This is a genomic window from Pseudomonas sp. P5_B3 (genome assembly GCF_056400405.1).
Window position 1 is genome coordinate 20,815 of sequence record NZ_JBFULI010000024.1, and the last position, 56,849, is coordinate 77,663.

The 56,849-nt window shown below is 60.5% G+C and carries 54 protein-coding genes, 4 tRNA genes and 1 riboswitch (1 of these 59 running past the window's edge); of the genes, 24 read left to right on the forward strand and 34 right to left on the reverse strand.

Annotation, left to right across the window (positions count from 1 at the left end; all coding sequences use genetic code 11):
• Positions 1–64: 64 nt before the first annotated feature.
• The 4 genes from AC1DRN_RS15485 (at position 65) to AC1DRN_RS15500 (ending at position 4,824) form a co-directional block, all read left to right on the forward strand.
• Positions 65–700, forward strand: coding sequence for an RluA family pseudouridine synthase (locus AC1DRN_RS15485; RefSeq protein WP_223462174.1), 636 nt, complete (start codon positions 65–67; stop codon positions 698–700).
• A 212-nt stretch (positions 701–912) separates the two neighbouring features.
• Positions 913–2,202, forward strand: coding sequence for a M18 family aminopeptidase (locus tag AC1DRN_RS15490; protein ID WP_223462173.1), 1,290 nt, complete (start codon positions 913–915; stop codon positions 2,200–2,202).
• Positions 2,203–2,412: 210 nt separating this feature from the next.
• Positions 2,413–2,589 carry a hypothetical protein gene (locus AC1DRN_RS15495; protein WP_223462172.1) on the forward strand — a complete coding sequence of 59 codons (177 nt, stop codon included), beginning with the start codon at positions 2,413–2,415 and terminating at the stop codon, positions 2,587–2,589.
• Positions 2,590–2,715: 126 nt separating this feature from the next.
• The gene (locus tag AC1DRN_RS15500) at positions 2,716–4,824 is read left to right on the forward strand and encodes a mechanosensitive ion channel family protein (protein ID WP_223462171.1); all 2,109 of its coding nucleotides are present in this window, start codon (positions 2,716–2,718) and stop codon (positions 4,822–4,824) included.
• A 21-nt stretch (positions 4,825–4,845) separates the two neighbouring features.
• Here the strand turns inward: AC1DRN_RS15500 and AC1DRN_RS15505 are convergent, their stop codons facing one another.
• Positions 4,846–5,559 carry a UTRA domain-containing protein gene (locus AC1DRN_RS15505; protein ID WP_108218996.1) on the reverse strand — a complete coding sequence of 238 codons (714 nt, stop codon included), beginning with the start codon at positions 5,557–5,559 and terminating at the stop codon, positions 4,846–4,848.
• A gap of 363 nt (positions 5,560–5,922) precedes the next feature.
• On the opposite strand from AC1DRN_RS15505, the gene AC1DRN_RS15510 reads away from it, so the two are divergent.
• The 6 genes from AC1DRN_RS15510 to AC1DRN_RS15535 all read left to right on the forward strand — a co-directional run bounded on the left by AC1DRN_RS15510 (position 5,923) and on the right by AC1DRN_RS15535 (position 11,290).
• Positions 5,923–6,990, forward strand: coding sequence for an ABC transporter substrate-binding protein (locus AC1DRN_RS15510; RefSeq protein WP_223462170.1), 1,068 nt, complete (start codon positions 5,923–5,925; stop codon positions 6,988–6,990).
• A 175-nt stretch (positions 6,991–7,165) separates the two neighbouring features.
• Positions 7,166–7,972 (forward strand): alkaline phosphatase family protein, encoded by an 807-nt coding sequence (locus AC1DRN_RS15515; protein WP_477786745.1) that lies wholly within the window; start codon positions 7,166–7,168, stop codon positions 7,970–7,972.
• A gap of 5 nt (positions 7,973–7,977) precedes the next feature.
• Positions 7,978–8,814 (forward strand): ABC transporter permease, encoded by an 837-nt coding sequence (locus AC1DRN_RS15520; RefSeq protein WP_223462168.1) that lies wholly within the window; start codon positions 7,978–7,980, stop codon positions 8,812–8,814.
• Positions 8,801–9,601 carry an ABC transporter permease gene (locus AC1DRN_RS15525; RefSeq protein ID WP_223462167.1) on the forward strand — a complete coding sequence of 267 codons (801 nt, stop codon included), beginning with the start codon at positions 8,801–8,803 and terminating at the stop codon, positions 9,599–9,601. The genes AC1DRN_RS15520 and AC1DRN_RS15525 overlap by 14 nt, the downstream gene beginning before the upstream one ends.
• Complete coding sequence (locus AC1DRN_RS15530; RefSeq protein ID WP_223462166.1) at positions 9,598–10,602, forward strand: ABC transporter ATP-binding protein; 1,005 nt, start codon at positions 9,598–9,600, stop codon at positions 10,600–10,602. The genes AC1DRN_RS15525 and AC1DRN_RS15530 overlap by 4 nt, the downstream gene beginning before the upstream one ends.
• A 34-nt stretch (positions 10,603–10,636) precedes the next feature.
• The gene (locus tag AC1DRN_RS15535; protein ID WP_223462165.1) at positions 10,637–11,290 is read left to right on the forward strand and encodes an HAD family hydrolase; all 654 of its coding nucleotides are present in this window, start codon (positions 10,637–10,639) and stop codon (positions 11,288–11,290) included.
• Between the two features lie 113 nt (positions 11,291–11,403).
• Here AC1DRN_RS15535 and AC1DRN_RS15540 read toward each other — a convergent pair whose 3' ends face one another.
• A complete protein-coding gene (locus AC1DRN_RS15540; protein WP_223462164.1) occupies positions 11,404–12,366 on the reverse strand; it encodes a zinc-binding dehydrogenase in 963 nt (320 codons plus the stop codon).
• A 138-nt stretch (positions 12,367–12,504) separates the two neighbouring features.
• On the opposite strand from AC1DRN_RS15540, the gene AC1DRN_RS15545 reads away from it, so the two are divergent.
• Entirely contained in the window at positions 12,505–14,586 is a 2,082-nt protein-coding gene (locus AC1DRN_RS15545) for a carboxy terminal-processing peptidase (protein WP_223462224.1), read from the forward strand.
• A gap of 143 nt (positions 14,587–14,729) precedes the next feature.
• Positions 14,730–16,520: a bifunctional diguanylate cyclase/phosphodiesterase gene (locus AC1DRN_RS15550; protein ID WP_223462163.1), complete on the forward strand. Its 1,791-nt coding sequence runs from the start codon at positions 14,730–14,732 to the stop codon at positions 16,518–16,520.
• Between the two features lie 165 nt (positions 16,521–16,685).
• Here the strand turns inward: AC1DRN_RS15550 and AC1DRN_RS15555 are convergent, their stop codons facing one another.
• From AC1DRN_RS15555 to AC1DRN_RS15575, 5 genes are all read right to left on the reverse strand, one after another.
• Positions 16,686–17,093, reverse strand: a complete 408-nt coding sequence (locus AC1DRN_RS15555; protein WP_223462162.1) for an SEL1-like repeat protein — start codon at positions 17,091–17,093, stop codon at positions 16,686–16,688.
• Positions 17,094–17,465 carry a hypothetical protein gene (locus tag AC1DRN_RS15560; RefSeq protein ID WP_007898892.1) on the reverse strand — a complete coding sequence of 124 codons (372 nt, stop codon included), beginning with the start codon at positions 17,463–17,465 and terminating at the stop codon, positions 17,094–17,096.
• Positions 17,462–17,803, reverse strand: coding sequence for a helix-turn-helix domain-containing protein (locus AC1DRN_RS15565; protein WP_223462161.1), 342 nt, complete (start codon positions 17,801–17,803; stop codon positions 17,462–17,464). The genes AC1DRN_RS15560 and AC1DRN_RS15565 overlap by 4 nt, the downstream gene beginning before the upstream one ends.
• Positions 17,804–17,917: 114 nt before the next feature.
• Entirely contained in the window at positions 17,918–18,373 is a 456-nt protein-coding gene (locus tag AC1DRN_RS15570; RefSeq protein WP_223462160.1) for a YkvA family protein, read from the reverse strand.
• 293 nt (positions 18,374–18,666) lie between these two features.
• Positions 18,667–19,383: an FKBP-type peptidyl-prolyl cis-trans isomerase gene (locus AC1DRN_RS15575; RefSeq protein WP_218431282.1), complete on the reverse strand. Its 717-nt coding sequence runs from the start codon at positions 19,381–19,383 to the stop codon at positions 18,667–18,669.
• A 269-nt stretch (positions 19,384–19,652) separates the two neighbouring features.
• Between AC1DRN_RS15575 and AC1DRN_RS15580 the strand changes: the two genes are divergently transcribed.
• Positions 19,653–21,455 (forward strand): di-heme-cytochrome C peroxidase, encoded by a 1,803-nt coding sequence (locus AC1DRN_RS15580; RefSeq protein WP_223462159.1) that lies wholly within the window; start codon positions 19,653–19,655, stop codon positions 21,453–21,455.
• A gap of 28 nt (positions 21,456–21,483) precedes the next feature.
• Positions 21,484–22,620: a catalase family protein gene (locus tag AC1DRN_RS15585; RefSeq protein ID WP_223462158.1), complete on the forward strand. Its 1,137-nt coding sequence runs from the start codon at positions 21,484–21,486 to the stop codon at positions 22,618–22,620.
• 190 nt (positions 22,621–22,810) lie between these two features.
• On the opposite strand, the gene AC1DRN_RS15590 is transcribed toward AC1DRN_RS15585, so the two are convergent.
• The 4 genes from AC1DRN_RS15590 to AC1DRN_RS15605 form a co-directional block, all read right to left on the reverse strand.
• Positions 22,811–22,887 (reverse strand) — tRNA-Asp (locus AC1DRN_RS15590).
• Between the two features lie 15 nt (positions 22,888–22,902).
• Positions 22,903–22,978, reverse strand: a tRNA-Val gene (locus tag AC1DRN_RS15595).
• Between the two features lie 198 nt (positions 22,979–23,176).
• Positions 23,177–23,253: transfer RNA gene (locus AC1DRN_RS15600), tRNA-Asp, on the reverse strand.
• A 19-nt stretch (positions 23,254–23,272) separates the two neighbouring features.
• Positions 23,273–23,348: transfer RNA gene (locus AC1DRN_RS15605), tRNA-Val, on the reverse strand.
• A 159-nt stretch (positions 23,349–23,507) separates the two neighbouring features.
• Here AC1DRN_RS15605 and rdgC point away from each other — a divergent pair.
• The 3 genes from rdgC to sugE all read left to right on the forward strand — a co-directional run bounded on the left by rdgC (position 23,508) and on the right by sugE (position 25,974).
• Positions 23,508–24,428 carry a recombination-associated protein RdgC gene (rdgC, locus tag AC1DRN_RS15610; RefSeq protein WP_053156939.1) on the forward strand — a complete coding sequence of 307 codons (921 nt, stop codon included), beginning with the start codon at positions 23,508–23,510 and terminating at the stop codon, positions 24,426–24,428.
• 147 nt (positions 24,429–24,575) lie between these two features.
• Complete coding sequence (locus AC1DRN_RS15615; protein WP_223462157.1) at positions 24,576–25,541, forward strand: bile acid:sodium symporter family protein; 966 nt, start codon at positions 24,576–24,578, stop codon at positions 25,539–25,541.
• 118 nt (positions 25,542–25,659) lie between these two features.
• Complete coding sequence (sugE, locus tag AC1DRN_RS15620) at positions 25,660–25,974, forward strand: quaternary ammonium compound efflux SMR transporter SugE (RefSeq protein WP_007977599.1); 315 nt, start codon at positions 25,660–25,662, stop codon at positions 25,972–25,974.
• 96 nt (positions 25,975–26,070) lie between these two features.
• Here sugE and AC1DRN_RS15625 read toward each other — a convergent pair whose 3' ends face one another.
• From AC1DRN_RS15625 to AC1DRN_RS15640, 4 genes are all read right to left on the reverse strand, one after another.
• On the reverse strand, positions 26,071–27,945 hold the full coding sequence (locus AC1DRN_RS15625) for an MFS transporter (RefSeq protein ID WP_223462156.1): 1,875 nt from the start codon (positions 27,943–27,945) through the stop codon (positions 26,071–26,073).
• A gap of 96 nt (positions 27,946–28,041) precedes the next feature.
• Positions 28,042–29,193, reverse strand: coding sequence for a TDT family transporter (locus AC1DRN_RS15630; RefSeq protein ID WP_223462155.1), 1,152 nt, complete (start codon positions 29,191–29,193; stop codon positions 28,042–28,044).
• Positions 29,194–29,298: 105 nt separating this feature from the next.
• On the reverse strand, positions 29,299–29,610 hold the full coding sequence (locus tag AC1DRN_RS15635; protein ID WP_223462154.1) for a cupin domain-containing protein: 312 nt from the start codon (positions 29,608–29,610) through the stop codon (positions 29,299–29,301).
• A 48-nt stretch (positions 29,611–29,658) separates the two neighbouring features.
• Entirely contained in the window at positions 29,659–30,849 is a 1,191-nt protein-coding gene (locus AC1DRN_RS15640) for an MFS transporter (protein ID WP_223462153.1), read from the reverse strand.
• A 148-nt stretch (positions 30,850–30,997) separates the two neighbouring features.
• Between AC1DRN_RS15640 and AC1DRN_RS15645 the strand changes: the two genes are divergently transcribed.
• Both AC1DRN_RS15645 and AC1DRN_RS15650 read left to right on the forward strand, forming a co-directional pair.
• A complete protein-coding gene (locus tag AC1DRN_RS15645) occupies positions 30,998–31,534 on the forward strand; it encodes a TetR/AcrR family transcriptional regulator (protein WP_223462152.1) in 537 nt (178 codons plus the stop codon).
• Between the two features lie 230 nt (positions 31,535–31,764).
• Positions 31,765–35,235 (forward strand): hybrid sensor histidine kinase/response regulator, encoded by a 3,471-nt coding sequence (locus AC1DRN_RS15650; RefSeq protein ID WP_223462151.1) that lies wholly within the window; start codon positions 31,765–31,767, stop codon positions 35,233–35,235.
• Positions 35,236–35,289: 54 nt separating this feature from the next.
• On the opposite strand, the gene AC1DRN_RS15655 is transcribed toward AC1DRN_RS15650, so the two are convergent.
• Both AC1DRN_RS15655 and AC1DRN_RS15660 read right to left on the reverse strand, forming a co-directional pair.
• A complete protein-coding gene (locus AC1DRN_RS15655) occupies positions 35,290–36,654 on the reverse strand; it encodes a DNA recombination protein RmuC (RefSeq protein ID WP_223462223.1) in 1,365 nt (454 codons plus the stop codon).
• A gap of 175 nt (positions 36,655–36,829) precedes the next feature.
• Complete coding sequence (locus tag AC1DRN_RS15660) at positions 36,830–37,153, reverse strand: SEL1-like repeat protein (RefSeq protein ID WP_223462150.1); 324 nt, start codon at positions 37,151–37,153, stop codon at positions 36,830–36,832.
• A 1,004-nt stretch (positions 37,154–38,157) separates the two neighbouring features.
• On the opposite strand from AC1DRN_RS15660, the gene AC1DRN_RS15665 reads away from it, so the two are divergent.
• From AC1DRN_RS15665 to AC1DRN_RS15675, 3 genes are all read left to right on the forward strand, one after another.
• On the forward strand, positions 38,158–38,382 hold the full coding sequence (locus AC1DRN_RS15665; protein ID WP_007898912.1) for a hypothetical protein: 225 nt from the start codon (positions 38,158–38,160) through the stop codon (positions 38,380–38,382).
• A gap of 275 nt (positions 38,383–38,657) precedes the next feature.
• Positions 38,658–39,140 carry a hypothetical protein gene (locus AC1DRN_RS15670; RefSeq protein ID WP_457266099.1) on the forward strand — a complete coding sequence of 161 codons (483 nt, stop codon included), beginning with the start codon at positions 38,658–38,660 and terminating at the stop codon, positions 39,138–39,140.
• Between the two features lie 146 nt (positions 39,141–39,286).
• Complete coding sequence (locus AC1DRN_RS15675) at positions 39,287–40,558, forward strand: OmpP1/FadL family transporter (protein ID WP_223463305.1); 1,272 nt, start codon at positions 39,287–39,289, stop codon at positions 40,556–40,558.
• 191 nt (positions 40,559–40,749) lie between these two features.
• On the opposite strand, the gene AC1DRN_RS15680 is transcribed toward AC1DRN_RS15675, so the two are convergent.
• From AC1DRN_RS15680 to cobO, 14 genes are all read right to left on the reverse strand, one after another.
• Complete coding sequence (locus AC1DRN_RS15680; protein ID WP_223463306.1) at positions 40,750–41,316, reverse strand: glutathione peroxidase; 567 nt, start codon at positions 41,314–41,316, stop codon at positions 40,750–40,752.
• Positions 41,317–41,372: 56 nt separating this feature from the next.
• Positions 41,373–41,495: a hypothetical protein gene (locus tag AC1DRN_RS15685; protein ID WP_263289907.1), complete on the reverse strand. Its 123-nt coding sequence runs from the start codon at positions 41,493–41,495 to the stop codon at positions 41,373–41,375.
• Positions 41,492–42,700 (reverse strand): MFS transporter, encoded by a 1,209-nt coding sequence (locus tag AC1DRN_RS15690; protein ID WP_223463307.1) that lies wholly within the window; start codon positions 42,698–42,700, stop codon positions 41,492–41,494. Before AC1DRN_RS15690 ends, AC1DRN_RS15685 begins: the two co-directional genes overlap by 4 nt.
• Before the next feature lie 52 nt (positions 42,701–42,752).
• Complete coding sequence (locus tag AC1DRN_RS15695) at positions 42,753–43,157, reverse strand: MarR family winged helix-turn-helix transcriptional regulator (protein WP_223463341.1); 405 nt, start codon at positions 43,155–43,157, stop codon at positions 42,753–42,755.
• 194 nt (positions 43,158–43,351) lie between these two features.
• Positions 43,352–44,092, reverse strand: coding sequence for an adenosylcobinamide-GDP ribazoletransferase (locus AC1DRN_RS15700; protein ID WP_223463308.1), 741 nt, complete (start codon positions 44,090–44,092; stop codon positions 43,352–43,354).
• Between the two features lie 2 nt (positions 44,093–44,094).
• Entirely contained in the window at positions 44,095–44,670 is a 576-nt protein-coding gene (cobC, locus tag AC1DRN_RS15705; RefSeq protein WP_223463309.1) for an alpha-ribazole phosphatase family protein, read from the reverse strand.
• Entirely contained in the window at positions 44,667–45,722 is a 1,056-nt protein-coding gene (gene cobT, locus AC1DRN_RS15710) for a nicotinate-nucleotide--dimethylbenzimidazole phosphoribosyltransferase (RefSeq protein WP_223463310.1), read from the reverse strand. Before cobT ends, cobC begins: the two co-directional genes overlap by 4 nt.
• Positions 45,719–46,240: a bifunctional adenosylcobinamide kinase/adenosylcobinamide-phosphate guanylyltransferase gene (cobU, locus tag AC1DRN_RS15715; RefSeq protein WP_223463311.1), complete on the reverse strand. Its 522-nt coding sequence runs from the start codon at positions 46,238–46,240 to the stop codon at positions 45,719–45,721. Before cobU ends, cobT begins: the two co-directional genes overlap by 4 nt.
• A gap of 149 nt (positions 46,241–46,389) precedes the next feature.
• Positions 46,390–47,841, reverse strand: coding sequence for a cobyric acid synthase (locus AC1DRN_RS15720; RefSeq protein ID WP_223463312.1), 1,452 nt, complete (start codon positions 47,839–47,841; stop codon positions 46,390–46,392).
• Positions 47,838–48,830 (reverse strand): threonine-phosphate decarboxylase CobD, encoded by a 993-nt coding sequence (gene cobD / locus AC1DRN_RS15725; RefSeq protein ID WP_223463313.1) that lies wholly within the window; start codon positions 48,828–48,830, stop codon positions 47,838–47,840. The genes AC1DRN_RS15720 and cobD overlap by 4 nt, the downstream gene beginning before the upstream one ends.
• Positions 48,823–49,731 (reverse strand): adenosylcobinamide-phosphate synthase CbiB, encoded by a 909-nt coding sequence (gene cbiB, locus AC1DRN_RS15730; protein ID WP_223463314.1) that lies wholly within the window; start codon positions 49,729–49,731, stop codon positions 48,823–48,825. The genes cobD and cbiB overlap by 8 nt, the downstream gene beginning before the upstream one ends.
• A complete protein-coding gene (gene bluB / locus AC1DRN_RS15735) occupies positions 49,728–50,378 on the reverse strand; it encodes a 5,6-dimethylbenzimidazole synthase (protein WP_223463315.1) in 651 nt (216 codons plus the stop codon). The genes cbiB and bluB overlap by 4 nt, the downstream gene beginning before the upstream one ends.
• Positions 50,375–51,712: a cobyrinic acid a,c-diamide synthase CobB gene (locus AC1DRN_RS15740; RefSeq protein ID WP_223463316.1), complete on the reverse strand. Its 1,338-nt coding sequence runs from the start codon at positions 51,710–51,712 to the stop codon at positions 50,375–50,377. Before AC1DRN_RS15740 ends, bluB begins: the two co-directional genes overlap by 4 nt.
• Positions 51,709–52,320, reverse strand: coding sequence for a cob(I)yrinic acid a,c-diamide adenosyltransferase (gene cobO, locus AC1DRN_RS15745; protein WP_457266100.1), 612 nt, complete (start codon positions 52,318–52,320; stop codon positions 51,709–51,711). The genes AC1DRN_RS15740 and cobO overlap by 4 nt, the downstream gene beginning before the upstream one ends.
• 82 nt (positions 52,321–52,402) lie before the next feature.
• A riboswitch (cobalamin riboswitch) is annotated at positions 52,403–52,635 on the reverse strand.
• A gap of 153 nt (positions 52,636–52,788) precedes the next feature.
• Between cobO and AC1DRN_RS15750 the strand changes: the two genes are divergently transcribed.
• Together AC1DRN_RS15750 and AC1DRN_RS15755 are read left to right on the forward strand one after the other, a co-directional pair.
• A complete protein-coding gene (locus tag AC1DRN_RS15750; protein ID WP_223463318.1) occupies positions 52,789–53,373 on the forward strand; it encodes a hypothetical protein in 585 nt (194 codons plus the stop codon).
• A gap of 67 nt (positions 53,374–53,440) precedes the next feature.
• Positions 53,441–54,754 carry a PQQ-dependent sugar dehydrogenase gene (locus tag AC1DRN_RS15755; protein WP_457266101.1) on the forward strand — a complete coding sequence of 438 codons (1,314 nt, stop codon included), beginning with the start codon at positions 53,441–53,443 and terminating at the stop codon, positions 54,752–54,754.
• Positions 54,755–54,896: 142 nt separating this feature from the next.
• On the opposite strand, the gene AC1DRN_RS15760 is transcribed toward AC1DRN_RS15755, so the two are convergent.
• The 3 genes from AC1DRN_RS15760 to AC1DRN_RS15770 form a co-directional block, all read right to left on the reverse strand.
• Positions 54,897–55,559 carry a class I SAM-dependent methyltransferase gene (locus AC1DRN_RS15760; protein ID WP_457266102.1) on the reverse strand — a complete coding sequence of 221 codons (663 nt, stop codon included), beginning with the start codon at positions 55,557–55,559 and terminating at the stop codon, positions 54,897–54,899.
• Positions 55,560–55,577: 18 nt separating this feature from the next.
• Entirely contained in the window at positions 55,578–56,114 is a 537-nt protein-coding gene (locus AC1DRN_RS15765; protein WP_108219036.1) for a C40 family peptidase, read from the reverse strand.
• 166 nt (positions 56,115–56,280) lie between these two features.
• Positions 56,281–56,849, reverse strand: partial view of a C40 family peptidase gene (locus AC1DRN_RS15770; RefSeq protein ID WP_223463321.1) — the 3' portion only. 79 nt of this gene lie beyond the right edge of the window; only the last 569 of its 648 coding nucleotides appear in the window; its start codon lies beyond the right edge, outside the window; it ends in the stop codon at positions 56,281–56,283.

Consider the following 56,849-nt stretch of genomic DNA (forward strand, 5'->3'; position numbering starts at 1 on the left):
CAGGTCCCTTCTGCAACCGGAAGGGACCTGAGCCGCCGTTGGCGTTTGTTACGAGGCTGTTTTAATGCCGTTGTCCAACATCCACATCATCCATCAGGACACCGCCGTACTGGTGGTGAACAAACCGACCCTGTTGCTCTCTGTCCCTGGCCGGGCCGACGACAACAAGGACTGCCTGATTACCCGCCTGCAAGAAAACGGCTACCCGGAAGCGCGCATCGTCCATCGGCTGGACTGGGAGACTTCCGGCATTATCCTGCTGGCCCGTGATCCGGATACCCATCGCGAGCTGTCCCGGCAATTTCACGACCGGGAAACCGAAAAGGCCTACACCGCCCTGTGCTGGGGCCAGCCGGAACTGGACAGCGGCAGCATCGACCTGCCCTTGCGCTACGACCCGCCGACCAAGCCACGGCATGTGGTCGATCACGAATTCGGCAAACATGCGCTGACCTTCTGGCGCGTGCTCGAGCGTTGCGGCGACTGGTGCCGCGTTGAGCTGACACCGATCACCGGCCGCTCCCACCAGTTGCGCGTGCACATGCTCTCGATTGGCCATCCGTTGCTGGGTGACGGGCTCTATGCCCATGAACAGGCCTTGGCGGCCTGGCCACGCCTGTGCCTGCACGCCAGCATGCTCAGCTTCACCCATCCGCAGACCGGTGAGCGCCTGCGCTTCGAGTGTCCGGCACCGTTTTAAGACATACATCAATCCTGTGGGAGCGAGCTTGCTCGCGATCTGGCCGGCACATCCAACATTGATGCTGGCTGACACTCCGCCATCGCGAGCAAGCTCGCTCCCACAGGGATCTCCTCCAGATTCTACTTCGGTGACCAGCCCCAACATTCAGTGCGACGCCATTTACCAAGCCAATACGTTAAACTGGCGCCACTGCTGTCTGGAGCTACTTTATGCGCGAAGAGTTGAACCAAGGCCTGATCGATTTCCTCAAGGCCTCCCCTACCCCGTTCCATGCCACCGCCAGCCTTGTTCAGCGCCTGGAAGCGGCGGGCTATCAACGCCTCGACGAGCGCGAGCCGTGGATTACCGAAGCCAACGGTCGCTACTACGTCACCCGCAACGACTCTTCGATTGTCGCGATCAAAATGGGCCGCCACTCACCGTTGCACGGCGGCATTCGCCTGGTCGGCGCCCACACCGACAGCCCGTGCCTGCGCGTCAAGCCGCAACCGGAACTGCAACGCCAGGGCTTCTGGCAATTGGGCGTCGAAGTGTATGGCGGCGCGCTGCTGGCGCCGTGGTTCGACCGTGACCTGTCACTGGCGGGCCGCGTAACCTTCCGTCGTGATGGCAAGGTCGAGAGCCAGTTGATCGACTTCAAGGCACCCGTCGCGATCATTCCGAACCTGGCGATTCACCTCAACCGTGAAGCCAACATGGGCTGGGCCATCAACGCCCAGACCGAATTGCCGCCGATCCTCGCGCAATTTGCCGGTGACGAGCGCGTGGACTTTCGCGCAGTACTCACCGATCAACTCGCCCGCGAACACGGCCTGAACGCTGATGTGGTGCTCGATTACGAGTTGAGTTTCTACGACACCCAAAGCGCGGCGGTCATTGGTTTGCACGGTGATTTCATCGCCGGCGCGCGCCTGGACAACCTGCTGTCGTGCTACGCCGGCCTGCAAGCGCTGCTGACGGCCGACACCGACGAGACCTGCGTGCTGGTCTGCAACGACCACGAAGAAGTCGGTTCCTGCTCGGCCTGCGGTGCCGACGGCCCGATGCTCGAGCAAACCTTGCGTCGCCTGCTGCCTGAAGGTGATGAGTTGGTACGCACCATTCAGAAATCCCTGCTGGTTTCAGCTGACAACGCCCACGGCGTGCATCCGAACTACGCCGACAAGCACGACGCCAACCACGGTCCGAAACTCAACGCCGGCCCGGTGATCAAGGTCAACAGCAACCAGCGCTACGCCACCAACAGCGAAACCGCCGGGTTCTTCCGTCATCTGTGCATGGCTGAAGAAGTGCCGGTGCAGAGTTTCGTGGTGCGCAGCGACATGGGCTGTGGTTCGACCATCGGCCCGATCACCGCCAGCCACCTGGGCGTGCGCACCGTGGACATCGGCCTGCCGACGTTCGCCATGCACTCGATCCGCGAATTGTGCGGCAGCCATGACCTGGCGCATCTGGTCAAGGTGCTGAGCGCGTTCTACGCCTGCCGCGAGTTGCCGTAAACCTGAAAAAGCATCGCGAGCAAGCTCGCTCCCACATTGGATTGCATTTCAAATGTGGGAGCGACGGTGCGGCGATCCGACTTGCTCGCGATGACGGCAGCTCAAACACTGCAGATTTCATGATCGCGCTGGTTCATTCCTGATACACATCACGCCTGCCACTTTAAAAACCGCCTAGACTTCGAGTATCCCTTCGACAAGGCCGTCTCCATGATCTCGATGTCTACCTTCCACGCCATGCTGGTCCCGATCCTTGCCGGGATGATCATGCTGGCCGTCGGTTTCAACTTTCGCGACAAAAATGCCGGTGTGTTTGTCATGTGGATCGGCATGCTGAGCATCCTCGCAACCGTGGTGATCAAGATCCTCGCCAAACTCAACGAATAATTCATCGCCCTTGGCTCGCATTGATTTTGACGGGCTCGTACACTCGGCCGATCCGCTCCCTGCGAGGTTGACCGCCTAGTGTTCGCTCGTCTTTTTACCCTGCCGTGTATTTTCCTTGTCTGCCTGATGACGCTGCTGTCAGTGGCGCCTGCCCAGGCGGCCGGCCTGCCAGGCCTGCTCGGCAGCCAGGCCAAGACCCAGCCCGAAGCCCGGGAACCGCTGGGGCAATCCCTGGACGAAGTGATCAAGTCACTGGAGAACGACCAGCAACGCACCAAGCTGCTGGCCGATCTCAAAAGGCTCCGTGACACCACCAAAATGGCTCAACCAACGACCGAGGAAGGCGTGCTGGGCCTGATTGGCGGAACCCTGACCAATATCGAGAAGAAATTTTCCGGCGACGACAGTCCGCTCACGCGCTGGTCCAGTGAATTCGATCAGGCCAGGGAAGAACTGATGGCGCTGGCGCTGCCGGCCAATGAATGGCTGCCCATGCTGTTCGCCTTCGCCATGATCCTGATGGTCTGGAGCCTGCTGGCCGCCGCCCTGATCTGGATCAGCCACCGCGTGCGAATGCGTTTCGGCCTGACCGAAGAACTGCCGCAGCACCCCCGGGCCCTCGACATGTTGCGCTTCGCCTTGCGCAAGCTCGGGCCATGGCTGATCGCCCTGGTGATCACGGTCTACATGAGCTACGCCCTGCCCTCGTCCCTGGGCAAAAGCCTGGCCATGGTACTGGCCTATGCACTGGTGGTCGGCACCTGCTTCTCGGCCATCTGCGTGATTGCCTTTTCCCTGCTCGACGGCCCGCACCGCCACCGTGCCCTGTACATCCTGCGGCACCAGGCGTTTCGGCCGCTGTGGCTGATCGGCAGCTTCGCCGCGTTTGGCGAAGCGCTGAGCGACCCGCAACTGGTCGACAGCCTCGGCAGCCATCTGGCCCATACCGCTGCGACTGTCGCCAATGTCCTGGCAGCGCTGTCCACAGGACGGTTCATCCTGCGCTTCCGCCGACCGATCGCTCACTTGATCCGCAACCAGCCACTGTCCCGGCGCCTGACCCGCCGTGCCCTCAACGACACCCTGTCGATCCTCGGCACCTTCTGGTACGTGCCGGCGTTGGTGCTGGTGGCCATCTCCCTGTTCGCCACCTTTATTTCCGCTGGCGACACCAGCACCGCACTGCGCCAGTCGCTGATCTGCACCGTTTTGCTGGTGTTGTGCATGGTCATCAACGGCCTGGTACGCCGCCACGCCCTCAAACCCAAGCATGGCATCCGGCGTTACGCCGTGTATTCGGAACGGCTGAAAAACTTTTTCTACACCATCGTTCATCTGCTGGTGTGGCTGGCCTTCATCGAGCTTGGCCTGCGGGTCTGGGGCATTTCGTTGATCCGCTTCACCGAAGGCGACGGCCACGAAGTCAGCGTCAAACTGTTCAGCCTCGCCGGTACGCTGCTGTTCGCCTGGCTGATCTGGATTCTCAGCGACACCGCCGTGCATCACGCGCTGACCCGCTCGCGCAAAGGCCTGGCCAATGCCCGCGCACAGACGATGATGCCGCTGATCCGCAACGTGTTGTTCGTGGCGATTTTCATCATCGCGCTGATCGTTGCCCTGGCGAACATGGGCATGAACGTCACGCCACTGCTGGCCGGTGCCGGTGTGATCGGTCTGGCCATCGGTTTTGGCGCACAGTCGCTGGTAGCCGACCTGATTACCGGGTTGTTCATCATCATCGAAGACTCCCTGGCTATCGACGACTACGTGGATGTCGGCGGCCACCTCGGCACGGTCGAAGGCCTGACCATCCGCACCGTGCGCCTGCGGGACATCGACGGCATCGTCCACACCATTCCATTCAGCGAAATCAAAAGCATCAAGAACTACTCCCGGGAATTCGGCTACGCGATCTTCCGGGTCGCGGTGCCGGCCAGCATGGACATCGACAACGCAATCAAACTGATGCGCGAAGTTGGTCAGAAAATGCGCACCGATCCGTTGCAGCGGCGCAATATCTGGTCGCCACTGGAGTTTCAGGGGGTGGAAAGTTTCGAGTCGGGCAATGCGATCCTTCGCGCCCGCTTCAAGACCGCGCCAATCAAGCAGTGGGAAGTGTCGCGAGCGTTCAATCTGTCACTCAAGCGGCACATGGATGAAGCCGGACTGGATCTGGCGACACCGCGGATGAGTATTCAGGTGATGACCGCCGGTGGTGACCCGCAGGGCGAATAGCCAGCGCCTGCAATAGCAGCGTCAGACAACATCCACCCCGACATGAATCGCATCATGCCGCCAGAACTCCAGGTCGCAGTCGATCAACCGTTCATGCTGGTCATAGTTGACCCGGGCAATCCGCAGGCCCGGGCTGCCCACTGACACCTTCAATGCCGCCGCCGCATCCACCGACAACGCCGTGGGCACAATCTCGAAGCGCACCCGCCCGTAGTGCAAATCGTAATGCCGCGCATACAACTCGGTGATCGACTGATTCAAATCGAAATCGAGGATCCCGGGAAAGTACTGCGGGTTCAGATAGTGCTCCACATACAGCACCAGTCGCCCGTCGATCCGTCGCGAGCGGCAGATCTGGATCACGCTCGACAGCGCCGGCAATTGCAGCCAGGCACAGACCGCCGCCGATGCCGGTTGCAATCGCGCTGAAATCACCTCGGTGGACGGAATCCGCCCCTGGGCGCTGACCATCGCGTGAAAGTGGCTGCGCTGCATGAGGTTGTACGCCAGGCGCGGCGGCGAGACGAACCAGCCGCGCCGCTCCTCGCGGTAGATCTGCCCTTGTGACTCCAGCTGCAACAACGCCTCACGCAAAGTGATCCGCGTGGTGCCGAACAGTTCACTGAGCTTGCGTTCGGCCGGCAATTTGCTGCCAGGAGCCAACAGACCGTGGTCGATCTGTTCCTGGAGTACCTGGCCAATGGCTGTTACCGCTTTTGTTGCCTCTTCACGCATCAACGTTTCCTTTCTGGACTAGACCAGCACCAATTCAGGGCAGAACAGCAGCGCAAACCGGCTCATTCAATAGTCTGCAAGCGTAGGCAGTGCAGATGACCGAGGTGTGACAAAGGCGCCCAACGGTCGCCACTCCCGGCTTTCAAGAACCTGCAATTCATCGGCCAAGTCCCTTGCCAGCCTGGGCTTTGACCATGGTCTACGCTTAGCAGGCCACCCGCGACACCGCCGAACAAAAAGTCATCCCGGGCGACGAACGACATCAAAGTGTCATCCAGCCCCCTTAAATTGGCTCAGGTATTGCTGACCTAGACCAACACACACCGCAATCGCAGCGTTGAACACGACCCAAGGAGCTTCGGAATGAAACAGTTTTTCCTGGCATCACTGTTAGGCTCGACCATTGCAATGTGCACCGCCGCCATGGCGGCCGACACCGATCTGAAAACCCTGGAAGCCGCTGCGAAAGCGGAAGGCGCCGTCAACAGCGTCGGCATGCCCAATGACTGGGCCAACTGGGCCGGCACCTGGAAAGACCTGAGCGACAAATACGGCCTCAAGCACATCGACACCGACATGAGTTCGGCCCAGGAGATCGCCAAGTTCGCCGCGGAAAAAGACAACGCCAGCGCCGACATCGGCGACGTCGGTGCAGCGTTCGGCCCGATCGCGGTCAAGCAAGGCGTGGTGCAACCGTACAAGCCTTCGACCTGGGATCAGATTCCAGCCTGGGCCAAGGACAAGGACGGCAACTGGGCGCTGGCCTACACCGGCACCATCGCCTTCATCGTCAACAAAAAGCTGCTGCACGGTTCCGAAGTGCCGACCAAGTGGGCTGACCTCAAGACCGGCAAGTACAAGGTTTCCATTGGTGACGTAAGCACTGCTGCCCAGGCTGCGAACGGCGTTCTGGCCGCGGCACTGGCCAATGGTGGCGACGAGAAGAACCTGCAACCTGCGCTGTTGCTGTTCGCCGACATCGCCAAGCAGGGTCGCCTTTCGATGTCCAACCCGGTCATTGGTGCCATGGAAAAAGGCGAAATCGAAGTCGGCGTGGTCTGGGACTTCAACGGCCTGAGCTACAAGGCCAAGATGGCCAATCCGGATGATTACGTGGTGCTGATCCCGTCCGACGGTTCGGTGATTTCCGGTTACACCACCATCATCAACAAATATGCCAAGAACCCCAATGCCGCCAAGCTGACCCGCGAATACATCTTCAGCGACGCCGGCCAGATCAACCTGGCAAAAGGCAACGCCCGACCGATCCGTGCCGAGCACATCACGCTGCCAGAAGAAGTGAAAGCCAAGCTGCTGCCAAACGAGCAGTACAAAAAGGTCACGCCGATCAAGGACGCCGATGCATGGGAGAAGACTTCCAAGGCCCTTCCGCAGAAGTGGAATGAAGAAGTCATCGTCAATATGCAGTAACCCTGTGGCCCACCATTTTTTGATGGACCAATGAGAATCCCTGTGGGAGCGAGCTTGCTCGCGATAGCGATTAGACATTCAACATAGATGTTGACTGGCAGTCCCTCATCGCGAGCGAGCTCCCACAGTGGATCGAGTGAGTTCCGAATATCTGTTTCACGGAGTCATCGCCCCTATGAAGCACAACGTCATCCTTGTCGTGCTCGACGRCCTCAACCATGAGGTCGCCCGCCACGCCATGGGGCACCTGCAGGCTTACGTCGGCGCCGGACGTGCCGCACTCTACAAACTGGAGTGCGAGTTGCCGGCCCTGTCCCGCCCGCTGTACGAATGCATCCTGACCGGCGTTGCGCCCATCGACAGCGGCATCGTCCACAACAATGTCTCGCGCCTGTCCAACCAGCGCAGCATCTATCACTACGCTACCGACGCAGGTCTTGTGACTGCCGCTGCGGCTTATCACTGGGTCAGCGAGCTGTACAACCGTTCGCCCTTCGTGGCGGCCCGGGATCGCCACACCGATGATCCGCAACTGCCGATCCAGCACGGGCATTTCTACTGGAACGATCACTACCCGGATTCGCACCTGTTCGCCGACGCCGAAAACCTGCGCCTGCGCCATGCGCCGAACTTTTTGCTGATCCACCCGATGAATATCGACGACGCCGGGCACAAGCACGGCCTCGACACCCCGCAGTACCGCAACAGCGCCCGCTCGGCCGACATCATCCTGGCCGACTACCTGCAAGGCTGGCTCGATGCCGGTTATCAGGTGCTGGTCACCGCCGACCATGGCATGAACAACGACCGCTCCCACAACGGCCTGCTGCCGGAAGAACGTGAAGTGCCACTGTTCGTTCTCGGTGATGCGTTCAGCTTCGACGCCGACGCCGCGCCGAAACAGACAGAGATCTGCGGCACCGTCTGCCAATTGCTGGGCGTGCCCCACGACAAACCGGTCTGCCGGGAGCTGTTGAAGTGAATTCCATGACCCGCAGTAAATGGCTCGCTGCCCTGTGCCTGGTCCCGTTTGCGTTGTTCTTCATCGTGTTCGAGATCGCACCGCTGACCTGGGTGATGATCAACAGCCTGCAATCTGAAGAATTCGGCTGGGGCCTGGCCAACTTCAGCAAGATCTTCAGCTCGAAGTTTTACCTGCAGGCCATCCAGTACAGTCTTGAGATCAGCTTCTGGTCCAGCGTGTTCGGGATCATCATCGCGATACTGGGCGCCTACTCCCTGCGCCGGGTCGATTCGAAACTGCGCAACTTCGTCAACGCCTTCGCCAACATGACCAGCAACTTCGCCGGTGTGCCGCTGGCGTTCGCGTTCATCATTTTGCTCGGCTTCAACGGCAGCTTCACCATCATGCTCAAGCAGGCCGGCATCATTCAGGATTTCAACCTGTACTCGAAAACCGGGCTGATCATTCTCTACACCTACTTCCAGATTCCCCTCGGCGTACTGTTGCTGTACCCGGCCTTCGATGCCTTGCGCGAAGACTGGCGCGAGTCCGCCTCACTGCTCGGTGCGAGCGGCTGGCAATTCTGGCGACACATCGGATTGCCGGTGTTGACACCTGCGTTGCTCGGCACCTTCGTGATCCTGCTGGCCAACGCCCTCGGCGCCTACGCCACGGTGTACGCACTGACCACCGGCAACTTCAACGTGCTGCCGATCCGCATCGCGGCAATGGTGTCCGGTGACATTTCCCTGGACCCGAACCTGGCCAGCGCCCTGGCCGTGGTGCTGGTGGCCTTGATGACCCTGGTGACCATCGTGCATCAGTTGCTGTTGAAGAGGAGCTACCATGTCTCGCGCTGAACTGGGGTCCGCCGGTGTCTACCACCGCGTCGTGGTGTACTTGCTGTTTGCCATCCTGCTGTTGCCGCTGGCCGGCACGCTGATCTACTCGATCGCCAGCAGTTGGTCGGCGACCATTCTGCCCAGTGGCTTCACCCTCAAATGGTACATCCAGCTATGGAGCGATCCGCGCTTCCTGGATGCGTTCGGGCAATCGTTGCTGGTCTGCGTCGGTTCGTTGATCCTTTCCGTGGTGCTGATTCTGCCGCTGTTGTTCGTGGTGCATTACCACTTCCCGAAACTCGACGCGCTGATGAACATCCTGATCCTGCTGCCCTTCGCTGTGCCACCGGTGGTGTCGTCGGTGGGACTGTTGCAGCTCTATGGCTCCGGCCCCTTCGCCATGGTCGGCACGCCGTGGATCCTGATCGGTTGCTACTTCACCGTGGCGCTGCCGTTCATGTACCGGGCGATCACCAACAACCTGCAAGCGATCAACCTGCGCGACCTGATGGATGCCGCCCAGTTGCTCGGCGCCAGCACCTTTCAAGCCGCATTCCTGGTGGTGCTACCGAACCTGCGCAAGGGCCTGATGGTGGCACTGCTGCTGTCGTTCTCGTTTCTGTTCGGTGAATTCGTGTTCGCCAACATCCTCGTGGGCACCCGCTACGAAACCCTGCAGGTCTACCTCAACAACATGCGCAACAGCAGCGGTCATTTCACCAGTGCGCTGGTGATTTCCTACTTCTTCTTTGTGCTGGTTCTGACTTGGATCGCCAATATCTTGAACAAGGACAAAAGCGAATGAGCTACGTCAGCGTCCAACATCTTCAGAAAAGCTACTCTCAAGTAGGGCAGGCGGGCACTACGGTGTTCAGCGACATCAATTGCGAAATCCGGAAAGGTGAATTCGTCACCCTGCTCGGCCCGTCCGGTTGCGGCAAATCCACCCTGCTGCGCTGCATCGCCGGCCTGACCTCGGTGGATGGCGGCAAGATCCTCCTGGACAATCAGGACATCGTGCCCCTGAGCCCGCAAAAACGCGGGATCGGCATGGTGTTCCAGAGCTATGCCCTGTTCCCCAACATGAGCGTGGAGCAAAACGTCGCCTTCGGCCTGCGCATGCAGAAGGTCAACGCCGACGACAGTCAGAAGCGCGTCGCCGAAGTGTTGAAACTGGTGGAACTGAACGACTTCGCCTCGCGTTATCCGCATCAATTGTCCGGCGGCCAATGCCAGCGCGTGGCCCTCGCCCGCTCGTTGGTGACCCGCCCGCGCCTGTTGCTGCTCGACGAACCGTTGTCGGCCCTGGACGCGCGGATTCGCAAGCTCCTGCGCGAACAGATCCGTCAGATCCAGCGCGAGCTGGGCTTGACCACGATTTTCGTCACACACGATCAGGAAGAAGCCCTGACCATGTCTGACCGGATTTTCCTCATGAATCAGGGAAAAATCGTACAAAGCGGCGACGCCGAAACCCTCTACACCGCCCCGGTGGATGTGTTCGCCGCCGGGTTTATCGGCAACTACAACCTGCTGGATGCCGACAGCGCTTCGAAGCTGTTGCAGCGACCGATCAGCAAGCGCATCGCCATCCGCCCGGAAGCCATCGAACTGAGCCTCAATGGCGAACTGGACGCACAGGTGCGTAGCCACAGCCTGCTGGGCAACGTGATTCGCTACCGGATCGAAGCCCGGGGCGTAGAATTGGTGGTGGACGTTCTGAACCGCTCGGCGGCCGACCTGCATCCCGACGGCCAACGTCTGGCGCTTTCCATCGATCCGACGGCCCTGTGTGAGGTAGCCTGATGACTTTGCTGACGCTGAAGAGAGAACTGCACTGATGGCCCTGGCAATTTTTGATCTGGACGAAACCCTGATCCACGGCGACTGCGCCTCACTGTGGAGCGAGCAAATGGTCCGCCTCGGTTGGGTCGATGGCGAATCGTTCCTGCGTCGCGACAAGGAACTGATGGATGCCTACGGCCGCGGCCACCTGGCGATGGAGGACTACATGGCCTTCAGCCTGGAACCGTTGATCGGTCGCACGCCCGCAGAGGTCGAGCATCTGGTTGGCCCATGGGTGGAAGACTTCATCGAACCGATCATCTTCAGCGACGCCACCAAAACCATCGCGGCGCATCGCAAGGCCGGTGACCGGATTCTGGTGATTTCGGCCTCGGGCACCCATCTGGTCGGCCCCATCGCCGAACGCCTGGGCATCGACGAGATTCTGGGCATCGAACTGGAAGTCACCCACGGCGTTTACAGCGGCCATACCGTCGGCACCCTGACCTACCGCGAAGGCAAGATCACCCGCTTGCTGGAGTGGCTGGATGCAGAGGAGGAAAACCTCGAAGGCGCGAGCTTCTATTCCGACTCACGCAACGATCTGCCGTTGTTGCTGAAAGTGGATTACCCCCACGTGGTCAACCCGGATCCGGTGTTGCGCGAGCAGGCTGAAAAAGCCGGGTGGCCGATTCATCTCTGGAAGTAACCCGGATCCCTTGTAGGAGCGAGCCTGCTCGCGATAGCGGTGGATCAGGCGACGTTAATGTTGACCGACCTTCCGCCATCGCGAGCAGGCTCGCWCCTACAGATTCAGGGTGGTCAGGTCAAGCGCTCGTCAATCACCAACACCACCTTCCCCGCCACGGTATTGCTCGCCAGCTCGGCGAACGCCGCCTCGGCATCCTTGATCGGAAAAGCTTTGGCCAATTGCGGGCTCAAGCGCCCCTCGGCAAACAACGGCCACACATGCAGGCGTAGATCGCTGAACAGATCAGCCTTGAACTGCTCATCACGGCTGCGCAGGGTCGAGCCCAGCAACTGCACACGCTTGGCCAGCACCTGGGCCAGATCCAGCTTGGCCTCGCGCCCGCCCATCAGACCGATCAACACCCAACGGCCATCCTGCGCGAGCAGCTTGAGGTTCAAGTCCGCGTAATTGCCGCCCACCGGGTCGAGAATCACGTCGAACGGCCCCAGATCCCGCAGGCTCTCCAGATCGCCATTGCGCACCACGCCGCCCTGGGCGCCCAGCGCTTCGCAGTACGCCAGTCGCTCGGCGGAGCCGACGCTGACCCAGCACGGGTTACCGAAGGCCTTGCACAGCTGAATAGCCGCTGAACCAATTCCACTTGCTCCGGCGTGCAGCAGAACTTTCTGACCCGGCTTGAGAGCAGCAAGTTGAAACAAATTCAGCCAGACCGTTGCATAGACTTCCGGCAGCGCTGCCGCTTCCGCCAGAGACATTTCGTCGGGAACCGGCAGCACGTGCCGTCCGTCGACAACCACCTCTTCGGCCATGCCGCCCCCGGCCAGCAAGGCGCAAACCCGATCGCCAATCTGCCAGGAGGAACCGGCGCCCACCTCGCTGATCACGCCCGAGCACTCTAGACCAAGCACTTGGCTGGCCCCTGGCGGCGGCGGATAAAGGCCGGCTTTCTGTAATAAATCGGCGCGATTGAGACCTGCTGCCGCCACTCGAATACGAACTTGTCCTACATCGCACGTAGGACTCGGCTCTTCAACCCACACCACTCGACCGTCAACGCCTTGCAATGCTTTCACAGTGCCTCCATAGTGAGTCTGGACTGAGCCCGAAGCTATAGCGTCGGGCTTTTTGCATTATGCGACCGGTTCCCAAAGATCCGGCGACTTCAAAGACGGCCTAATATGCGTTATCAATTGTCCCCGCGTCGAATCAGCATGAAGCATCTGTTCCCCAGCACTGCCCTCGCCTTATTCATCGGTATCGGCTTGCTGCCGATGTCGGGCAATACATTCGCAGCCAATAGCTGGGACAATCTTCAACCCGATCGTGACGAAGTGATCGCCAGTCTGAACGTCGTGGAGTTACTCAAACGCCACCACTACAGCAAGCCGCCACTCGATGACGCGCGCTCGGTGATCATCTACGACAGCTACCTCAAGCTGCTGGATCCGTCGCGTAGCTACTTCATGGCCAGCGACATTGCCGAATTCGACAAGTGGAAGACGCAGTTCGACGACTTCCTCAAGAGTGGCGACCTGAACGCCGGGTTCACCATCTACAAGCGCTACCTGGACCGCGTGAAGGCGCGTCTGGACTTCGCCCTTGCCGAGCTGGGCAAAGGCGTCGACAAGATCGACTTCACCACCAAGGAAACCTTGCTGATCGACCGCAAGGACGCTCCTTGGCTCAAATCCACCGCAGAACTCGATGACCTGTGGCGCAAACGCGTCAAGGATGAAGTGCTGCGGATGAAGATCGCCGGCAAAGAGCCCAAGCAGATCCAGGAAACCCTGACCAAGCGCTACAAGAACCAGTTGGCACGCCTGGACCAGACCCGCGCGGAAGACATCTTCCAGGCGTACATCAATACCTTCGCCATGTCCTACGACCCGCACACCAACTATCTGTCGCCGGATAATGCGGAGAACTTCGACATCAACATGAGCCTGTCCCTCGAGGGCATCGGTGCCGTGTTGCAGAGCGATAACGACCAGGTGAAAGTCGTACGCCTGGTGCCGGCAGGTCCGGCGGACAAGACCAAGCAGGTTGCACCGGCCGACAAGATCATCGGCGTTGCCCAGGGCAACAAGGAAATGGTCGACGTGGTGGGCTGGCGCCTGGACGAAGTGGTCAAGCTGATTCGTGGTCCGAAGGGCACCATTGTGCGCCTGGAAGTCATCCCGGCCAGCAATGCGCCGAACGACCAGACCACCAAGATCGTGCCGATCACCCGTGAAGCGGTGAAGCTCGAAGACCAGGCCGTGAAGAAATCGGTACTGAACCTGAAGCAGGACGGCAAGGACTACAAGCTCGGCATTATCGAAATCCCGGCGTTCTATCTGGACTTCAAGGCCTTCCGTGCCGGCGACCCGGATTACAAGAGCACCACCCGCGACGTCAAGAAACTGCTGACCGAGTTGCAGAAAGAGAAAGTCGACGGCGTGGTCATCGACCTGCGTAACAACGGCGGCGGTTCCTTGCAAGAGGCCACCGAGCTGACCAGCCTGTTCATCGACAAAGGCCCGACCGTGCTCGTGCGTAACGCCGATGGCCGCGTCGATGTCCTGGAAGATGAAAACCCGGGCGCATTCTACAAAGGCCCGATGGCGTTGCTGGTCAACCGCCTGTCCGCCTCGGCATCGGAGATTTTTGCCGGCGCCATGCAGGACTACCACCGCGCACTGATCATCGGCGGCCAGACCTTCGGCAAAGGCACCGTGCAGACCATTCAGCCGCTCAACCATGGCGAACTGAAACTGACCCTGGCCAAGTTCTACCGGGTTTCCGGGCAGAGCACCCAGCATCAGGGCGTCTTGCCGGACATCGATTACCCGTCGATCATCGACACCAAGGAAATCGGTGAAAGCGCCCTGCCGGAAGCCATGCCATGGGACACCATCAAGGCCGCCATCAAGCCTGCGCTGGATCCGTTCAAACCGTACATTTCGCAGCTCAAGTCCGAGCATGACGTGCGGACGGCCAAGGATGCAGAGTTCGTGTTCATCCGGGACAAGCTGGCCCTGGCGCAGAAACTGATGTTGGAAAAAACCGTCAGCCTCAATGAAGCCGAGCGTCGTGCCCAACATGCCGACATTGAAGCCAAACAGCTGGCCATGGAAAACATCCGTCGCAAGGCCAAGGGCGAAGAACCACTCAAAGAGCTGAAGAAAGAAGACGAGGACGTCATTGCGGCCGAAGATGACAAAACCAAACCGGAAGACGACGCCTACCTGAGCGAAACCGGGCGGATTCTGCTGGACTACCTGAAACTCAACACGGCAGTGGCCAAGCACTGAGTTTTTACAAACAGCTGATGGCAATTTAATGCTGACGCCCCCGGAGCGTCATCAAACAGTCATCGTTCTGTCGTGAAATGGAGGACCGGGCGTGCTCTTTACCAAGGGCACGCCCGGTCCTTTTTTTATCGCCAGAGATCGCCATGACCACAACCGAACAGCTGAGTGCATTGAGCTCGATCCTGACTCAAAGCGGTTTGCACAGCCTGTTCCAGCCGATCATCAGCCTCTCTGAACGACGCATTCTCGGCTACGAAGCCCTCAGTCGCGGCCCCTCCAACAGCCCTCTGCACTCCCCGGTCGCCCTGTTCGCCGTCGCCCGCCAGGCCGGACGTCTGAGCGAGCTGGAAATTGCCTGCCGCGAGAGTGCTTGCCGACGCTTCAATGAACAGCAATTGCCTGGCCTGCTGTTCCTTAACGTATCCCCGGAATCCCTGCTTGAAGCGGCCCACCAACCGGGGCGCACCCTGCAACTGCTGCAAGACTTCGGCATCCCTCCGAGCCAGGTGGTCATCGAGTTGACCGAACAAACGCCAACGGATGATTTCCAGCTGCTGCAAACCGCCCTGCATCACTATCGGGCGATGGGGTTTTCGATTGCGCTGGATGATCTGGGGGCGGGCTATTCAAGTTTGCGGTTGTGGTCTGAACTGCGGCCGGACTACGTGAAAATTGACCGACACTTCATTGATGGCATTCATCAGGATGCGCTCAAGCGTGAATTCGTCGGTTCGATCCTGCAAATCGCCAAGGCTTCGCGGGCGCAAGTCATCGCCGAAGGTATCGAACTACCGGAAGAGCTCACGGTGCTGACCGAAATGGGCGTGGACCTGGTGCAGGGCTACCTGCTCTGCCGCCCCCAGGAACACCCACCGCGGGATGCCCGGGCAATGATGCCCCGACAGGACAGCATCGCCGTTGTACTGAGCGAAGACGGCAGCGACCTCAGCGCCCTGCTCAACGAGCAACCCGCGGTGAACCGTGACACCCCCACCGCCACGGTGCTCGAAACCTTTCGCCGCCAGGCCAACCTGAACTCGCTGGCGGTCCTGGATGAACAGGGTCAGCCCTGCGGCATTGTTCATCGCCATTCGCTCTCCGACGTCCTGCTCAAGCCCTTTGCCACCGACCTGTTCGCCCGCAAGCCGATCAGCCGCTTGATGAGCGATGACTTCCTCGCCGTCGAACTGAGCCAGTCGCTGCAACAAGTCAGCCGCCTGATCACCAGCCGTGCCCGCCAGCGCATCGAAGAAGATTTCATCATCACGCTCAATGGCGGCTATCTCGGGCTTGGCCGGGTGATTGACGTGCTCAAGTTGATTACGGAACTGAAGATCCAGCAGGCCCGCTACGCCAACCCGCTGACCTTGCTGCCGGGCAACGTGCCGATCCGGCAATGCCTGACACGACTGCTGCAACAGCAACGGGAATCGGTGATCTGCTACGTGGACATCGACAGTTTCAAGCCTTTCAACGACATCTACGGCTACGGCCGCGGCGACGAAGTCCTGCTGTGCCTGGCGCAATGCCTGAACGACCGCGTCGACCCGGCCCGCGACTTTGTCGGCCACATCGGTGGTGATGACTTCCTGCTGGTGCTCGGCCCGGAAGACTGGCGCAAACGTTTGAACCAGCTGCTCGACGACTTCCAGAGCCAGTGCCGGCGTTTCTACCGCAGCGAGCACCTGGAAGCCGGCTGCTTCGTCGCTCCGAATCGCCAGGGCGTGCGTCAGGAGTTTGCGCTGTTGTCACTGTCGATCGGGGTGGTGCATTTGCACCCACAGGCCTGCGGACAACTCGATGCGAGCCAGCTGGCCGAGATGGCATCACAGGCCAAGCACCATGCGAAGAATGTGCAAGGGTATAGCGTGCATGTGATTGATAGCCTGGTGGTGCCGGAGCCCGAAAGGGTTTGGCTGACAGGGCAGCGCTGATTGATCTGACGCCCCCCCTGTAGGAGCTGGCTTGCCAGCGAAGACGCCAGATCAAACAACCTGAATCTCGATTTGATCCCCACCTATATCCTTCAAGAAGACCCCGCCCACAACCACCGCCCGATCACATCGATCACATCACAGCCATCACCGGGCAGCCTGGGGTTATAGGTCCGACTCGCGAGACGCCAGCTCTTGCAACTTGATCTGTGCCAATGGATGCCCGGCCTTGGCGGCGATCCCCCAGAACCGCACTGCTTCAACCGGGTCCGGAGCCTTGCTCGCCGTCCCGGCCAGACTGATCACACCCACTTGATACGCCGCCTTGCCATCGCCCGCCAACGCCGCCAGGCGCAACAAACGCACGCCCTCCTCACGAGCACCGAGGCCGACGCCGCGAAACGTCAGGATGTGCCCATAGAAGCTCTGGGCGCCGACATCGCCCAGGTTGGCCATGCGTGCGAACTGGCCTTCGAGCCAGCGCCAGCCACGTGGCTGACGGACAAACCACGACCAGTGAAACAACTGGCGCGCGAGCCAGTATCCGGCTCGCGCCTTGAGTCGCAAAAACACTCAGGCCTCGGCCGATTCCGGGTATTCGTACTCGAACACCCGCACCACTTCCGAAGCATGCCAGGACGCGGCGGCGACACCGTCCGACGGCCCGGAAAAACGCCCGAGACGCTCGACACATTCAAAGAATCCGGTGCGCGGCAAGCGGCTGGCGCCCTGACTGATCACCAGTGAACTGCGCAATGGCTGCTCCGCCCTGGCGTCCAGGGCCGCCAGATGCTCAAGGGCCGCTGTCAGGGTTTGCATGGCCGGTGTCGGCAACTGCAAACGTTCCAGTAATGCCCGATAAGTCAGGAGATGGCGCTGACGACGCGCCTGATCCAGTTCGCCCAGCAATCCGTCCCAATGTTGACGACTGATGCGTACGCTCACGATTCATCCCTCCACCCCGGCACCGTCAATTCCCAGGCCAGGCTGCGACGAATCGCGGCGTCGGGCAGACGCTCGCCACTTTCGATCATGGCCAGGTAAGACGGGCTGATGCCTACCGTGCGGGCCAACACCTCGATGGCGATGCCCTTTCCTTCGCGCAAACTGCGTAGTTGGTCCAGACCCGGAAGAATCGCGTCTGGTGTTGCCGCCTGAAGCTTCGTGGCTTCAGGCGACGCTTGCTCCTTGATGCCTGCTGCTTTCAGTAACGCCTGATACTGAGCCCATGGCAGAACCGCATATTCGGGCTCGCCTTCGCGTGTAATTATCTGAATATCCATGACTACCCCGTAGGACAACAACACTTAGCGAGTCGGCACTTTTCCCTAGAAGTGTAATCCTAACAGCGGCCAAGGTCGCGGGGGGCATCAATCTGTGAACAGGTCAAAATCGACTCAGTGTTTTTTCGGGCCTTGAAGTTGCAGTTGCTCGGGGGTATCAGGCAGGCGCTCAACCACCGCGAGCTTCTCCGGCACCTGCCGTTTGCGCCAGGCGCGGAAGGCATTGAGTTCGTCGTCGAGCACTTTCATAAGCCACGCCAATACCGCGATGTCATCGAGCATGCCGAACACCGGAATGAAATCCGGGATCGCATCCACCGGGCTGAGGAAGTACATCAGGCCCGCGACGACCGAAACCAGCGCCTTGGGGCTGATGGCGCGATACTCACCACGCCAGTAGGCCAGGCAGAGTGCCTGCAACAGCTTCAAATCATCTTTGAGTTTGCCCAGTCGGTTGCCTTGGCTCGCGCCCTTGCTGGCGACTGCGAACAACAGGGCCGGCAATCGGCCACGTGCCAGCAGGCGTCCGGCCAGCGGCAGGAAACGAGCGAAATTCCAGGGTGCTTTCATGATTCCTCCCGTTGAAATGTTATCCACACAAATTGTGGATAACCTTGTGAACAGAGCTGCTTTTCATCGCTGTAAGCCCCGTTTTACAAGGCCTGCGTTCAGATCGGGCGTTTTTTACCCATCAAAAAAAACCTATAATTTCATTGACTTGGCGGACTTGTGCATCTAACGCCAACGCCTACTATGCCTGAGACTCCGGCCTGGAGCGTCTGTTCGTTTTGTTTACCCGTGCCAAACGCCAGATGCAACAACGCCCCGCATGAGCGAGGCGTTGTTATCGAAGCAGGCGCCGATTACTTGGCTGCGTCGTCTTCTTTTGCCGGATCCTTGATGGCCAGCAGTTCCAGGTCGAATACCAGCACCGAGTTGGCCGGAATCGCCGGGCTCGGGCTTTGAGCGCCGTATGCCAGGTCAGCAGGGATGTACAGTTTGTACTTCTCGCCAACGTGCATCAGTTGCAGGCCTTCGACCCAACCCGGGATCACACCGCTGACCGGCAGATCGATCGGGCTGCCGCGCTCGACGGAACTGTCGAATACGGTGCCGTTGGTCAGCTTGCCGGTGTAGTGAACGGTCACTACGTCAGTCGGCTTTGGCTGAGGGCCATCGGCTTTCTGCACGACTTCGTACTGCAAGCCCGAAGCGGTGGTGGTCACGCCGGCTTTCTTGGCGTTTTCTTCGAGGAATTTCTTGCCGGCAGCGGCCGACTCTTCGCTCATCTTGGCCATGCGTTCTTCGGCACGCTTTTGCAGTGCGGCGAACGCCTCAACCAGTTCTTCGTCCTTGAGCTTCTGCTCTTTCTTGCCGACGGCGTCTTCGATGCCCTGGGCTACAGCTTTGGAATCCAGGTCATCCATGCCTTCCTGAGCCAGGCTCTTGCCCATGTTCAGGCCAATGCCGTAGGAAGCTTTTTGCGCCGGAGTTTTCAGCTCTACGCTGGTCTGCGAATCACAACCCGCGAGTACCAGGCCAACCAGGGCCACCGCCGCCGCCAACCGATGCTGTTTCATGCTATTTCCTTGTTCATGCGCCTAAAGGGCAATCGAGTAAAGCCGCGAGCTTATCAGGCCGCCACGACCAATGGCTACCGGCATGAGAACCGGAAACGCTTGATAAGTTCAGGTGTTTAAACGCATTTCACCATTCGGCCGATGAAGCTTCTTTCATCTTGTTCCGACGCAGACTGATTCCTGAACCTGCAACATATGGCGTAATGGCCTCTTGCCGCACCTTGGGTACTCGGGCATAACGGCATGATCATTCGACAAGGACGTTTATCTTGCACCTCTTCTTTCGCTTACTGGTTCTCATCGCAGTACTTCTCGGGCTGGTCTTGGCCGTGGTTCTTTACTACGTCGCCAACCCGAAATTGCCGGCCTGGTCACCTCCACGACAGGTGCATTACCTGGAGCAATGGAGCGCCGCCGATCGAGAGACTTATTACTTCATACCCCAGGGCACTCAGGTCAAAGGCTTGCGCTATGACTGGTTCACCGCCCTTGAACTGCCCTTCTCGCAGCAACGCTTCGCCGCCCCCGAGTACCTCGCCCGCTTCGGTTTCCTGGTGGACCCCGGCCAGAAACCGACTCCGAATAACCCCGGCAACCTCCCGGCAGGCTTTACCCGGCACCAGAATACGGGGAGCCCGGATGTGTTTCTGGATGTCACCTGCGCGGCCTGCCACACCGGTGAACTGCGCTTCAAGGGTCAAGCCGTGCGTATCGACGGCGGCTCGGCGCAGCACGTCCTGCCGTCCAGTGTTCCTACACTCAAAGGGGGCAGTTTCGGACAAGCACTGGTAGCCAGCCTGGCCTCGACTTACTACAACCCGTGGAAGTTCGAACGTTTCGCACGCAACGTGCTGGGCCAGGACTACGACGCCCGCCACCAACAGTTGCGCAAAGAATTCAAGTCCTCACTCGATACGTTCCTCAAGGTGGCCTGGAACGACACCCATCGCGGGCTCTATCCGACCGAGGAAGGCCCGGGGCGCACAGACGCCTTCGGGCGCATTGCCAACGCCAGCTTCGGTGATGCGATCTCCCCCGACAACTACCGTGTGGCCAATGCCCCGGTCGATTATCCGCAGTTGTGGGATATGTGGACGTTCGAATGGGTGCAGTGGAACGGCTCGGCGAAACAACCGATGGCGCGCAACATCGGCGAAGCGTTGGGTGTCGGCGCCACGCTGAACTTCTTCGACAAGAACGACCAGCCACTGATGGGCGACGCCCGCTATCCCTCAAGTGTCCGTGTGCGCGACCTGCACCTGATCGAACAGACCCTGCAACGACTCAAGCCTCCTGCCTGGCCGGAAGATCTGTTGGGCGCGGTCGACAAACCTCTGGCAGCAAGGGGGCGCGCCTTGTTCGCCGAAAACTGCGCGGGTTGTCATGTACCGCACACCACCCAGGGCGACGGGCGATACGTTCAGCACCTGAAAATGATCCCGGTGGATTACATTGGCACAGACCCCGGCGCAGCCAACAACATCGCCGACCACCGCTTCGACCTGACTGCGCTGCAATGGAATCAGGCGGAGCTGGAAAAACTTGATGTGGAGCCAAAACCCACCGAACCAATGGACCTGAGCAAAATGTCCGTGGCCAAGGGGTTGGCCTATGTCACCGCCTATGTCCAGGACCGAGCGTATCAAGACGCCAATGTCACCCCTGCCGAGCGTGCTGAAATGGACGGTTTCGGCCTGCCGATCGGCGTGCGCGAATTGCGTTCCTACAAGGCCAGGCCATTGGCGGGGGTATGGGCGACAGCACCGTTTCTGCACAACGGTTCGGTACCGAGCATTTATCAATTGCTGTCGCCTCAGGATGAGCGTGTGACCACGTTCTACAAAGGCTCTTTCGAATACGACCCACAGCATCTGGGATATCGCACCGAAGCCTTCAACAACGCTTTTCTGTTCGACACGCAAATCACCGGCAACCACAACAGCGGTCATGAATTCCGTGCCGGCAATCTCGGCAATGGCGTGATCGGCCGCGGGCTGCAGCCGCAGGAACGCCGGGCACTGCTGGAATACCTGAAAGTGTTGGGCGGCCCGCTGGAAGCGCAATTGCCATGACCACAGTCTCAGCCAAAAGGACTTTCTCATGCTGACAACACTCTGGCTGCGCCTAGGCGCCTTCCTCGGCAAGCTGTCGCTGTGGTTGCTGGGTCTCGGCGTGCTTGGCTGGGCCCTGGCCAGCGCCTGGTTTGCCTGGCAGCATCGCGGGCCGGTCTCGGCGCAGGAGTTGATTGCGGACAACGAAGCCGCGATGACCCAGGACATCATCCAGACCGCCGTGCGCATCGTCGATCAGCACCGCGAAAGCACCCGCTACCTGCGGGACGCCCATGCCAAGGCCCACGGCTGTGTGAAGGCCGAAGTCCAGGTGCTGCCGGAACTGCCAAGCGAGCTGCGCCAGGGCGTATTCAGCGAGCCGGGCAAAACCTGGCAAGCGACGATGCGCCTGTCCAACGGCAATGCCTACCCGCAGTTCGACAGCATCCGCGACGCCCGGGGCATGGCGATCAAACTGTTCGATGTTCCAGGCAAACAACTGTTGAGCGAACAGCAGGGGCGAGGCGAACAGGACTTTGTGATGTTCAGCCACCCGAACTTCTTTGTGAGCAATGTCGCCGAATACCGTCAGAACGTCGCCGCTCAAGCCGACGGTGAAAAGATGATGGCTTTCTTCCCCGGCCGGGATCCACGTGCCTGGCAGGTTCGCCATCTGTTCATTGCCCTGGCGACACTGGCCCCTGCCCCGCCAAGCCCAACCCGGACGACATACTTTTCGGTTTCGCCCTACAAATTCGGTGAAGCCAATGCGAAGTTCCGGGTCGCACCCGATCCAGACAGTTGCCCGGCCTACAGCCTGCCGGAACAAAATCGCAAGCTGCCGAACTTTCTGCGCAATGCGCTGAACCAACAGCTGTCGACCGACCGAGTGCCGGCGTGTTTCGCCTTGCAAATCCAGCGACAGGACGCCAACAAGTACATGCCGATCGAAGACACCAGCATTGAGTGGCGCGAAAGCGATGCGCCCTTCGAGACCGTGGCGCGAATCAAGGTTCCGGCGCAGGACTTCGATACACCGGCGCTGAACCTGCAATGCGACAACCAGTCGTTCAATCCCTGGTTTGGCGTCGAGGCGCACCGCCCCATCGGCGGGATCAACCGCCTGCGCAAGGCCGTGTATGAAGCGGTCAGCGACTACCGGCACAGGCGCAATGCCGGACTGTAGGAGCGAGCTTGCTCGCGAAGAAACCATGGGCGCCGCGGGGTATCTGAATTTACGCGTTATCGTTCACGACCTTCGCGAGCCAGCTCGCTCCTACAGAGAGCGAGGAAAGCCAAATCCAGGACAGCAAAAAGCCCGCACAAGGCGGGCTTTCTGTGGCGATCTGGCGTTCAGTGTTCCAGATTACCGAATATGGCGCAGCGGACGGGACTCGAACCCGCGACCCCCGGCGTGACAGGCCGGTATTCTAACCGACTGAACTACCGCTGCGCGTAGCGTTGAAAGTGGTGGGTGATGACGGGATCGAACCGCCGACATTCTGCTTGTAAGGCAGACGCTCTCCCAGCTGAGCTAATCACCCTTTACCTTCGTTGCGGGGCACATTATGCCACAGGTTTTTATAAAATGTTGATTTATTTGAAGTTTTTTTCAAAAAATCTAAAAACCGGTGAAACGACGCAACCCACAGGAACAACAGTCAAACTTGAGGCAGAAAAAAGCCCGCCTAAGCGGGCTTTTCCGTGGTGACCTGGCGTTCAGTGTTCCAGGTTACCGAATATGGCGCAGCGGACGGGACTCGAACCCGCGACCCCCGGCGTGACAGGCCGGTATTCTAACCGACTGAACTACCGCTGCGCGTAACACTGAAAACGAATGGTGGGTGATGACGGGATCGAACCGCCGACATTCTGCTTGTAAGGCAGACGCTCTCCCAGCTGAGCTAATCACCCTTCGCTTCGGTGTGGCGCGCATTCTACGGAGCGACCCAACCTCTGGCAAGCACTTTTTAAAATAATTTTCCGAGGCCTTCCAAAGGCTTAGAGAAAGGTTGGCCTATGGCACGGCGAAGACAATAATGCCCCCCTTTGTATAAAGGAGAGACTCGCCCCATGTGGTTCAAAAACCTGCTTATCTATCGCCTGACCCAAGATCTGCCTGTTGATGCCGAGGCGTTGGAAACTGCACTGGCCACCAAACAGGCGCGCCCATGTGCAAGCCAGGAGTTGACCACCTACGGTTTCGTCGCGCCATTCGGCAAAGGCGAAGATGCGCCGCTGGTGCATGTCAGCGGTGACTTCCTGCTGGTGTCCGCGCGCAAGGAAGAACGTATTTTGCCGGGCAGCGTCGTGCGTGACGCGGTCAAGGAAAAGGTCGAAGAGATCGAAGCCGAGCAAATGCGCAAGGTCTATAAGAAGGAGCGCGATCAGATCAAGGATGAAATCATCCAGGCCTTCCTGCCCCGCGCCTTTATCCGCCGCTCGTCGACCTTCGCCGCCATCGCGCCGAAACAGGGCCTGATCCTGGTCAACTCGGCCAGCCCGAAACGCGCCGAAGACTTGCTGTCGACCTTGCGCGAAGTGATCGGCACCCTGCCGGTGCGTCCACTGACCGTGAAGATGTCCCCGACCGCAACCATGACCGAGTGGGTCACCACGCAGAAAGCCGCGGACGATTTCTTTGTACTGGACGAGTGCGAACTGCGCGACACCCACGAAGACGGCGGCATTGTGCGTTGCAAGCGTCAGGACCTGACCAGCGAAGAAATCCAGTTGCACTTGAGCACCGGCAAAGTGGTCACCCAACTGTCCCTGGCCTGGCAGGACAAACTGTCGTTCGTCCTCGACGACAAAATGGTGGTCAAGCGCCTCAAGTTCGAAGACCTGCTGCAAGACCAGGCGGAACAGGACGGAGGCGACGAAGCCCTGGGCCAACTGGATGCCAGCTTCACCCTGATGATGCTGACCTTCGGCGACTTCCTGCCGGCGCTGGTTGAAGCGCTGGGTGGCGAAGAGACTCCGCAGGGGATCTAAACCCTGGCGATGTCCAAATTGTAGGAGCGAGCCTGCTCGCGATWGCGGGMTGTCAGTCAGCATCATTGTTGAATGTCAGTCCGCWATCGCGAGCAGGCTCGCTCCTACATTGGTTTTGTGGTGCTACTTAATAACAAGGATCAGGCCATGCGCGCACTGGCTGCATTGAGTCGTTTTGTCGGCAACACCTTCGCTTACTGGGTATTGATTTTCGCTGTCATGGCGTTTCTGCAGCCGGCATGGTTCCTCGGCCTCAAGGGCGCCATCGTACCCTTGCTGGGGCTGGTGATGTTCGGCATGGGCCTGACCCTCAAACTCGAAGACTTCGCCGAAGTCGCACGCCATCCATGGCGCGTGGCCCTGGGCGTGGTCGCGCATTTCGTGATCATGCCTGGCGTGGCGTGGTTGCTCTGCCAGGCATTCCACTTGCCACCGGAAATCGCTGTCGGCGTGATTCTGGTCGGCTGCTGCCCAAGCGGCACCTCGTCGAACGTGATGACCTGGCTGGCCCGTGGCGACCTGGCGCTGTCGGTAGCCATCGCCGCCGTCACCACCCTCCTCGCCCCGCTGCTGACCCCAGCCCTGATCTGGCTGCTGGCCTCGGCCTGGTTGCCGGTGTCGTTCATGGAGTTGTTCTGGTCGATCCTGCAAGTGGTGCTGTTGCCGATCGTGCTGGGCGTGGTTGCCCAACGGGTACTCGGCGACAAGGTTCGGCATGCGGTGGACGTGTTGCCGCTGGTGTCGGTGCTCAGCATCGTGCTCATCGTCACGGCAGTGGTGGCCGCCAGCCAGGCGAAGATTGCCGAGTCCGGCTTGCTGATCATGGCCGTGGTCATGCTGCACAACAGCTTTGGTTACCTGCTGGGTTACTTCACCGGGCGCCTGTTCAAGCTGCCTCTGGCCCAGCGCAAGTCCCTGGCCCTGGAAGTCGGCATGCAGAACTCCGGGTTGGGTGCCGCGTTGGCGAGTGCACACTTCTCGCCGCTGGCGGCAGTGCCAAGTGCATTGTTCAGTGTCTGGCACAACATTTCCGGGGCATTGCTTTCCACCTATTTCCGTCGCATGAGCGAGAAACAGGATCGGGAAATGGCTGCACAGCAGGCGACTGACTGATTCAAAAACTTGATCCCCGGGTTAATGCTGGGCACTCTATTGCCCATCGCGAGGACGACCTCGCGGCTCGATCGAGTCATTAATCAGGGGACGACCCCGTCAGACGATGGAGGTCTTCATGTCCTGGATCATTCTGTTTTTCGCCGGCCTGTTCGAAGTGGGCTGGGCCGTCGGCCTCAAGTACACCGACGGTTTCACCCGCCCGCTCCCCACTGTGTTGACCGTCGCTGCCATGGCTATCAGCCTTGGCTTGCTCGGCCTTGCCATGAAGGAATTGCCGCTGGGTACGGCCTATGCGATCTGGACCGGTGTCGGCGCCGTGGGCACGGTGATCGCCGGGATCATCCTGTTTGGCGAGTCCATGGCGCTGGTGCGGTTGGCGAGTGTGGCGTTGATCATTAGCGGATTGGTTGGGCTCAAGGTCAGCGCTTAGGCCTCTGCCGCCATCGCGAGCAAGCTCGCTCCCACAGTTGATTGCATTCCAATGTGGGAGCGAGCTTGCTCGCGATGAGGCCTGTTCAAACAACCATTATCTAACAGCCCCGCGCAACTCCCCCACCATCGCCTGCAACTTCGCCGGCTCCGCCACTTCAACCGCCACCGCCGGCCCTGCCACCAACGTCACCCGCGACCACAGGCGATGAAACAGTCCCTTACCCGGATCGCGGCTGAAGAAACTCCCCCACAACCCCTGCAAGGCCAATGGAATCACCGGCACCGGTGTTTCTTCGAGAATCCGCGTCAAGCCGCCCTTGAACTCATTCATTTCGCCATCGGCGGTCAATTTACCCTCGGGGAAGATGCACACCAGCTCACCGTCCTTCAGATACCGGGCAATGCGCGTGAAGGCCTTTTCGTAGATCTGGATGTCTTCATGACGCCCCGCGATAGGAATCGTCCCTGCGGTACGGAAGATGAAGTTCAGCACCGGCAGGTTGTAGATCTTGTAATACATCACGAAGCGAATCGGCCGACGTACCGCGCCGCCAATCAGCAAGGCGTCGACGAATGACACGTGATTGCACACCAGCAACGCCGCGCCTTCATCGGGGATCAGATCCAGATTGCGATGCTCGACGCGGTACATGGAATGGCTGAGCAGCCAGATCATGAAACGCATGGTGAACTCGGGGACGATCTTGAAGATGTAGGCGTTGACGCCGATGTTCAGCAACGACACAACCAGGAACAGCTGCGGGATCGACAGTTTGGCCACGCTCAGCAAGACGATCGAGACAATCGCCGACACCACCATGAACAACGCATTGAGGATGTTGTTGGCGGCAATCACCCGCGCCCGTTCGTTTTCCGCCGTACGTGACTGGATCAGTGCGTACAGCGGCACGATGTAGAAACCACCGAAAACGCCCAGGCCGAGGATGTCGAGCAGTACCAGCCAGGCGTGACCGAAACCGAGGATTTCGATCCAGCCATGGCCGGCGGCGCTGTCCGGTATTGCGCCGGAATGCCACCACAACAGCAGGCCGAAAACGGTCAGGCCGAACGATCCGAACGGCACCAGCCCAATTTCGACTTTACGCCCGGACAATTTCTCACACAGCATCGACCCCAACGCGATGCCGACCGAGAACACCGTCAGAATCAGCGTCACCACGGTTTCGTCGCCGTGCATCCACTCCTTGGCATAGGCCGGGATCTGCGTCAGATAAATCGCCCCGACAAACCAGAACCACGAGTTGCCGACAATCGAGCGTGATACCGCCGGCGTTTGCCCAAGGCCTAGTTTCAACGTGGCCCAGGACTGGCTGAAAATGTTCCAGTTCAGGCGCATTTGTGGCGTGGCGGCCGCTGCCCGGGGAATGCTGCGACTGGCCAGGTAGCCGAGCACGGCAGTGCCGATGATCGCCATGGACACCACAGGCGCGTAATGCGCCGAAGACATCATGATCCCGGCGCCAATGGTGCCGGCGAGGATCGCCAGGAAGGTGCCCATTTCCACCAGGCCATTGCCGCCTACCAGCTCGTCTTCATGCAGGGCTTGCGGCAGGATCGAATATTTCACCGGCCCGAACAGCGCCGAGTGGGTGCCCATGGCGAACAGCGCCACCAGCATCAACGACAGGTGATCGAACATGAAGCCGACGGCGCCGACCGCCATGATGGCGATTTCCCCAAGCTTGATCAGGCGGATCAACGCGTCCTTGGCGAACTTTTCCCCGAATTGCCCGGCCAGGGCCGAGAACAGGAAAAACGGCAGGATAAATAGCAGCGCACACAGGTTGACCCAGATCGAGCGGTCACCTTCGATGGTCAACTTGTACAAGATTGCGAGGATCAACGACTGCTTGAACACGTTGTCGTTGAACGCCCCGAGGGACTGGGTGATGAAGAACGGCAGGAAGCGCCGGGTGCGCAGCAAGGTGAACTGTGAGGGGTGACTCATCTTCCATGTGTCCCTGATGTTAGGTAGCGAGTGGCCTGGATTCTTATTGGATTATCACAAGTCGATCCAGGCCACACCTTACCTAACTTTTGCCGGTTATTTCTTCAATCCGGCAATACACGGCGAGACAAACAGCTCGCCACGCCAGGCGCCCAGCACCGTGCGCTTGCCGACGATCAGCCACATCACCGCCAGCAACGCCACCAGCACACAGCCGAACACACTGAAGAACGTCAGGTTCAAGGTACTGGCCAGCTTCAACGTCGCCAGAGAATAGACGCCCAACGGGAAGGTGAAGCCCCACCAGCCAAGATTGAATGGAATGCCGGCACGCAGGTAGCGCACAGTGATCAGCAACGCCATCAGCATCCACCACAGGCCGAAGCCCCACAAGGTGATGCCGGCCACCAGACCCAGTCCTGCAGCGATCTCACCGACTCCCGGCATACCGTTGGCGGCGAAAATCAGCGGCGCATCGCCGCCCAGTACCAGCATACCCAGCGCACCAGTGCCGATCGGGCCAAGGGCCAGCCAGCTCGAGGCGGCCATGTTTTCGTGGGGCAGTTTATGCAGGGCCATGCGCAGCAACAGAATGGTCAGGATGCTGAAGGCCACCGGCAGGGAAAAGGCCCAGAGTACATAGCTGGTCACCAGCACCACCAGTTGCGAGTGGGCGTCGGCCAGGTGCGGCGCCAGCAAACCACCGCTGGCGGCGGCGACTTCTGCCGCGACCACCGGCAACAGCCAGACGGCGGTCATCTGGTCGATGCTGTGCTCCTGACGGGTGAACATCATGTAGGGAATCAGCACACCGCAGGCCAGCGACATGGCCACATCCAGCCACCACAGCACCTCGGCGACGTGAATCACACCTTCACCCCAGCGCGGCAGGCCGAACACCAGGAAGCCATTGATGATGGTCGCCAGGCCCATGGGGATGGTGCCGAAAAACATCGAAACCGTTGAGTGGCCGAAAATCCGTCGCGCCTCGTCGAAAAACAGCACCCAACGCGCCGTGTATACCGCCGTAAACAGCAGAAACAGGGCGATGTTGAACAGCCAGAGAGCTTCGGCAAAGTTGTGCAAGGCGGGCATGGCGACCGGCAATTGCGCCAGTGCCAACGCCAGCACGCCGGTGCCCATGGTGGCCGCGAACCAGTTAGGGGTGAACTGGCGGATCACCTCGCGGGGATGCTGCAAGTGACTGAACGGTTTGATTCCGGGCTTGATGCTATTGGCGCATGTCATGGCGAACTCCTGTCCTCTTGTGAGGTAGAGCCCATGTTAGATCCGAATCGAATATCGATATAACGGGTAATATCTCTATATCTTATCGATATCACTTATATAGCGTCAGACACTCCCTTCCGATTCGATCACCAATATCCGGGCAGGTCCTACCGGATGCGCCACATGTTCAGTGCCTACCGAGGCATAAAAAATGTCACCGACCTCCAGCAAAGCTTCCCGCTCTAAACCCTCTTCGCGATAACGCATCCGCACTTGCCCATCGAGCACCACGAACACTTCCTCGCCATCGTTGACATGCCACTTGTAGGGTTGATCGGTCCAGTGCAGCCGCGTGGTGATGCCGTTCATATTGGCGATATCCAGCGCGGCCCAGGCACGCTCGCCGGTAAACGATTTGCTGCGGATGATCTTCATGGTCCGATCCTTCGAGTGAGCTGAGTGGGTGCCAAGGCTAACTCAATTTTACCGGTTGGCCTCGCAAACCCTGGCCGAACGCGACCGCAGTAAACCCGCCATTGCAATGAAGGCCAGCACCATCAGCACCGCACCATAACCATCGGTGGTTGCCACCAGACCAAAGGTCCGCGCCAGGTTCCCGGCCAGCAGCGCCGGCAGGCAGAACGCCAGATAACTCAGCACGTAATACGCCGACATCAACCCGGCGCGCTCATGGGGCAAGGCCAGCGGCACCAGACTGCGCACCGCCCCGAGGAAACCGGCGCCGAAGCCACAACCGGCGACCAGCGTGCCGAGGAAAAACAGCGGCAAACTGGCACTGTGCACGCCCAGTAGAATCAGGGCGACTCCCGCCGGCAACGAACTGGCGCCCAGTTGCAGTGCCTTGGTCGCCGCCTGATTGCGCAAGGTGTAAATCATCAGGGCACCGGTCACCGTCAATGCGGCGACGGTCGCCCCGCCAATCAGGTTCGACGTTGAACCCGTCGCCGTGCGCACCAATGAAGGTGCCAGCGACGCGTAAAAACCGCCGAGCGCCCAAGTCGCCGTGTTGAGCGGCAACACCCGCCATAACGTCGCGCGCGCCTGGACCGGCACATGCAGGGTGGGCCGCAATGATGCCCAAGCCCCGGACTGGCGCGTGACGCTCTCCGGCAAACGCCAGACAAATACGGCCTGCATCGCGAACAGAGCAAGTAGCAGCCAATAGGTCAGGTGCAACGGCGCCGGCGCAAACTCGGCCAGCAAACCGCAGCCCATTCCACCCAGAGCCATGCCGAGCAAGGGTGCGACGCTATTGACCAGCGGGCCTTGTTGGCGATCGGTGTCCAGCAAGGTTGCACTCAACACGGCAGTCGCCATGCCGGTGGCAAACCCTTGCAGCACACGGGCACTGATCAGCCACGCAACGCTGTCGGCGTAGATAAACAGCAACATCGCCAGGATGTTCAGCAGCACCGCCGTAAAAATCACCGGTTTGCGCCCCAGGTAATCCGACAGCGAGCCGACCGTCAGCAACGCTGCCAACAGGCTGAGGGCGTAGACGCCGAAAATCAGGGTCAAGGTCGCTGCCGAAAACTGCATCTGCTCCTGATACAGGTGATACAGCGGCGTCGGCGCGGTGGAAGCCGCCAGAAAACTGAGTAAGGTTATTGCCAGAAACCACAGGCTGGCACGATTTGAAGGAGAATCGGGCATGGACACACTCCGCAAAAGCTAATTTTTTGCTTTTGCGGAGTGTGCTACTGGATCCCTCTTAAAGCAAATTCTTTGTGTTAAGGTCCGATACATGGCTTTCAGGACCGGATGCCAGCCGCAAGACCCGGTGCAATACAGGAAACACAAGATGACAGCTCCCACTTTACGCCCCGGCGGCCGTAGCGCCCGGGTACAAGAGTCGATTCATTCGGCCGTGCGCCAACTCCTTGAGGAGCAGGACCGCGCCAGCGTGACGGTGCCACAAATTGCGGCGCGCGCGGGTGTCACCCCGTCCACCATCTATCGACGCTGGGGCGATGTGTCGGCGCTGCTGGCCGACGTCGCCCTCGCCCGCATGCAGCCCGACAACGAGCCGGCCAATACCGGCAGCCTTCACGGCGACGTGCGCGCCTGGGCCGAGCAGTACCTGGACGAGATGAGCTCCGAACCCGGCCGCAACATGCTGTGCGACGTGCAGGCAGCGTTGAAGCCGAGTTATTGCGCGACAATCATTGGCGGGCAACTGCAGACGATTCTGGATCGCTATCCGGATCAGCCCAAGCCCAGTGTCGATCGGCTGATCAATCTGATCGCCGCGCCGACGGTGTTTCGCATTCTGTTTTCCGAGGCGCCGCTTGAGGTTGAAGAGTTGCATCGGTTGATCGAGATCGCATTCAGTCAGTGAGGCCCCCATCGCGAGCAAGCTCGCTCCCACAAGGGTCGGCGAACACAGGGCAAATGTGGGAGCGAGCTTGGTCCGGGCGGCGTTCCGACGATGGGGCCAGTCCAGACACTGAAAAGTCACCTGCGACACCCCGCCACGCCACGACCTTGGTCGACACTGACTAACGCTGGCGGTCGTGCGAGACTGTCTGTCCGGGCGCAAGTCCCGGATGTCTTTTGTCTGGAGCCCCCATGTCGCTGTCCACCGGGCTGATCGCCGCCGTCGCCCTGGCCTATATGGCCATCATGTTCGCCATCGCCTTCTATGGCGACCGTCGCAGCGCGCCCTTGCCGCCGCGAGTGCGTGCCTGGGTGTACAGTCTGTCGCTGGCGGTCTATTGCACCAGCTGGACTTTCTTTGGCTCCGTGGGCCAGGCCGCCGAACAACTCTGGTCGTTCCTGCCGATCTACCTGGGGCCGATCCTGTTGCTGGTCGGGGCGCCGTGGGTCCTGCAAAAAATGGTGATGATCAGCAAGCAGGAGAACATCACCTCGATCGCCGACTTCATCGCCGCGCGCTATGGCAAATCCCAGTCGCTGGCGGTGGTAGTGGCGCTGATTTGCATGGTCGGTGTGCTGCCCTACATCGCGCTGCAGCTCAAAGGCATCGTGCTCGGCGTGAACCTGCTGATCGGTGCCGGCGCCGACGCCATGGGCACCCGTGCCCAGGACACCGCGCTGATCGTGTCGCTCGTGCTGGCGCTGTTCACCATCGTCTTCGGTACCCGCAACCTCGACGCCACGGAGCACCACCGCGGCATGGTGCTGGCCATTGCCTTCGAGTCATTGGTGAAATTATTCGCGTTTCTCGCCGTCGGCGCCTTCGTGACCTACGGCCTGTACGACGGTTTCGACGACCTGTTCGACCAGGCCATGCTTGCGCCGCGGCTGGAACAGTACTGGAAGGAAACCATCAACTGGCCGTCGATGGTGGTGCAGACCGGTGTGGCGATGATGGCGATCATTTGCCTGCCGCGGCAGTTTCACGTGACCGTTGTCGAGAACATCGAGCCCCAGGATCTGCGCCTGGCCAAGTGGGTATTCCCGGCCTACCTCGCCCTCGCGGCATTGTTTGTCGTGCCGATCGCACTGGCCGGCCAGATGCTGCTGCCCAGCTCGGTGTTGCCAGACTCGTTCGTCATCAGCCTGCCCCTGGCCCAGGCGCACCCGGCGCTGGCCCTGTTGGCATTTATCGGTGGCGCATCGGCGGCCACCGGCATGGTGATCGTGGCCAGCGTGGCGCTGTCGACCATGGTGTCCAACGACATGCTGTTGCCGTGGCTGCTGCGGCGCAACAACGCCGAGCGCCCGTTCGAAGTGTTCCGCCAGTGGATGCTGTCGGTGCGACGTGTCAGCATCGTGGTCATTCTGCTGCTGGCCTACGTCAGTTATCGCCTGCTGGGCTCGACCGCCAGCCTGGCGACCATCGGCCAGATCGCCTTCGCCGCCGTGACCCAACTGGCCCCCGCCATGCTCGGTGCGCTGTACTGGAAACAGGCCAACCGCCGCGGCGTTTTCGCCGGCCTCGCCGCAGGCACCTTCCTTTGGTTCTACACCTTGATCCTGCCGATTGCCGCCCTCAGCCTCGGCCTGTCCTTGAGCACCTTCCCGGGCCTGGCCTGGTTGCACAGCAATCCACTGAACCTGCCGATCACTCCGTTGACCCAAGGCGTGGTGCTGTCGCTGGCAGGCAACTTCACACTGTTCGCCTGGGTCTCGGTGTTGTCCCGTACCCGGGTTTCCGAGCATTGGCAGGCGGGCCGCTTCATCGGCCAGGAAATCAGTACCCGCCCCAGCGCACGCTCGATGCTGGCGGTGCAGATCGACGACTTGCTGCAATTGGCGGCGCGCTTCGTCGGCGAAGAACGCGCCCGGCAAAGCTTCATCCGTTTTGCCTATCGCCAGGGCAAAGGTTTCAACCCGAACCAGAACGCCGACAGTGAATGGATCGCCCACACCGAACGCTTGCTGGCCGGTGTGCTCGGAGCCTCCTCGACCCGCGCGGTGGTAAAGGCGGCCATTGAAGGCCGGGAGATGCAACTGGAGGACGTCGTGCGCATCGCCGACGAAGCCTCGGAGGTGCTGCAATTCAACCGTGCCTTGCTGCAAGGCGCCATCGAAAACATCACCCAGGGCATCAGCGTGGTCGACCAGTCGCTGAAACTGGTGGCCTGGAACCGTCGCTATCTGGATTTGTTCAACTACCCGGATGGCCTGATCAGAGTCGGCCGGCCGATTGCCGACATCATCCGTCACAATGCCGAGCGTGGATTGTGCGGACCCGGCGAGGCCGAAGTGCATGTCGCCCGTCGCCTGCACTGGATGCGTCAGGGCCGCGCACATACTTCCGAACGACTGTTCCCCAACGGCCGGGTGATCGAGCTGATCGGCAACCCGATGCCGGGCGGCGGCTTCGTCATGAGCTTCACCGACATCACCGCGTTCCGCGAAGCCGAGCAGGCGCTGACCGAAGCCAACGAAGGCCTGGAGCAACGGGTCACCGAACGCACCCACGAATTGTCGCAGCTCAACGTTGCCCTGACCGAAGCCAAAGGCACCGCCGAGGCGGCCAACCAGTCGAAGACCCGTTTCCTCGCGGCTGTCAGCCATGACCTGATGCAGCCGCTGAATGCGGCGCGGCTGTTCTCCGCCGCCCTCTCCCATCAGGAAGATGGTTTGTCGGGCGAGGCGCAGAAACTGGTCGAGCACCTGGACAGCTCACTGCGCTCGGCCGAGGACTTGATCAGCGACCTGCTGGACATTTCCCGCCTGGAGAACGGCAAGATCAATCCGAATCGCCAGCCATTCGCACTCAACGAACTGTTCGATACCCTTGGTACCGAGTTCAAGGCGCTGGCGCGCGAACAAAAACTGGAGTTCCGCGTTCGCGGCAGTGCGCTGCGGGTCGACAGCGACATCAAATTGCTGCGACGGATTTTGCAGAACTTCCTGACCAACGCTTTCCGCTACGGCAAAGGGCCGGTGTTGTTGGGGGTTCGTCGGCACAAGGAAGGATTGAGCCTGGAAGTCTGGGACCGTGGACCGGGCATTCCGGAAGACAAACAGCAGGTGATTTTCGAAGAGTTCAAGCGCCTCGACAGCCACCAGACACGGGCCGAAAAAGGTCTCGGCCTGGGGCTGGCGATTGCCGACGGGCTATGTCGCGTGCTCGGTCATACCTTGCGCGTACGCTCCTGGCCGGGACGCGGTAGCGTGTTCAGCGTCAGCGTGCCGCTGGCCCGGGCGCAAACCGCAGCGCCGGTCAAAGTCGCCGAGCTCAATGGCAAATTGCTCAATGGGGCGCAGGTGCTGTGCATCGACAACGAGGACAGCATCCTGATCGGCATGAACAGTCTGCTCAGCCGCTGGGGTTGCCAGGTCTGGACCGCACGCAATCGCGAGGAATGTGCCGCATTGCTTGGCGAAGGCATGCGCCCGCAATTGGCGTTGGTGGATTACCACCTCGATCATGGCGAGACCGGAACCGATTTGATGGCCTGGTTGCGCACGCAAATGGGCGAGCCGGTTCCCGGGGTGGTGATCAGCGCCGATGGCCGGCCGGAGACGGTCGACCAGGTGCATGCCGCGGGGCTGGATTACCTGGCAAAACCGGTGAAACCGGCGGCGTTGCGGGCGTTGTTGAGTCGGTATTTGCCGCTGTAACGAGGCAAGCTAACACTTTGCCCCCTCGCCACAATAATCAGCAGTCGCCCGGGGCTACTCCGGCAACTCGACCAACCCATCGACATCCGTCATCGCCCGCTCCAGCAAGTCCGCCGGCAGGCTCTTGCTGGCCCGTGCGCCCAGCAGCTTGAGTTGTTCACTGCGACTGACCAGGTTGCCACGCCCTTCTGTCAGCTTGTTGCGCGCCGAACTGTAGGCCTTGTCCAGTTGCTGCAGGCGATTGCCGACCTCGTCCAGATCCTGAATGAACAGTACGAACTTGTCATACAGCCACCCGGCCCGCTCGGCGATCTCCCGGGCATTCTGGCTCTGGCGCTCCTGTTTCCACAGGCTGTCGATGACACGCAGGGTCGCCAGCAACGTGGTGGGGCTGACGATCACGATGTTGCGGTCGAATGCCTCCTGAAACAGCGTCGGCTCAGCCTGCAACGCGGCAGAAAACGCCGCCTCGATCGGTACGAAGAGCAATACGAAATCCAGGCTGTGCAAGCCATCGAGACGCTTGTAATCCTTGCCGGCCAAGCCTTTGACGTGATTGCGCAACGACAGCACGTGCTGCTTGATGGCGATCTGGCCGATGGCCTCGTCCTCAGCCGCCACGTATTGCTGATAGGCCGTCAGGCTGACCTTGGAGTCGACCACCACCTGCTTGTCGCCCGGCAGATAAATGATCACGTCCGGCTGAAAGCGCTCGCCGTCCGGTCCCTTGAGATTGACCTGCGTCTGGTACTCGCGGCCCTTCTCCAGTCCCGCATGCTCGAGCACGCGCTCAAGAATCAGTTCACCCCAATTGCCCTGGGTCTTTTGCCCTTTCAAGGCGCGGGTCAGGTTGGTGGCTTCATCGCTCAGGCGCAAATTCAGCTGTTGCAGTCGCTCCAGCTCCTTGGCCAGGGAGAACCGCTCACGAGCCTCATTCTGATAGCTTTCCTCGACACGTTTTTCGAAGGACTGGATGCGCTCTTTCAACGGATCAAGCAACTGCCCCAGGCGCTGCTGACTGGTTTCGGCAAAACGCTGCTCGCGCTCATCGAAAATTTTCCCCGCCAGCTCGGCAAACTGCGCGCGCAACTCGTCCCGCGAACCTTGCAGGTCGTTGAGGCGTTGCTGATGACTGTCCTGTTGCTCGCGCAATTCGGCGTTGAGCGAAGCGGCCTGGGCATCCAGACGGCGCAATTCGGCTTCCTTGCCGGCACGCTCGATATTCCACGCATGGGCGGCGTCCCGGGCGTCGTCGCGCTCGATCTGCAGCAGTTCGACTTCACGACGCAGCGCCGCCAGATCCGCCTGTTTGGCGGCGTTGGCCTGGGTCAGGTCAGCGATTTCGTCGCGGCTGGATTCGAGCTGTGCGTTCAATCCGTCCTGCGCCAGTTGCGCCATGGCCAGGCGCTCTTGCAGCAGTGCAACGTCTGCCTGCGTGGTGCTGGCCCGACGCTGAAGTTGCCAGGCCAATACCAGCAACGGTAACGCAGCCGCTGCCAGACCCAGCAATACGCTGGTCAAATCCATTGCCATAGCCACTCCTGCCAATCGGATAAAACCTGAAGGTTAACCAAGGCGTCTGGTCTTGGACAGCTCAGTCTTCGATCAGCCCCAGTTCCTGTTGAGCGCGGCGATCGCCTGCCCGGGCGGCCTGACGCAGCAGGTCCTGACCGATCCGGCGGTCCCGGGCATTCCCGCATTCCCGGCACATCAATTGGCCAAGACGGCTTTGTGCAGCCACCACGCCTTCACGGGCCGGCTGCTTGAGCAGCCGTCCGGCGATGTGTTTGACGTTACGGTTTTCGCCCAGATGCGGACTGTCCAACAGCCACTCCGCCACGCGCATGGAAAAGCGCTTGGTAGGGGCAATAGTGGGTTGTGTGGAGGAAGAGGAAACAGACGCTGAGCGAAACTTCATAAAGCACTGTGGGGCAGATCGGAAGGCGCGCAACTTTACTCTCTTTTTCTTACAGGTAAAGCTGAAAATATCCCGGCACACCCGTCCTAGAGCAAGCGCTCGGGACAATCCACAGAAGCTGTGGATAACTCAGTGGACAACCGCGCCTGAACCCGCTCAAAGCCCTGTGGAATGGGGCTCGCAGTCAAACTGACGATTTTTTCACCAGTTAAAAAAAGCGATGTTTTTCATTGACTTAAATTTTGGTTACAGGCAGCCATTGCGCTTGAACATGGGATGACAGCGGGGTGACAGACCGCGCAACTAATGTGCACAAGTCCCTTTGCGACGGTTATATCCATGCACTTTTTCGGAGCGTTTTTTGGTCATGCCTGGGGATAAGCCTTGGCAAACCCGGCGTTTAGACAGCTGCGTTGCTACTAACCTCGACAACCGATGGTCGGATATTGTTCTGCTACGGGGCATATCAATCGCAGGCAGCGCAGCTTCATACGCTTGGCTACAGGGCAAAACAGCCCGATCGGGCACCTGCCGGGAAATTTTTTTGCTAACACACTTCCCTTGGCCAGTTCAATCCGTTAGTATCCGCGGCGTTAGTACCAAGCTGAAAGTCAATTCTGGTCGAACAAATCCCCCGGTCAGCCTTCCCAAAGGAAGCCTCCACCGAGCAAGCGGGATCGACCACCTCGATGGTTTCCAGGTAAATCTTGCGCCGACACAACCTTTGAATCGAAAGCAAAGGGTGTTGCTCCGCCTGCTTACTCTGCTCGAACCAACCTGCAAATTGATCAGGATCTTCACCCCGGGCCCAGAACCTTTGCCCTTGATGTGTTGCCTGCCCTCCTAAGTACCTACCTGCCAGCCCAAGCGCGCCAATTTGTCAGCGCTTCAAACTGGCTGCTTTGTTCCAGTCGGGTTCTTCGTTCGACCAATGGTGGTCGTCGTCACTGGAACGTTTTAACTTTGCACGGCTCTTATCCGTGTCGCTTGTAGGAACACCAATTATGTCCACTCAAATCCACACTCAGGATGCCATTCGCACCCTAACCAACGCTTTTGCACCAATGAACTGCCTGATCATGGCCGCTCGCAAAGGCTGCTTCAGCTTCACCCTGGTCAACGAACACGGCATCGCCCGTCACAGCGAACGCCTGTACCCCGATCAATACTCMAGCGCCGAGCCGCTGCAGGCCGTGATCGAGCGTACCCGTCAGGCACTGGTTGCCTGAAACGCCAGAAAGGCTGAAAACCCGAAAGCCCTGCCMGAAAAGCAGGGCTTTTTATTGCCCAATGTTTCCCTTTCCTCGCACCATGACTAAGCACGATCCGATATAACGGTTATAACTGCTCGCTGGAAATATTTTAAAAACAGGCCTTTACAGCGCGAATATGACACTACACTTCAACTCAAGCGGCTTGACCCGCTTGCGGCGAGCCTGAGTCGATTCACAGCTGCCAAGGCCCCTTTCAGGTATCGCCGTCCAATTCAGGTTTCGAGGGTTTTATGGGTATCGCCGCCAGCGAACTGTGCCGTTATGTGATTCGTCCGACATTGATCTACCTCGGACGCCATAGCGCTACTGCCGAATCCTTGCTGCTGGGCATTGCCGCCAGCCAGTCCGCCCTTGGTTCCGCCCTGCATGACCGCCGTGGGCACGGCCTGTACCGCATTGCCGAGCCCCGCCACCAGGCCCTTTGGGACCATTACCTGGCCCTTGATCCGGAGCGTGCAAGCCTGGTCCGTGGCCTGGCCAGCCAGCATGCGTTTCTGAGTGGCCCGCACCTCGAATTGACCGTCAACCTGCGTTACGCCACAGCCATCGCCTGGCTGCTGGTGGAAGAACAGAATCCCCCCCTCCCCGCCCCTGATGATTTGTTGGGTATGGCCAGAATCTGGCGCCAGACCTTTCAGCCCCAGGGACGTCTGCGTGATTTCACCAGCGCCTGGCAAACCTGTGTTTCACCCCTGAATCAGGTCGCCTGCTGACACACTTGGATCCAAAGATCGCGAAACATGCCGCGATTTTGGTCGGATTGTCCTACAAAACCGCTCTAAATCAAGCGATACAGCCTATGGCGCCGGGACGAAAATGTTGGTAGTTTTCGCCCCGGTGATCATCAGGAATTCTAATAATGAAAAAAGTAATGCTCAAAACCACCATTAGCCTCGCCGTTGCCATCGCATCCACCCAGATCTTCGCGAGTGGCTTTGCCCTCAACGAACAGAGCATCAGTGGAATGGGGACTGGTTTTGCGGGACGCTCTTCATCTGCCGATGATGCAAGCACTGTTTTTGGCAACCCTGCCGGCATGTCGCGAATCAAGCGCCAGGAAGTCACTGGCGGGATCGCAGCTATCGATGCCTCGTCTGATATCAAAGACGCCCAAGGCGCCCACCCGGGTACCAACAAAGGCGACATGGTGCCATTCACAGCCGTTCCGATGGGCTATTACGTCAAGCCGATTGATGATCACTGGGCATTCGGCCTCGGTGTCTACGCACCTTTTGGTCTGATTACCGACTATGAAAATGGCTTCCAGGGTGCCGGTTTCGGCAGCAAGAGTGAAGTCAAGGTTGTCACCTTCCAGCCTACCGTCAGCTACGCCTTTAACGACAAAGTATCGATTGGTTTCGGCCCGACCATCAACCGCATTGGCGGCACTCTGGAGTCGGATGTACCTCTTTTTGGCGATACCCACGTCAAAATCAAAGGGGATGATGTCGCTCTTGGCTACAACTTCGGGGTCCTGGTACAAGCAACAGACACCACTCGTGTCGGCCTGACCTATCACTCGAAAGTGAAATACAAGATTGAAGGTCATACCGATATCAGCGCAGGCGCAAATTCACCTTCCGCCTTCCTGAAAAGCAATCGATACGATGCTTCGCTGAAAATCGAAACACCTGAATCTGTCGACTTCTCCGTGACACAACAGCTGACGGATGCGTGGACCCTTTATGCAGGTTCCACCTGGACTCGCTGGAGCCGTTTGAAAGACATCACCGTCAACAACGACGGCGTAACGGCGGCACAAGGCGGTGCATTGTCTCCGGCCCTGTTCGGCACCATTACGGAAGAGCAGAACTGGCACAATACCTGGGCCTACGCCATCGGTACCTCCTACCAGCTGAATAAGCAGTGGGTATTGCGCACCGGCCTGAGCTTTGACCAGTCGCCTACCAACAATACCGACCGATCCCCACGTATTCCTACAGGTGACCGCACAATCTTCAGCCTTGGCGCCGGCTACAACGTCACCGATGATCTGACCATCGACGTCGCCTACTCCTACCTGAAGGAAGAAGCTGTCAAGGTGGATCGCTCCAACCTGGTAGACAGTTACAGCGCCAAGTACGAAAACAGCGCCAACGGTTTCGGTGTCGGTGCGACCTACCGCTTCTGATGATTCCCGGCGAGCCTGAACCGCTCGCCATCGGAATCAAAAAAGCCCCGCTCTCCTCATGGAAGCGGGGCTTTTCATTTGTAGGAACAACCGGTCGACGCTCGAATGCTCGCGAAAACCTCAAGGCGTCTCGTACATCCTGAAAGCACGCGTCATCGTTCGCGTCCATCGCGAGCAGGCTCGCTCCTACATCAGGGGGTCGACACGAGCGGTGGCGAAGCCAGGGCTTTTTCCACCGCAGCGATGAATTCGGGATCATCCGGCTTGGTCAGGCTGGAGAAGTTGGCGATCACCTTGCCCTGGCGATCCACCACATACTTGTAGAAATTCCACTTCGGCGCGCTGGATTGACTGGCGAGGACTTTGAACAAGTGCGTCGCCTCTTCGCCGCGAACCTTTTGCGGCTCGGTCATGGTGAAGGTCACGCCATAATTGACGTAGCAGACCTTGGCGGTCTCGGCACCGTCCTTCGACTCCTGCTTGAAGTCATTGGACGGAACGCCAATCACCTCCAGCCCTTGACCCTTGAAGCGCTGGTTCAGCGCCTCAAGGCCTTTGAACTGCGGAGCAAAGCCACAGAAGCTTGCGGTATTGACCACCACCAACGGCTTACCAGCGAAGCGCTGGCACAAATCGATGGATTCCTTGGCACGCAGCTTGGGCAACGAGCCTTGCAAAAGATCCGGGCAGTCCGCCGCGTGAGCCAACCCGGTAAACGCGACCAGTAATGCGGGAACTGCCAGCCAGCGCATCAGCATGTCGGGAAATCCTTGAGCAATCGTCAGGGTTAGACGTTACTCGCCCCGCCATCGCGCTAGCAAGTCCCCATGCCCAACTGCAAAAGCGCCAGCCCGCCCTGATGCCAGCCCCACCACGACAACGCCAGCAATAAGGCGCATACGGCGGCTACAGCGATCCGCGGCCAGAGACTGTTCATATCGCACTCATTTGTGTTTGCAGGCGCGCCACCGGCCGTTCACGCACCGGCCAGTTCAGGGCGGCGGCCAACAGGCTCAGGAGAATCGCGACCTGCCAGATCAAGTCATAGCTGCCGGTACGGTCGTACACCACGCCACCCAGCCAGCCGCCCAGGAACGAACCGAGCTGGTGAAACAGGAAAACAATCCCACCGAGCATGGACAGGTTTCGCACGCCAAACAAGGTCGCCACCGTACCGTTGGTCAACGGCACCGTCGACAGCCACAAAAAGCCCATGGCCATGCCGAACAAATAGGCCGTGGTGGTGGTCACCGGCGCCCACAGGAACAACGCAATGACCACCGCCCGCAGCAAATACAAACCGGTGAGCAAACGCGGCTTGGACATGCGCCCGCCAAGCCATCCTGCTGTGTAGGTGCCGAAAATGTTGAACAGGCCGATCAGCGCCAGCACCGTGGTGCCGACCGTCGCCGGAAGATGCTGATCCACCAGATAGGCCGGCAAGTGCACACCGATGAACACCACCTGGAACCCGCACACAAAAAAGCCGAACGCCAGCAGCCAGAATCCGGAGTGGGAGCAGGCTTCGCGCAGTGCTTCGCCAAGGGTCTGTTCGTGGCCCAGGACGGGCAGCGGCTTGTCCTTGAGCATACTCACCAGCGGCACGATCAACGCCACCAGCAAGCCCAGCACCAGCAGCGCCGCGGACCAGCCAAGCCATCCGATCAAACCGAGGGTGCCGGGCAACATCGCGAACTGGCCGAACGAACCGGCCGCACTGGCGATCCCCATGCCCATGCTGCGTTTTTCCGGCGGCACCGCGCGGCCGACTACACCCAGAATCACCGAGAACGACGTACCGGACAGTCCGATGCCGATCAGCAGACCGGCACTCAGGGACAAGGTCACCGCCGAGTCGGAGAGCCCCATGCAAATCAGCCCGGCCGCGTACAGGACGCCTCCGATCAGCACCACTTTCGCCGCGCCGAAGCGGTCGGCCAGCGCGCCGGTGAATGGCTGAGCCAGGCCCCAGATCAGGTTCTGCAGGGCGATGGCGAAGGCAAAGACTTCACGGCCCCAGCCGAACTCGGCACTCATCGGTGCCAGAAACAGCCCGAAGCCATGTCGAACCCCCAGAGACAACGCAAGGATCAGCGCACTCCCCAACAGAACCCAGCCGCATGTACGCCACATCGATGTCATTGTTGTTCTCCGGTAGCGGGTATATACCCGCTTAAGATCGAAAAAACCGGCATCATGCCAGTTCATCCAGCAGCTTCAGTAAGATTTCGCGCTTCTCGGCCCCCAGGCGATCGATCAAACGCTGCTGTGCGGCTTCCCAGGCCGGCAAGGCAGCCTTCAGACGCTCTGCCCCGGCCTCGGTCAACAGGACGATGCGGTTACGCATGTCCTCGCCCTCGACCAGCGTCACCAGGCCGTCACCCTCCAGCACCCGTAAATTGCGACCCAGGGTGCTGCGATCCAGGCCCATGGCCTCGGCCAGGGTTGAGATGCTCGGGTGATCCAGACGCTGCAGGTTGCACAGCAAAGAATACTGCGCAACGTTGATCCCGAAGCCGTCGAGAGCGCCGTCGTAATGCCTGCTGACGCCACGGGCGGCGCGACGCAGGTTGATGCATAAACATTGGGAATCGAGCATGGTGCGTGTATATACCCGCGAGTCGGTTAAATCAAGTGACATGGAGTTTGTTCAGTGATCAGGCGGTGTCCCGAAAATCGCTTTCGCGAGCAGGCTCGCTCCCACAGAGATTTTCGGTGTGCCCACTATTGTGTCAACAAAACTGAAACCCTGTGGGAGCGAGCCTGCTCGCGAAGAGGCCGGAACATTCACCACTACGGCGCTAAGGCTAATGCCAATCCAACCAACACCCCTACCTCCAGCAACTCCAGCATTGCACCTGCCGTATCGCCCGTCGTTCCACCCAGCCGCCGCAACATCACCTGGCGCAGCGAGACAAACCCCAGCACTGCCAACACCACCGCCAGCGCACCGCTGACGCCTGCGATCAACACACAGGCCAGTGCACTGACCGCCAACACCTGTCTGCCCGCCGAACGCGGAAGATGGTCGGCCAATGCCTGGCCCAGGCCACCGGCACGCACATAGGGCGTAGTCAGGAACAAACCGAGCAATGCGCTGCGACCGATCAACGGCACGATGATCAATGCCAGCGAATGCGGCTGTTCGATCAGCGCCAGCAGCGCGGTGAACTTGAGCAACAACACCAGCACCAGCGTCACCACGGCGATCGGCCCGCTGCGCGGGTCTTTCATGATGGTCAGCGTACGCTCACGGTCGCCAAAACCGCCGAGCCAGGCATCGGCGCTGTCCGCCAAGCCATCGAGATGCAATCCGCCACTGAGCAGCACCCAAACGCTCAGCAACAGCGCCGCGTGCAACAACATCGGCGTGCCCAGTAACAGCCAGTTGACTGCCCACAGAATCGCGCCAAACAGCAATCCCACCAACGGATAAAACAGCAGCGACCGCCCCAGCTCCCGGGGCTCAGGCATGCCGGGCAGGCGTATCGGCAGGCTGCTGAGAAATTGCAGGGCGATCCAGAATGGCAGCATGGTCAGAGCACTTCCTTCAACAGGCCCGCAGGCTCCACTGTCAGCGAAAACAGCGCGCCATGCCCGATCTCAACGTTGAGCAGTTGCTCTCGCGGCAGCCCTCGCGCTTGTGCCAGCAACAGACGCATCACTCCGCCATGGCTGATCAGCAGAATGCGCTCACCGGTACAGGTCGCATGCAAGCGCTCCAGCGCTGCCAGCACCCGTGCCGAAAAGTCTGCAACCGGCTCACCCTGAGGCGGCGTGAACGAATAAGGATCGGCCCAGAACAAACCCAGCGCCTGCGCGTCGGTTTCCATCAACGCCGCCGCGTTCTGCCCTTCCCAAGCGCCGAAATGCAACTCTTGCAGGTCTTTGTCCAGTTGCACCGGCACGCCCAATTGCGCACCGAGCTCCTCGGCAAAGCGTGCACAACGCTTTAACGGCGAACTGACCAGCCGGTCCCACGGGCCTTGTCCGACCACGGCGGCGCGCATCTGCGCCCAGCCCAAATCGGTCAACGCATCATCGATGCTGCCACGCAAGCCGCCGCCGAGTTCAGTTTCACCGTGACGCAACAGATCCACGCGCAAGGTCATGCCGGACGATCTGCCACGGCGGCTTCGGCGAAGGTCGCCATCTGACCGTGCAGGTCGCACGCCAGGCGCAGCAGCGGCACAGCCAATGCCGCGCCACTGCCTTCGCCAAGCCGCAGGCCGAGATCGAGCAACGGCTGCGCGTTCAGGGTTTCCAGCACATGACGATGCCCTGGCTCGGCGCCGCGATGACCGAACAACAGCCACTGACGACACTCTGGATTCAAGCGCACCGCAACCAGCGCCGCGACACTGCAAATGAAACCGTCCACCAGCACCGCGACACCCTCCTGGGCACAGGCGAGATAGGCACCGACCAGCGCGGCGATCTCAAAACCGCCGAGGTTGAACAGGGTCTGCAAGGCGTCGCCACGCTGCGCGCCATGCAATGCCAGGGCGCGCTCGATCACCTGCGCTTTGTGGCTGACACCTTCGGCATTAAGCCCGGTGCCAGGCCCGGTCAGATGCACCACCGGGCAATCGAGCAGCGCGCACGCCAGGGCGCTGGCGGCGGTGGTGTTGCCGATGCCCATTTCGCCACCGATAAACAACTGCGCACCGCTGGCGATGGCCCGCTGCACGCTGTCACGACCGGCTTGCAGGGCGAGTTGCCCCTGGGCCTGGGTCATGGCCGCCCCCTGTACAAAGTTTGCCGTGCCCGGGCCGACGTTCAGGTGACGCACGCCCGGCAGGCTCAGCGACGGCGTTACCGTGCCAAGGTCAACCACCTCGAGGGAAGCGCCCAACTGCCGCGCCAATACGCTGATCGCCGCACCGCCACTGACAAAGTTGTGCAGCATCTGCCCGGTCACTTCCTGAGGAAACGCCGACACCCCCTCAGCGACCACACCATGGTCGCCGGCAAAAATCGCGATCCATACCTGATCCAGACTCGGCTTGACCCGTCCCTGCAACCCCGCCAGTTGCACCGCCACCAATTCCAGCTGACCGAGGGAGCCGGCGGGTTTGGTCAGTTGCTGCTGCCGCGCCTGCGCCTGTTCGACCGCTTGGGTATCGACCGGCTTGCACGGGTTCAGCCACCAGGATTGAGTCATAACGCAGTTCCTTTCAAAGTCAGGGGCAGGCCGGCGACGGTCAGGACGACACGCTGACAGCGCTCAGCCAGAGCTTGATGCAGCCAACCGGCTTCATCGACATAGAGGCGAGTCAATTCGCCCAGCGGCACGACACCCATTCCGGTCTCGTTGCTGACAAAAATGATTTCACCCGGCAGCGACGCCAGGCAGTCCAGCAAGGCATCGCGCTCGGTTTGCAAGCGCGCGGCATCGTCGAGCATCAGCAGGTTGGTCAGCCACAGAGTCAGGCAATCCACCAGCAGGCAGCGGTCGGCGCGGGCGGACTCTCGCAGCACCCGAGCCAGTTCCACCGGCTCTTCGATCAATGCCCATTCGGCAGGACGACGGGCGCGGTGATGGGCCACCCGCTCGCTCATTTCTCCATCGAGTGGCTGGCTGGTGGCGATGTAGGTCACGGCCAGCGCGCTGTCGATGGCGAGTTTTTCAGCCAGGCGACTCTTGCCGGAGCGGGCGCCGCCGAGGATCAGTTGGAGCATGGTTATTTCCTTGAAATCTTCAGGGAGGCGACGGCCCCCTTCGCGGGCAAGCCCGCTCCTACAGGGTTATGAGGTGTACCCAATATCTATGATCGACGCAGATCAACTGTAGGAGCGGGCTTGCCCGCGATGAGGCCATGACAGGCGCCTCAAATCCCGCAGAGCTGTCGCAACAGCCCGGTATCCAGATGCTTCTCCACCAGATCCGCCAGTCGTTCGATATCACGCTCGCGCAAGGCGTGGTAATCCACGTCCTGCACCTCCTGCAAACCCGCCCAGCGCAGCAGCGCACTGCACGCCGCCGGCGATTCGAACAGCCCGTGCAGGTAGGTGCCGAAAATCTGCCCGTCAACACTTTGCGCACCATCACAGCGACCGTCATCCAGTTGCACGGCAGCATTTTCCAGCGCCGGTCCGGTGGTCACGCCGGCATGAATTTCATAGCCCGCCACCGGCGCATCTTCCAGCGCCAGGCGACCACGCACATTACGCAACTGCTTCTCTTGTTCGAGCTGGGTCTGGAACGCCAGCAGCCCCAAACCGGCACTGGATCCCGGTGCACCTTCGAGACCCAGCGGGTCATGCACCTGCTCACCGAGCATCTGCAGGCCGCCACAAATTCCCAGGAGTTTCCCGCCGTAACGCAGATGCCGGGTGATGGCGGTGTCCCAGCCGTTGGCCCGCAGGTACGCGAGGTCGCTGCGCACGCTTTTCGAGCCGGGAAGGATGATCAGATCGGCGGGTGGAATGGCTTGGCCAGGGCCGATGAATTGCAGGTCCACTTGCGGATGCAGGCGCAGCGGATCGAAGTCGGTGTGGTTGCTGATGCGCGGCAGCACCGGCACCACCACCTTCAGCACCTGTTCAGCCTTATCGGCCTGGCGCTGATCGATGCCGTCCTCGGCCTCCAGGTGCAGGTCCATCACGTACGGCAGCACGCCAATCACCGGTTTGCCGGTGCGCTCTTCGAGCCAGTCGAGACCGGGTTGCAGCAACGCGATATCACCACGAAAACGATTGATGATGAAGCCTTTGACCCGCGCCTGTTCGCTCGGCGACAGCAGTTCGAGGGTGCCTACCAGGTGGGCGAAAACCCCGCCGCGATTGATATCGGCAATCAGCAGCACCGGGCAATCCACCGCTTCGGCGAAGCCCATGTTGGCGATGTCACCTGCCCGCAAATTGATTTCCGCCGGCGAGCCTGCGCCCTCGACCATCACCAGCGGATACGCCGCGCTCAAGCGCTCGTGGGAGGCCAACACCGCTTGCAGGGCGATGGTCTTGTAGTCGTGATAGGCGACGGCGTTCATGGTGGTGACGGCGCGGCCATGGACGATCACTTGGGCACCGGTGTCACTGTTGGGCTTGAGCAGCACCGGATTCATGTCGGTGTGCGGCTCAAGGTTCGCGGCCTGGGCTTGGACCGCCTGGGCGCGGCCAATCTCGCCACCGTCGGCGGTCACCGCACTGTTGAGTGCCATGTTCTGCGGCTTGAACGGCACCACCCTGACGCCCTGGCGCGTGGCCCAACGGCACAGCGCGGTCACCAGCGTGCTTTTACCGGCATCCGATGTGGTGCCCTGCACCATCAGCGTGGTCATTGGTTTTCCTTGGCGAAATCTTCGAATGCCTGCGCCAGTCGCACCCAGGCGGCTTCGTCACCGGGCAAGCCGAATCGCAGGCTGCTGTTGTGCGTGAACAATCGCAGGAGAATGCCGCGCCGGGCCATGAATTCCTGCAGTTCTTCGGCGCGCTCGGTGATCAGCCACTGGAACAGCGCACAACCGCCCTGAGGCTGGAACCCTTGTTGTTCCAGCATCGACGCAAGGCGCTCGCTGGCCTCATCCGCGCGCACCCGTTGCCGCGTCTGCCCTTCGGTATCGCGCAGGCAGGCCTGGCCCACTACCCGGGTTGCCCCGCTCACGGCCCACGGCCCCACTTGTTCAGCCAGCAACTTGAGCAACTTGCGCTCGGCCAGCACAAACCCCAGGCGCACACCGGCCAGGCCGAAAAACTTGCCGAAGGAGCGCAGGACGATCAACCCGACTTGATGGGCAAACGGCGCCAGGCTCAGTTGCGGCGTGTTATCCATGAACGCTTCGTCCACCACCAGCCAGCCACCGCGCTGGGCCAGCCGCGCGTGCCAGTCGAGCAGGCGACTGGGGGTGAGGCTCAGGCCTGTGGGGTTATTCGGGTTGACCACCACCAGCACATCGAAACTGTCGATAAAGAAGTCGACTTCGTGCTCCAGCACTTCACGCACGATGTAGCCGTTACGACGCCACGCTTCAGCGTGCTCGGCATAACACGGCGACAGCACGCCGACCTTGCCTGCCCGACGCAATCGCGGCAGCAGCTGGATTGCCATTTGCGAGCCGGCCACCGGCAATGCCTGCAAGGTGCCGTAGTAATCACAGGCGGCTTGCTCCAGGCCATCGTCCGCTTCCGGCAAACGAGCCCAGGCCCGCAGCGGAATATCCGGCACCGGGAACGGCCAGGGCGCAAGGCCCGTCGACAGGTCCAGCCAGTCGGCTTCCTCTATGCCGTATTCGAGCGCCGCCTTGCGCAATCGCCCACCGTGCTCAAGCATAAAATTCGGCCCCCAGGCAGAGAATCAGCAGCCATAACCATACCCCGCGCTGGACCAATTGCCAGCCTCGGTCAATGGAGTCGGCATCCGCCGGCACACCTTCGCCCAACTGTGGACGCTGATGCAGTTCGCCGTGATAAATCGCCGCTCCGCCCAATTCGACGCCAAGGGCACCCGCCCCTGCCGCCATCACCGGGCCAGCGTTCGGGCTGTCCCAGGTCGGGCCCTGGGTGCGCCAGCATTTCAACGCCAGCCGGGTTTTACCCAGCAGCGCGTAAGTCAGTGCCACCAGGCGCGCAGGAATGTAATTGAGCACGTCGTCGACCTTCGCCGCCGCCCAGCCAAACCGTTCGAAGCGCTCATTGCGATAGCCCCACATCGCATCCAGGGTATTGCTCAGGCGGTAGAGCACCACGCCCGGCGCACCCGCCACGGCAAACCAGAACAACGCCGCGAACACTGCGTCGCTGCCGTTCTCCAGCACCGACTCGGTGGCGGCACGGGCGACTTCGGTTTTATCCAGATCACTGGTTTTACGGCTGACCAGATAACTCACGCGTTTGCGCGCTTCATCAAGATCATCGCCGCGCAATGCCTTGGCCACAGGCGTGACGTGCTCACCGAGGCTGCGCATACCGAGGGCGCAATAGAGCGCGAGAATCTCGACGATCCAGCCGACATAAGGCGCCCAGGAGAATGCCGTGACCAGCAATGTCAGCGGCAACACGGCAATCACCCACGCAGTGACGCCATGACTGCGCCAGCCGCGACCGCCACCATTGAAGCGTTGCTCGATGCGCTCGGCAAAACGGCCGAACGCCACCAGCGGATGCCAGCGTTTGGGTTCGCCCAGCAGCGCATCCAGCGCAACCGCGGCGACACTCAACAACGCCACACTCATTGACTCACTCCCCAATAATTTTCATACAGCAATTCATGTAGCGGACGCGCCTGCGCCCAGCCTTCGAGCACCAGCATCGGTGCCGGATAGAACTCCTTCACCGGCCCCAGGCACAGCACGGCCAGAGGCTTGGCTCCAGGTGGCAACTTCAGCAAATCGGCCAGGGCTTGCGGTTCGAACAGCGACACCCAGCCCATGCCCAGCCCTTCGGCGCGGGACGCCAGCCACAGGTTCTGGATAGCACAGGACAGCGAGGCCATGTCCATTTCCGGCAGCGTGCGGCGGCCGAAGATATGCTGCGCGCGATCGTCCATCAGGGCGGCGACCAGTACCTCGGCGCAATCGTTGATGCCTTCGACCTTGAGCTTCATGAACTCATCGCTGCGCTCACCGAGGGCTTCGGCGGTGCGAATGCGTTCTTCTTCCACCAGGGCCTGGATTTGTCCGCGCAAGGCGCGATTACTGATGCGGATGAAGCGCCAGGGCTGCATCAGGCCGACACTGGGCGCCTGATGTGCCGCCTCGAGCAGGCGTCGCAGCAATTCGGGCTCGACGGTGCCGCCGCTGAAGTGGCGCATGTCGCGGCGTTCGGCGATGGCGCGGTAGACCGCAGCGCGTTCGGCTTCAGAGAATGCGTTGTCGGTCATGGCCTCTTCGCGGGCAAGCCCGCTCCCACAGGGTTTTGGTCAGGCGCAAACAGCGCGGCAATCGCCGAGGGGTTAGACGGAAAATAAAAGTGCACATAAGAAGCAGTCATCCGCCCCTCACGATAGACCGCCTCTGCTCCACGCCCGCCGTTAGGGCTCAAACCCCGGGCAATCGGCGCCAGTTCAGTGGTGGTCAACGAATGGTGATAGGTGTGCCCGCGCAGCGAACCTTCTGGCAGTTCCACCGCCTGCAACGCCAGCGCGGCCAGACGCTTTTGCATCACCGCATCCCCGGCCAGCAAGCCAACCAGTTCAGCGCGAGTGCCCTCGACATCGGTCAGGGAATCTAGCAGATACAGCATGCCGCCACACTCGGCGAGCAAGGGTTTGCCTGCCCGGTGGTGAGCGCGAATCGCATCGAGCATCACGGTGTTTTGCGCCAGCGCGACATGGTGCAGCTCAGGGTAACCGCCCGGCAGGTACAGGCTGTCCGCCTCCGGCAACCCACGGTCGCGGATCGGCGAGAAGAACGCCAACTCGGCGCCCATCGCCCGCAGCAGATCCAGGCTCGCGCCGTAGGTGAACGCGAAGGCTTCATCACGGGCGACGGCAATGCGCACACCGGCCAGCAGCGGTGCGGCTGCGATGACATCAGGGGCGGCGAACTCGACCGCCGGCGGCAGAGCGACCTCGCAACTGCTGGCCAGGGCATCGGCTGCCGCGTCGAGGCGCAGGTCGAGATCGTTCAACTCACTGGCCTGCACCAGCCCCAGGTGCCGACTCGGCAATTCGATCCCGGTTTCCCGGGACAGCGCGCCGTACCAGCGCAGACCTTCAGTCAGGCTGCCTTCGAGCAGTTGCGCATGGCGCAGCGTGCCGACGCGATTGGCCAGCACGCCGGCGAACGGCAAGTCCGGCTGATAACGCGCCAGCCCCAGAGCCAAAGCGCCGAAGGTCTGGGCCATGGCGGTGCCATCGATCACACCCAGCACCGGCACACCGAAATGCCGCGCCAGATCGGCGCTCGACGGCGTACCGTCGAACAGCCCCATAACGCCTTCGATCAGGATCAGGTCTGCTTCAGCGGCGGCTTCCCACAGCAGCCGGCGACTTTCTTGCTCACCAACCATCCACATGTCCAGTTGATACACCGGCGCACCGCTGGCGCGCTCGAGAATCATCGGATCGAGAAAGTCGGGGCCGCACTTGAACACGCGGACCTTGCGCCCCTGATTGCGATGCAATCGGGCCAGCGCCGCGGTGACGGTGGTCTTGCCCTGGCCAGAGGCCGGCGCGGCAATCAGTACCGCCGGACAGTGTCGAGGCTGACTCACAATTCGACGCCTTTCTGCGCTTTGATCCCGGCCTGGAAGGCGTGTTTGATCACGCCCATTTCGGTGACGGTGTCAGCCATCTCGATCATTTCCGGCTTGGCGGCACGCCCGGTGACCACCACGTGTTGCATCGGCGGCCGGGACTGCAAGTCACTGAGCACCTGATCGAGATCGAGGTAGCCATGCTTGAGGGCGATGTTCAGTTCATCCAACACCACCAGACCGATGGACGGATCGCACAGCAGTTGCCGGGACACCGCCCAGGCGGCTTCGGCGGCGGCGATGTCGCGCTGGCGGTCCTGGGTTTCCCAGGTAAAGCCTTCGCCCATCACATGAAAACGCACCTGCTCGGGAAAGCGCCGGAAGAACAACTCTTCGCCCGTGCTGTTACGGCCCTTGATGAACTGCACCACGCCGCATTGCATGCCGTGCCCCATGGCGCGGGCAAGCATGCCGAAGGCCGAACTGCTCTTGCCCTTGCCGTTGCCGGTCAGCACCAGCAGCAGGCCACACTCGTTCGGGGAATTGGCGATGCGCTCGTCGATCACGGCTTTTTTGCGCTGCATGCGCGCCAGATGGCGTTCGTCACGATCGGGGGTATCAGTCATGGGGGAGCTCTCCGTTGAGGCAGGAATAACGGCGGGCAGGCACAAAAATAGAAGGCAACAAGCCTGGCATCGCCCACCGTGACGCCGCTGGATGAATCAGGCCGGTCTCCGGGCTCATGAGTGGCCGCGGGGCCAGACTGCGCGCCTTCCCGCATCGAATCGACACAGTGGCATCAGCACAGTTTTCACTCATTTACCGTTGCGGGGGCAGCGCCGGAATTGCGGGCCTTCGACCAATAGAAGGACTCACTCACCGGCTTCCCTGTTTCACTCTGTCGACCCAAGCCACAGAGCACCTGAAACAAGCCGCGAAGGTTAGAGGGTTGGGGGTGGAGCGTCAATTAAAGCCGGGAGGCGATCGACCGATTGACTGCCATCAATCAATAAACTGACGTCAATCTTGTGCCACACTCCCAGCAGTGATATCAAAGAGCCACAACCTCACAACACAACAACAAGGGTGAGCCCATGCAAGGCATGATCATCAGCAATCCAAAGCTGGAATTCCTGCGCCCGGTGCTTGAGCGCTGGTTCGAATGCATCGACCGTTACAACGCCGTCCGCGGTGATGGCGACACACCGTACTGGCACGACGAAAAAGCCAATCTCGGACTGCTGTCTGCCGCCGCCTGGATGGCCGAGATGGTCACGCTGCAACAGACACCAACCCGCAAACAGACCGACGAAGGCGAGCGCAACAGCCGCGCCGACCTGTTCCTCGCCTCGCCGGAAACCCGCGCCTACATCCAGACCAGCCAGCGCTGGCCACGGGTCAACAGCCTCAACCTGTCCCAGGCCCTGCTCGATATCGCCAGCGATGCGAAGCGCCTGAGCCACGCCAGCGACCTGAAACTCGGCTGCCTGTTCGTCGCCCCGCAAAAAGCCCAGCAAGGCGCAACGCCGGAAGAACTCCAGGACATGGTCGACGACCTGCAAAAGGAACACACCTGCGCGGTCGCCTGGTATTTCCCTTATGCCTACCGCAAGTTGCGCAACGAAGCCGGCAACTATCACCCCGGCATTGCGGTGCTGTTCAAGGAAGCTCGCGGCTGAGGCATTGAACCATCGCACGACAACGCTTCTCTATGATTAGAACAAGGCATTCGTAGGGAAGACCAGCATGCGCACGCCCCCGCTCGCTCTCGTTGTCGCGCTCTGCACAGGGCTCGCCGCTTGTGGCGAGACCTCTCGCCTGCAAGTCTCCGACGGCACCGGCCCGTCCCCCCGACTACCAGAACCCGACAAGACCCTGGTTCCGACCGTGAACATCGCCCCGGCCATCGGTTGGCCGCAGGGCGCAAAACCTGTCGCCGCCACGGGCACTCAAGTGGCCGCTTTTGCCGAAGACCTGGATCACCCCCGCTGGCTTTATGTGCTGCCCAATGGCGATGTGCTGGTGGCGGAAACCAATGCACCACCCAACCCCGAAGACGGCAAAGGCATTCGCGGCTGGGTCGCGAAAAAAGTCATGGAGCGCGCCGGGGCCGGCGTGCCCAGCGCGAACCGCATCACTTTGCTGCGCGACAAGGACCACGATGGCGTCGCGGAAACCCGCACGGTGTTTGTGCAAAATCTCAACTCCCCCTTCGGCATGACGCTGGTCGGCAATGACCTGTATGTGGCCGATACTGATCGCCTTCTGCGCTTTCACTATGAAAGTGGCGAGACGCAGATCCAGTCACCACCGATCAAGGTGATTGACCTGCCGGGCGGCCCGTTGAACCACCACTGGACCAAAAACGTCATCGCCAGCAAGGACGGCAGCAAGCTCTACGTCACCGTAGGCTCCAACAGCAACGTCGCGGAAAACGGCATGGACAAGGAATCAGGTCGCGCAGCGATCTGGGAAGTGGATCGCGCCACCGGCCAGCACCGGATCTTCGCCTCCGGCCTGCGCAACCCCAACGGCATGGCCTGGGAACCGCACAGTGGCGCACTGTGGACCGCGGTCAACGAACGAGATGAAATTGGCAGTGATCTGGTACCGGACTACATCACCTCGGTGAAGGACGGCGCTTTTTATGGCTGGCCGTACAGTTACTACGGCCAGCATGTCGATATTCGCGTCGCGCCACAAAACCCGGACCTGGTGGCCAAGGCCATTGCCCCGGACTACGCCGTCGGCCCGCACACGGCGTCACTGGGCCTGACCTTCGCMGAAAACAGCAAGCTGCCGGCGCCATTCACCCAAGGGGCATTCATCGGTCAGCACGGCTCCTGGAACCGCAAGCCCCACAGTGGTTACAAAGTGATTTTCGTGCCCTTCCGTGCGGGCAAACCTGCAGGAAAACCGGTTGACGTGCTTTCCGGATTCCTCAACGACAAGGAAGAAGCCATGGGCCGCCCGGTGGGCGTGGTGATCGACCGGCAGGGTGACTTGTTGGTGGCCGATGATGTGGGGAACAAGGTGTGGCGGGTATCGGCTGCCAGGTAACACCATCCCGGGTGAACACAGAACCCTGTGGGAGCGAGCTTGTCTCCGGGCGGCGATCCGACGATGAGGCCGGCACATTCAACATCGATGTTGACTGACCTACCGCCATCGCGAGCAAGCTCGCTCCCACAGGATGTCCAGCTCAACGTTTGCGACAGAGTGTTAGCCCATCACCCAACGGCAACAACGACAGATCCACCCGCGCATCATCCTTCAACGCCCGGTTGAGCGCCTGGATCGCCCGGGTGTCCGCGCTCTCGGGGTTGGCCTCAAGCACGCGCCCGCTCCACAAGGTGTTATCGAACACCGCCAGCCCGCCGACCCGCAGCAATCCCAGGGCGTGTTCCAGATAACTCGGGTAGTTGGCCTTGTCGGCATCGATGAACACCAGGTCGTACTGCCCGCCCTGCCCTTGTCGCTCAAGCTCGGCGAGGGTCTCCAGCGCCGGGGCCAGGCGCAGGTCAATCCGTCCGGTGAGCCCCGCTTCCTGCCAGTACCGTCGTGCGATGGCGTTGTAGTCACCGGGGATATCACAGCAAATCAGCGAGCCGTCAGCCGGTAATGCCGACGCCATGCACAGGGCGCTGTAACCGGTGAAAGTGCCGACCTCGAGCAAGCGCCTGGCCCCCGTCAGTTTCACCAGCAAAGCGAGAAACTGCCCCTGCTCCGGCGCCACCTGCCAACGTGCCATCGGCAGCGCCTGGGTCTCATCGCGCAAGCGCTTGAGCAGTGGCGTTTCGCGCAGGGAGACATCGAGCAGGTATTGGTACAGGGCGTCGTCGAGATTAAGCGTGCGAGCAGTCATGATCAGCAGCTCCGGACATTACGGGTTGCGCGCCAGATGTTCAGGCTGCAGAACACGCTTGGCGCTCAGATACGCTTTTTGCCAATAGGCCTTGGACAGACTGTCGAGCTTCACGGTGCCGCCGGTGGCCGGTGCGTGGACGAAGCGCCCTTCTCCCACGTAGATGCCGGCATGACTGACCTGGGAACCGCCATTGGTGGCGAAGAAAATCAGGTCACCGGTTTGCAGGCCTTCCTTGCCCACATTCGCCGCTTGCATGGAGATCATTTCGCGAGTGGTGCGCGGCAAGGAAATACCGGCGACATCGCGGTACACATAACCGATCAGGCCGCTGCAATCAAATCCGGAATCCGGCGTATTACCACCCCAACGATAAGGCGTGCCCACCAGGCCGAGCGCGCGAAACAGCACGTCTTCCGCCTCGGGCGAAAAAGCTTGCGGGGATCCGAATACGATGGGAGCGCGAACCACCTGCGCTGGTGGCGGTGTGCGGCTGGCGCAGGCACTGAGCAGCGCTGCGAAAAACATGATTGCGAGGCGGGCCGACGTCGTCATAAGCAGAGCATCCTGATCTGGCTGCGGCTTTTTTCTGCCGGGAGTGCAGAAAAGAAAACCGCCTGCGCGGGACGCAGGCGGTTTGCCATCATTCATAGATCAGGATTCTAGCGGTTATATGGCAAACTTCAAGTAAGACTTTAAGTTCGCCTTACAAACTGTCCGCTTACTTACGTGCAGTGACGATTGGCGACGCGTTAGGTGCCATCGCCAGGGCGCGCTTGGCTTCGATGAAGCTCTTGTTCCAGTAACTGTCGCCCAGGCTATCGATCCGCACACCACCGCTGCGGCGGCTGCTGGAGTGGATGAACTGGTTGTCACCCAGGTAGATCCCGGCGTGACTGACACGACCGCGACGGCCATTGGTTGCGAAGAACAGCAGGTCGCCCGGCTCAAGCTTGCTGCGCGAGACCAGCGGAGCGTCCACGTTGATCATTTCGCGGGTGGAGCGTGGCAGGTTCATGCCCGCCTCTTCGCGAAACAGGTAACCGATGAAACCGCTGCAATCGAAGCCGGCTTCAGAAGTACCGCCGAAACGGTAACGGGTACCGATCAGGGACATGCCACGTTCGAGGATGCTGTCGGCCAGGACCGGAAGCTGGTAGGACTTGCCGCCAGCGAAGTCGGCCAGTTCTTTTTCGGTTGCCTTTTCTTCCTGGTAAAAAACTTCCTGATAAAGAGCGGAAGACTGGGCAGTTGCAGAATTCTTGAGCTGTTGTTGTTGCTCTTGCTGGG

Coding starts and splice junctions, on each gene's coding strand:
- AC1DRN_RS15485 (WP_223462174.1), top strand. CDS start 65: ATGCCGTTGTCCAACATCCACATCATCCATCAGGACACCGCCGTACTG.
- AC1DRN_RS15490 (WP_223462173.1), top strand. CDS start 913: ATGCGCGAAGAGTTGAACCAAGGCCTGATCGATTTCCTCAAGGCCTCC.
- AC1DRN_RS15495 (WP_223462172.1), top strand. CDS start 2,413: ATGATCTCGATGTCTACCTTCCACGCCATGCTGGTCCCGATCCTTGCC.
- AC1DRN_RS15500 (WP_223462171.1), top strand. CDS start 2,716: ATGACGCTGCTGTCAGTGGCGCCTGCCCAGGCGGCCGGCCTGCCAGGC.
- AC1DRN_RS15505 (WP_108218996.1), bottom strand. CDS start 5,559: ATGCGTGAAGAGGCAACAAAAGCGGTAACAGCCATTGGCCAGGTACTC.
- AC1DRN_RS15510 (WP_223462170.1), top strand. CDS start 5,923: ATGAAACAGTTTTTCCTGGCATCACTGTTAGGCTCGACCATTGCAATG.
- AC1DRN_RS15520 (WP_223462168.1), top strand. CDS start 7,978: ATGACCCGCAGTAAATGGCTCGCTGCCCTGTGCCTGGTCCCGTTTGCG.
- AC1DRN_RS15525 (WP_223462167.1), top strand. CDS start 8,801: ATGTCTCGCGCTGAACTGGGGTCCGCCGGTGTCTACCACCGCGTCGTG.
- AC1DRN_RS15530 (WP_223462166.1), top strand. CDS start 9,598: ATGAGCTACGTCAGCGTCCAACATCTTCAGAAAAGCTACTCTCAAGTA.
- AC1DRN_RS15535 (WP_223462165.1), top strand. CDS start 10,637: ATGGCCCTGGCAATTTTTGATCTGGACGAAACCCTGATCCACGGCGAC.
- AC1DRN_RS15545 (WP_223462224.1), top strand. CDS start 12,505: ATGAAGCATCTGTTCCCCAGCACTGCCCTCGCCTTATTCATCGGTATC.
- AC1DRN_RS15550 (WP_223462163.1), top strand. CDS start 14,730: ATGACCACAACCGAACAGCTGAGTGCATTGAGCTCGATCCTGACTCAA.
- AC1DRN_RS15565 (WP_223462161.1), bottom strand. CDS start 17,803: ATGGATATTCAGATAATTACACGCGAAGGCGAGCCCGAATATGCGGTT.
- AC1DRN_RS15570 (WP_223462160.1), bottom strand. CDS start 18,373: ATGAAAGCACCCTGGAATTTCGCTCGTTTCCTGCCGCTGGCCGGACGC.
- AC1DRN_RS15575 (WP_218431282.1), bottom strand. CDS start 19,383: ATGAAACAGCATCGGTTGGCGGCGGCGGTGGCCCTGGTTGGCCTGGTA.
- AC1DRN_RS15585 (WP_223462158.1), top strand. CDS start 21,484: ATGCTGACAACACTCTGGCTGCGCCTAGGCGCCTTCCTCGGCAAGCTG.
- rdgC (WP_053156939.1), top strand. CDS start 23,508: ATGTGGTTCAAAAACCTGCTTATCTATCGCCTGACCCAAGATCTGCCT.
- AC1DRN_RS15615 (WP_223462157.1), top strand. CDS start 24,576: ATGCGCGCACTGGCTGCATTGAGTCGTTTTGTCGGCAACACCTTCGCT.
- sugE (WP_007977599.1), top strand. CDS start 25,660: ATGTCCTGGATCATTCTGTTTTTCGCCGGCCTGTTCGAAGTGGGCTGG.
- AC1DRN_RS15625 (WP_223462156.1), bottom strand. CDS start 27,945: ATGAGTCACCCCTCACAGTTCACCTTGCTGCGCACCCGGCGCTTCCTG.
- AC1DRN_RS15630 (WP_223462155.1), bottom strand. CDS start 29,193: ATGACATGCGCCAATAGCATCAAGCCCGGAATCAAACCGTTCAGTCAC.
- AC1DRN_RS15635 (WP_223462154.1), bottom strand. CDS start 29,610: ATGAAGATCATCCGCAGCAAATCGTTTACCGGCGAGCGTGCCTGGGCC.
- AC1DRN_RS15640 (WP_223462153.1), bottom strand. CDS start 30,849: ATGCCCGATTCTCCTTCAAATCGTGCCAGCCTGTGGTTTCTGGCAATA.
- AC1DRN_RS15645 (WP_223462152.1), top strand. CDS start 30,998: ATGACAGCTCCCACTTTACGCCCCGGCGGCCGTAGCGCCCGGGTACAA.
- AC1DRN_RS15650 (WP_223462151.1), top strand. CDS start 31,765: ATGTCGCTGTCCACCGGGCTGATCGCCGCCGTCGCCCTGGCCTATATG.
- AC1DRN_RS15660 (WP_223462150.1), bottom strand. CDS start 37,153: ATGAAGTTTCGCTCAGCGTCTGTTTCCTCTTCCTCCACACAACCCACT.
- AC1DRN_RS15670 (WP_457266099.1), top strand. CDS start 38,658: ATGGGTATCGCCGCCAGCGAACTGTGCCGTTATGTGATTCGTCCGACA.
- AC1DRN_RS15675 (WP_223463305.1), top strand. CDS start 39,287: ATGAAAAAAGTAATGCTCAAAACCACCATTAGCCTCGCCGTTGCCATC.
- AC1DRN_RS15680 (WP_223463306.1), bottom strand. CDS start 41,316: ATGCTGATGCGCTGGCTGGCAGTTCCCGCATTACTGGTCGCGTTTACC.
- AC1DRN_RS15685 (WP_263289907.1), bottom strand. CDS start 41,495: ATGAACAGTCTCTGGCCGCGGATCGCTGTAGCCGCCGTATGCGCCTTA.
- AC1DRN_RS15690 (WP_223463307.1), bottom strand. CDS start 42,700: ATGACATCGATGTGGCGTACATGCGGCTGGGTTCTGTTGGGGAGTGCG.
- AC1DRN_RS15695 (WP_223463341.1), bottom strand. CDS start 43,157: ATGCTCGATTCCCAATGTTTATGCATCAACCTGCGTCGCGCCGCCCGT.
- AC1DRN_RS15700 (WP_223463308.1), bottom strand. CDS start 44,092: ATGCTGCCATTCTGGATCGCCCTGCAATTTCTCAGCAGCCTGCCGATA.
- cobC (WP_223463309.1), bottom strand. CDS start 44,670: ATGACCTTGCGCGTGGATCTGTTGCGTCACGGTGAAACTGAACTCGGC.
- cobT (WP_223463310.1), bottom strand. CDS start 45,722: ATGACTCAATCCTGGTGGCTGAACCCGTGCAAGCCGGTCGATACCCAA.
- cobU (WP_223463311.1), bottom strand. CDS start 46,240: ATGCTCCAACTGATCCTCGGCGGCGCCCGCTCCGGCAAGAGTCGCCTG.
- AC1DRN_RS15720 (WP_223463312.1), bottom strand. CDS start 47,841: ATGACCACGCTGATGGTGCAGGGCACCACATCGGATGCCGGTAAAAGC.
- cobD (WP_223463313.1), bottom strand. CDS start 48,830: ATGCTTGAGCACGGTGGGCGATTGCGCAAGGCGGCGCTCGAATACGGC.
- cbiB (WP_223463314.1), bottom strand. CDS start 49,731: ATGAGTGTGGCGTTGTTGAGTGTCGCCGCGGTTGCGCTGGATGCGCTG.
- bluB (WP_223463315.1), bottom strand. CDS start 50,378: ATGACCGACAACGCATTCTCTGAAGCCGAACGCGCTGCGGTCTACCGC.
- cobO (WP_457266100.1), bottom strand. CDS start 52,320: ATGACTGATACCCCCGATCGTGACGAACGCCATCTGGCGCGCATGCAG.
- AC1DRN_RS15750 (WP_223463318.1), top strand. CDS start 52,789: ATGCAAGGCATGATCATCAGCAATCCAAAGCTGGAATTCCTGCGCCCG.
- AC1DRN_RS15760 (WP_457266102.1), bottom strand. CDS start 55,559: ATGACTGCTCGCACGCTTAATCTCGACGACGCCCTGTACCAATACCTG.
- AC1DRN_RS15765 (WP_108219036.1), bottom strand. CDS start 56,114: ATGACGACGTCGGCCCGCCTCGCAATCATGTTTTTCGCAGCGCTGCTC.